This window comes from Corynebacterium sp. (assembly GCF_030532965.1).
GTDB lineage: Bacteria > Actinomycetota > Actinomycetes > Mycobacteriales > Mycobacteriaceae > Corynebacterium.
On record NZ_JAUNKC010000005.1, the window covers coordinates 57,672 to 115,342 of the forward strand.

The following is a 57,671-nucleotide window of genomic DNA, read 5'->3' on the forward strand; positions in this document are numbered from 1 at the left end:
GTGCGGTCTGGGTGCCTTGGTGATGTACGGCATTGCGCACACCCCGATTGTGGGGTGGACGGTACATCCACCGAAAATTGCTGGGTTTTTTGAAAAGAAACGTACGCGACTTGAGAACTCAATGCCCTAATGTGAGCTAGGACGATCGCGTGTAGCGGCTGCACAGGAATGCTGCTTGTATGCTCATGCCACAGTGAAAAATAAGGAATAGAACCAGTGAGATACTTTTTTGATACCGAATTTATTGAAGACGGAACGACGATCAACTTAGTGTCCATCGGAATCGTCGCCGAAGACGGCCGGGAATATTACGCCATTTCCACCGACGCTGATTTACATCGGGCCAATCCGTGGGTGCAGGAAAACGTGTTGCCGAAATTGCCGCCGCGCACCGATTCCCGGTGGCGTAGCAATGCCGAAATTAGGAAAGAGATCTACGAATTTTTGACCGCCGCGCCTACCCGGCCGGAATTATGGGCGTGGGTTGCCGCTTACGATCACGTCGTTTTAGCGCAGTTATGGGGCGATATGACGGGACTGCCGCGAGAGATTCCCCGGTTTACCCGCGAATTGCGGCAATACTGGGAGTTTGCGGGGTGTCCGAAGCTGCCTGAGTTACCGGACGGCAATCACGACGCGCTTGTCGACGCCAGGCACAACCTCGCAAAATTCAAGGTGTGCATGGCTACGCTACCACTGGGTAAAAGAAATAAAGTTGTGGCTAGTTCCTTAAAATAAGTGGATTATTCTAGCATTTGATAAAAATGCGCAATTTTTTCTAAATGGCGCGTTATCGAATGTGGGGTTTTAGGGGTGTCCATGCTAAACATAGTGATGTGAGTTGGACAGTTGATATCCCTAAAGAAGCCCTTCCTGATTTGCCACCGTTGCCTGACGGTTTGCAGCAACAGTTCGAAGATGTGATTTCCCGTGACGCTAAACAACAGCCGAATTGGGATCCAGAGATCGCGGCAAACGTTCGTAAGATTTTAGAATCTGTGCCGCCGATCGTCGTTGCGCCGGAAATCCGGGAATTGGAAAGCCATCTGGCGGACGTGGCGAATGGCAAGGCATTTTTGCTGCAGGGCGGCGACTGTGCGGAAACCTTCGAGTCCAACACCGAACCCCACATCCGGGCCAATATTAAGACCTTGCTGCAGATGGCAGTCGTTCTTACCTACGGTGCATCGACACCCGTGGTGAAAATGGCTCGCATTGCGGGACAATACGCCAAACCTCGTTCCTCCGACCTGGATGAACACGGTTTGCTTAATTACCGGGGCGATATTGTCAACGGCGTGGAAGCCGAAGAAGCTGCCCGCCAGCACGACCCGGCGCGGATGATTCGTGCGTATGCTAATTCCTCTGCTGCGATGAACTTGGTCCGGGCGCTGACCACTTCCGGCACTGCGGATTTACACCGGTTGACGGAGTGGAATCGGGAGTTCGTGGCACAGTCGCCAGCCGGTGCTCGGTATGAGGCCTTGGCTCAGGAAATTGAGCGTGGTTTGCAGTTCATGAATGCCTGCGGGGTGGCGGACGATTCGCTGCGATCGGCTCATATTTACGCTTCCCATGAGGCGCTTTTGGTTGATTATGAGCGCGCCATGTTGCGGCTGTCTACTGATGAGGATGGAAACACCAAACTTTATGATCTTTCCGCCCATCAGTTGTGGATCGGTGAGCGGACTCGGGGTATTGATGATTTCCATGTGAATTTCGCCGCTATGATCGCCAATCCGATCGGCATTAAGATCGGCCCGACGGTCACCCCGGAGGAAGCCGTTGCGTATGCCGATAAGCTTGATCCTGATTTCATTCCAGGTCGGCTGACGATGGTGGCGCGCATGGGGCACGACAAGGTGCGTACCGTGTTGCCGCCGATTGTTCAGGCGGTTGAGGCCTCTGGCCATAAGGTTATTTGGCAGTCCGACCCGATGCACGGCAACACCGTTACCTCGTCGAATGGGTATAAGACTCGCCACTTCGACAAGGTGATCGACGAGGTTCAGGGATTCTTCGAGGTGCACCGGGCGTTGGGCACCCACCCAGGTGGTATTCACATCGAGCTGACCGGTGAAGACGTCACCGAGTGCTTGGGTGGCGCAGAGGATATCACTGATGTGGATCTGCCGGGCCGCTACGAGTCGGCGTGTGATCCGCGGCTAAATACTCAGCAGTCGTTGGAATTGGCGTTCCTTGTCGCTGAGATGCTGCGTAATTAGTGCGTAACCGATAGGCGCACCATACTAGTACCGCTCCCGCTACGATCACGTAGTGGGAGCCTAGTATTTGTTGGACTACGCTCCATTCCAATTCCACATGATTCCGGGACGGCAAGAATGCGTGGAAACAGCCGATGGTGGCGGCAAACAATACCCAACCGGCCATGATTCGCGCTCCCGCCCGCCACAGGGCGTAACTGGTTAGTGGCAACCACACCCAGTGGTGGGACCAGCTGATGGGGGAGGCTAATAGTCCGATAAGAGCCACCACGCTAAGTGCGAGCAATGGCTGGTTGGAACGGATGGCGCGGTATGCAGAATAGCCGCCACCGGCGATAGCCACGATGCTCAGTGGCAACCACCACCCAGCAGGTATTTCAGCCCGGCTGATAACACCGGCGATGCTTTGGTTGGCGGCGAAATGGCTCGCGCCGATTCGGTCGGTGGAAAAAATGGTGTGGCTAAAGTATTGCCACACCAATTGCGGATACATAAGCGCGGGCAATGCGGACGCGATGAGGGCGGAAAGCACGAAGTTTCGTGCGGCTTTCCACTCGGCGTTGAGAAGAAAATACACGATAAAGATCGCCGGGGTGAGTTTGATGGCGGCGGCGATCCCGCACAGCACCCCGGGCGGCCACCACGGCAGTTTTTTCCGGAGTACGCCGCTGGCGTCGACAAGCACCAGCAAGAGTAGCACCGTGTTAATCTGACCGAACATCAACGTAGCGATAACCGGTTCGCACAGCATCACGAGTGGGGCGGCCCGAAGCGCCCACACAAGTGGGTGCGGCACAGCACACCACGCGAGCGCCACCGCGCAAGATACCACCAGACATATAAGCGTTACCGCTGTAAAAATAATGCTGCCGACAGGCAACGGAAGATACGCCAACGGGCTGAACACCAACGCGGCGAACGGGGGATAGGTAAACGGAAGCGGCGCTTCCTGCGTCAGGTAACGCTGATTGTAAATATCACCAGAGCGTAGGAATTCGGTGGCGCCGAGCCGGTACACATCAAGATCCACCAGGTAGCGAAACGCGCCGGTGGGGGCGTCAACAAGCATGACAGCAACGATCAGCACCCCGCATACCGCACCGATCGCCGCCGTCCACCGATCGGCTGCGATGCGGCTAATTAAGGACACGTAATTCCACTTCTTCGCCGGGCGCTAGGGTGCTAAAAATCGTCGGCGATTGGTACAGAACGCGGCTGCTATTGCTTGCCGACGTCGCCACCTTCGCCTCCAAGCCTGCGTCATGCAAGATGCGGCGCGCTTCGCTTAGCCGCTTGCCCACCACATTGGGCACCTCGACTTCGCCGACCAAAACAATCGTCACTGCGGTTTGGGAACTATCGATCAGGGTGCCGGACGGTGGGGACGTCTCATACACATCGGACGCGGTCTCGCCGACGGCGCTGGAATCGTCCGAACGGGTAACTTCAGCGACCCGTATTCCCGACTCGGCCAAAAGACTGCGGGCTTCGCGCTCGTTTAAGCCAAAAAGATCGGGGATTTCGGTTGCGGTGGAGACCTGGAGGGTAATCTTGCTACCTTTAGGAATCTGCGAACCCGCCTCCGGCTGCGTGCCAATAGCGTGCTCACCGGCTACGGAATCGTCAAACCGAGTTTCGACCGTCACATCGAAACCAGCGTTACGCAACTGTTCGAGGGCTTCCTCCCGGGATTGGTCCCGTACGTTCGGCACATTGACCGGGGCAGGGCCTTTGGAAAGATGCACGGTGACGGCGCTATTAACCAGCACCTCGCTGCCCACGCCGGGTGATACCTCCGCCACTTTGCCTTGCTCGACGGAATCGGAATACACCGATTTCCCCTCGCTGAATTGCAGTGTTCGCGACGATAGCGCCATGCGATAGGCGTTGGGGTCCGGGTTGTCCGCGAAGTCGGGAACCGTTGGTTTGCCCAATGACACCAAAAGGGTGACATCGTCACCCTTTACCGCTTGGCTGCCGCTGGCCGGTTCGCTTCCGGCCACTAAATCCACCGGAACATCATTGTTGTACACCGTGGCTATCGCCGTCCCAAAGCCGTGGGCGCTGAGCGTCTGGCTGGCCGTGGTCTGATCCATGCCCAATACCTGTGGAACTTCACCGTATCTCCCGGAGCCGAACCACCAGGCACCGATCGCAATGGCCGTGGTGATAACAGCTACGACGATCCACCACGCGACAATTCCGCCTCGTCCGCGATTGGTCACCACCGGGGTGGGGGATAAGGACTCCACCACGGCGGGGGCGTCGACATCCGGATTCTGCTGTGGGGCAACTGGCTGTGGGGCAGGTGTGGGTGGTAGCGCCACTTCCGGCACGGCGGTGGGGAACACGGAGGTTTCCTCCGTGCCGCTCGGCGGCAGCTGCATGGTCATATTCGGGTTTTTAACCACCGTGGTGGGGGCGTCGGCGTTGTCTTCGGCGCTGCCGATCACAGTGGTGGCATCCCCATCGGACAACGCCGCTACGTGGGCGGCGGCCCGCTGAGTTGCCGTATTCTTCGGGACCGGAACCACATACGGCGGGAAGTCGAGTTCCCGAGCGACATCCTCTAATGCCGAAAGGAATTCCGCAGCATCGGCAAACCGTTCCTCCGGGTTGCGGGCGGTAGCGGTGGCCACTAGTTCGTCGATAAGCTTCGGCACCCCAGGAACCCGGCTACTAGGCGCTGGCACGTCCGAGTCTAAGCGCGCGAACGCCCGCGAAATCTGGGAATCGCCGGTAAACGGGGTGGTTGCGGTCAACAGCTCGAATAATAAAATACCCGCGGAATACACATCCGACGCCATGGTGATGTCATCGCCGCTAACCTGCTCCGGCGACAGGTACGAAACCGTGCCGATGATCTGGTTGGAAGTAGCATTAGAGGCCGCTGCCGCGCGGACCAAGCCAAAATCGGACAGCTTGACCTGGTTGTGGGAATTAATCAGCACATTGTCGGGCTTTAAATCGCGGTGAATCAAACCAGCCGCGTGTACAGCCGCCAACCCTTGCAAAATGGAACGTAACACCGCTGCCGCCGCATGAGCGGGCAACGGCCCTTGTTCTGCCAGTAATTCCCGGAGCGTTCCGCCATTAATCAGCTCCATGATGAGGAAAATATTGTCCCCCTCGGAGCAGAAATCGTACACCCCGACCAGGTTCGGGTGAGACAGTTGCGCCATGGAACGGGCTTCGCGCTGGAACCGATCAGAGAAGATGGGATCGCCGACGTACTGGTCGTCCATGACCTTCGCCGCGACGGTTCGCCCAAGGCGAGTATCCACGCAGCGATACACCGTTGACATGCCGCCGCGGGCAATCGGTGCCTCAATGCGGTAGCGGTGTTCGAGAAAATCTCCCAACTTCAATTGCATCGTTCTAGTATGGCTGAAACCTAAGCCGCAATTCAATCACAGTGAAAGTCGCGGCAGTCACAGTACGCACCACTAGCAGCACAGCTTCGTTACCTGACTTTTGGGCCGAAGTGTTGGTACATTATCCACTGTGAGTTCACAACCTGTATCTGCATCCATTCTGCCCGCCGGAACCAAACTACTCAGCGTTCCCGACTACGCCGAACAGCTCGGGGTTCCTGTAACCCGCGTCTTCGACATGATCGGGGAGCACAAACTCATTTGCGTGAGCGACAACGGAAGCAAACGCATCCCTGCGGATTTTCTCTCCCACAAAAACACCACCAATAAGTTCGTCCCGGGAGTCATCGCATTGCTTGCCGACGGCGGCTACAACGACGCGGAAATCCTCACCTTCCTCTTCACCGAAGACCCCTCCCTGCCGGGCCGCCCCATTGATGCATTGCATGGGCATTTAGCTCGGGAAGTCATGCGGCGGGCTCAGGCGATGGCGTTTTAAAAACACAGCCGCCTCCAGATAGAGGAAATCGCCATTAGGTTAGGTTTTGGGATCATGAAAATCGCGGGTTCCCGGCACGCACATGACTGCAGCGCCGGTAGCCACACAGGCAATGGCGGTAAATAGCAAAACCGGAATCATTCCTGCGTATTGTGCCGCTGGTGCGATCAACGCTAAGCCGACCGGGGCTAGCCCGTAGGAGACGATAAAGTCGATGGAGGAGACTCGTGCCACTGCAGTCGGTGGTACTTCCCGCTGGATGCAGGTAAACCACGGCACATTGAAAAACTCGATGCCAAGGCCAGCAATAACATAGGCAATCACGACAACTGCCCAATGTATTCCCGTGAGCGTAGCTGCAAGCGCGGCGGCGACCAGGCCATACCCGGCCAATCCGGCGAGCGCCCACCAGCCTTGGGCTGGTGGCGTCCAATGCCCAATGATTAACGCGCCAAAAATAGCCCCACCGGCATATCCGATAAGGGCTACGGTAAACAACCAATCGGAGCCGAACACTTCCGCCGAGACGACCGGGAGTAACACCCCGGTGACGGAATAACCCAGCATGATAACCACAACCAACAACGCCAAACCGGCCATAAACCACCGATGGCGGTGCGCTTCCTTCCAACCTGCAATCAGGCCAGGACCCGTGGTGCTCACAGCGGTGCGCAGCGTTGCATCGCCGGTTTCCTGCCGAATGGTGTTAGGGCTCCACATCACGATCAACCACAAACCAGCCAGACCGCCAACGAGCAACGTTGTATCCACCGAACGGCTCATAACAGCGATTGCTGCCGGGGCGACGACAATCACGATTCGCTGAGCCAATGTAATTGCCGCATGAGCCTGCTTCCGCACTTCTGGGGCGATGTTGGTGGCGATCAATGATTGATACGCCGGGCGACATGCGCCTTGCCCCACCCCAATAAATAGGGCGGTAAGCAGCAACGTGAACGACGGCGCCCCAACCACCAGGGTGTAGGCGAAACCTACCGTGGCGACTGCGGCTATAAGCCCGGCGTAGCGAATAACCTTTACCGGTGACCACAGATCCGCCAAGACACCGGAAAACGGAAGTACCGCAAGAAACCCAATGGTGCGGGCCGCCAAGCTAACACCAAGGGCACCCGGAGAAAGTTTATCTTCGATGAGGAGGAGCCCGAGTAGAAACGGCAATGCCCAGGTGGCTATGCCGCTGACAAATGTGCCGCACCACAATCGGAGAAACACCCGATCGCGAAAGATGTCTCGCATAGCCTACCGCTTTCCATTTTTCTACCGGGCGTCACAACATGAGCTGCTCGCCGTATGTTGCCGTACGTAAAAGGAGATGTAGTTCTGACAGTAGCTGGTGGCGGGTCAAAGTGAAAATGAAAACCAAGCGGGCATTTTCAGTTAGGATTACAATTTCTTGTGGCATGTTTTGTGTCACAAACTGCGAAAATATTAAATAGTTATGGCTATCATTTTCAATATTGTTGAAAATTAGCCCTTCGATTCATTGGTAGGGCGAGTGTTATCGACATTGACGAGGGGCAGAAACATCAACCGAAAGGGATGCCATGAGAACCAAGAAAATCATCACAATTGCCGTGTGCGCTGGATTGTTAAGTGCGTGTGGCCAAACTGAATCTGGATCATCCACTGCCAATTCCACATCCAGTGCCGCTGGTTCCGGCCAGGAGGTGACCATTGATAACTGCGGTTTCGAGGTTAAATTTGCAACGACCCCATCCCGAACCGTCACCCTCGAACAGGCCTCGACAGACACCTTGCTAGCACTCGGCGTTGAAGATCGTATGGTCGGAACGTCGAATCTAAAAACCTCCGTCTTGCCGGAATACCAGGCGGCGTTCGATGCGATTCCAGTTCTGGCTGCCAAAGTCATTTCCGCAGAAGAGCTACGTAACGCGGACCCGGATTTCGTCTACTCACCATTTCAATCGTTTTTCACTGCAGATAAAGTAGGCACCCGCGAAGAGCTGCGCGATCTCGGGGTTAATACCTATCATTCCAATGTGGAATGCCGAGACTACGGCGACAACAAAGGCAAATCCGCATTCGACCTCATCGAAAAAGACATCAGTGACCTAGGCAAAATCTACGGTGTTGAAGATCGGGCGAAGGAACTCATTGCCGAGCAAAACAAAGCCATAGAAGCTGCCAAAAATAAAGGTGACGGAACAACGGTTCTATACCTCTATTCCCTTTATAAAGGCGCTCCATACGTGGCAGGTTCACTCGGCGTGGGGCAGAGCATCTCCGACATTACCGGGGCAAAAAACGTCATGGAAGATGTGTCGGAGCTGTGGCCCGAAGTTGGGTGGGAAGCCATCGCCGATAAGAACCCGGATGTGATTGTCGTGGGCGATTTGAAAGAACGCGGCGCGCCGGGGGATAGCTACGAAGATAAAATCGCCGCGATGAAAGAAGACCCGATTATGAGCCAACTTGATGCGGTTAAGCATGACCGGTTCATTCGGGTGCCGGGAGTGGAATTGGACGCTAATGTTCGTTCCGTTAACTCCTTGACCATCATCGCCGATGAGTTGGCTAATGGAATTGCAACGAAAGGCGCGCAAAGTTAATGCGCCGTTCGGTTATGGTGGCAATCTGCGGAGTAGTGCTGTTGATTGCCACCATGATTATCAGTTTGTTTCTTGGCGCATCTTCCATGTCCATGGCCGAAGTGTGGGCGGTATTAACGCATAAGACCGGGTTGTGGCAAACACCAGACGTGCCGCCGCCTTCCCAATTGCGGCAGTCGATTTTGTTTGAGCTTCGAATCCCACGAATCCTCATGGCGGCAGCAGTAGGCGCAGCGTTGGCAGTCGCAGGCGTTTCGTTGCAGGCGGTGACCCGCAACGATCTGGCTGAGCCTTACCTTCTGGGTGTTTCGTCGGGAGCTTCGACTGGTGCGGTGACCGTTCTTGTGTTCGTGTCGGGCTCATCTATCGGGCTGACCGGTGGTGCCGCTATCGGGGCGATACTGTCGTTTGCAGTGCTCATGGGGTTGCTCAGAGGAACGGGTTTCACCTCGACAAGAGTGGTTCTCACCGGTGTTCTCGTCGGGCAGCTGTTTTCCGCAATCACGTCCTTATTACTCATGGCCAAAGGCGATGCAGAGTCCGTCCGAGGCGTGATGTTCTGGTTATTAGGAGCCCTAGGCTCTGCGCGCTGGGATTCCTTAACCATCGTTGCCATCTGTTGCGGGGTTGCCAGTGGGATCTTATGGGCTATGTCGAGGTACTTTGACGGCTTAAGCTTCGGCGATGACACTGCAGAATCGATGGGGATACCGGTAACCGCCGTCCGGGGGATCGCATTGGTCACGGTGGCGCTCCTGACAGCCAGCACCGTGTCGGCCGTGGGTGCCATCGGATTCGTCGGTTTGATCGTGCCGCATGCCGCCCGGCTATTGGTGGGGCCGGTGCATTCCCGGCTGACCCCAGTTGCCGCGATTATCGGTGCCATTTTGCTTGTGCTTACCGACGCCCTAGCGCGCAGCGTTTTCGCACCGCAGGAAATTCCGGTCGGCGTATTCACCGCCCTCGTGGGGGTGCCAATCTTCTTTGTCTTACTAAAGCGGGGTAACCGGCTATGAGCATTGAACTTAAAGCGATCGCGGTTTCCCGCGGCAAAAACCAAGTATTGACCGATGTCTCCACCACCTTTGAGCCGGGGAAATTCACCGCGTTGATCGGCGCAAACGGGTGCGGAAAATCAACGTTGCTGCGCGCCGTGGCTGGGGTGGCTGATTATCAAGGATCACTGATGGTGCACGGCAGGGAACTACGCGAAATCCCACGAAAGAACCGGGTGCAAAACCTAGCGTTCGTGGCACAACACACGGATGTCGACACCGAATTATCGGTGGAACAAATAGTGATGCTGGGGCGTATGGCCGGGCGAGGCTTGTGGGCTTCAGCGACGACAAACGACGCCGAAGTAGTTGCCACTGTGATGGAGCAAACCGACATCGCGCATTTGGCACACCGACGCTGGACTCAGCTCTCCGGTGGTGAACGGCAACGAACCCAAGTCGCGCGGGCGTTAGCTCAAGACTCTGACTGCCTGATTCTTGACGAACCCACCAATCATCTCGACCTGCATCACCAGTTCGCGCTCATGGATGTGTTGCAGGAACTGGCGCATGACCGGCACATATGCGTGGTGGCCGCGCTCCACGATCTCAGCCTAGCGGCCAGGTACTGCGACGCGGTGACTGTACTAGCGGATGGAAACAAGGTGGCATCTGGTGATCCTCGGGAGGTATTAACCACGAAGCTTCTCGCCGAAACCTTCCGGGTGACTGGGCAGCTGATCGATACCGACACCGGGCCAGTATTACAGTGCAGCGGTGCATGCTCCGCCGGTGCGGCGTCGAAAAGCACTGTTTAACCCGGCAACACCGGCCCAAGCCTGATTAATCCTCGGCCCGGGCGGGCGCGAAAAGCCACGCCGCAGCCGCCCACCCAGCCACCAACGACGCCGCCACCCACACCGGGTTATATAACTGGTGGTTTCCGGAACCAGTAAACGCGAGGGCAACCACCACGGAACCAATGACAAATAACTGCTTGACCAGCCGGGACGACGAAATGACCCCCGCCAACGGCAAAACGGACGCGTAGTACCACGGCAGGGTCACCGCGTTGAAGGTAAACGCCACCAGGTAGGCGATCATCGCGCCGGTAATCGGGCGATGCCGCAACCACCACCAACAACCGACGAACCCCACCGCCATCACGATCATTGAAACCGAGCGCGCGGTGGAAACCACGGAATTGTAATCGAAAAGATCGTTGGAAATCCGGCCAGCCTCACCGATAATCCCGGATACGAGCGACGGGAAGGACAACGGATTAATCACCTTGGAATTGCCGGTCAACGCCGCAATCCAGCCCCACGAAGCGCCCGACAGATACGTGATGATAGCAACGATGCCGATCGTTTCGATCGCACCACCAATCGCAGCGATGAAAAACGCCCCAACCTTATGTTTCAACCCACTTGGGGCGGCCAGAACCACGATCCACACCACAAACGGCAAACAAAACGCGGCGGTTGCCTTCAACGCCATGCCAGCCGCAATAAACGCAACGCCTGCGAAGAACCCGCGATAAACCGCCGGGTACGAACGATCCCGCACAATCATGTACAACCCCACGCTGACAAGCCCCACCATGATGGACTCGTTGTGCATCCCGCCAACCAAATGGAACACCATCACCGGATTAGCCACACCCAACCACAGCGCAATGGCCGGATCCGCACCAAGCGAAACCGCGATCTTTGGAATCGACCACATGATCGCCGCAAAACCCAGCACCGAAACCACCTTGAAGGCGTACACGCCAGCGGTGACATTATCGCCGGTCACCGAGGTGATCCCCTCACTAATCCACAAATGCAACGGGCCATAAGGGGTAGTGGTATTACGCCAGTCGTGGGAAACCTCAAAGAGAATCTGATTCGGGTTCGCCGCCGGTCCCTGGGTATAGGCATCAAAACCGTCGCGCAACAACGTGCCCTGCATCAGGTAGGAATACACATCGCGCGACATAATCGGGGCGGCAAAAACCAACGGAACCAGCCAAAAAGCCAGCGTGCACTGCACAAACCGCGCCGGGACCACGCGCGTGAGCACCAATTTGCCCAACAGCACCCACGAGACCACATAAGCGATGGTGCCGAGCCACAACGTCACGTTTGACAACGCCGCACCGTGCCCGAAGCTTAAAAACTCAAGATTCAACGCGGCCAGAATGCTATTGCGTTTCTGAACGGAACCGCCGCCAAACGACCCCAAGAAAATAACGAACGTGGCGCACAACCCCAGCCACCACACCCCAGAAGGTTGCAGCAACCGCGCGCCCGCCCCACGCTTATCCCGGTGTTCGGTTGTCGCGGACACCACCCGTTCAGTCATAATTCACCTTTACCCGGTTAGTTACGTTGGATAGAACTCACAAACGCTACATTCTAGCTAGGTGCGCCGCGCCGTCGCCCGCCCAGCCAGATCCCGCAACAACTTATGCGCAGAATCCGGCAACCCAATCGAATCCAGATGGGATAACCCCATCTTAGTAAGCGCAGAAATTTGCTTTTCGACGTCCTCCGCCGCGCCAGTTGCCCTAATCGCCTCCGTCAGCTCGGCGATCGCCTCCGGCGAAGACACCCGCCCCAAACCAGAACGAATGAGGCTTGCCGTCGCATGATCGCCCTGCTGCTTAGCCAACGCCAACGCCGTGGACACCAAAACAGTACGCTTACCTTCCCGAAGATCATCACCGGCGGGTTTACCCGTTATCGACGGGTCGCCGAAAACCCCCAACTGATCATCGCGCAGCTGAAACGCCACCCCAATATCAGTGCCATAGGCCCTAAGCGCAGCAATAACCGCATCATCAGCCCCCGCAATCGACGCACCAATATGCAAAGGCCGTTCAATGGTATAGGCGGCAGTTTTAAACCGATTGACAGTATGCGCCATGGCAATGTCCTCGCTGCCGGAAGCCTCAACCGTAATATCCAACAACTGCCCGCCAATCACCTCAGTGCGCATCCCACGCCACGCGGGCAACGCCCGGGAAATAGCGGCAGGGCTCAAACCGGAACCGTGGAACAAATCATCAGCCCACACCATCGCCAAATCACCGACAAGAATGCCAACGGAATGCCCGAAATGAACTGGATCCCCCAACCAACCGCTGTCACCATGGCGTCGCTCCGCCACCCGGTGCACCGTCGGATTACCGCGCCGGGTATCGGAAGAATCAATGATGTCGTCGTGGATCAGCGCGCACGCCTGGATCAGCTCCAATGAACTAATCGCATTGATGACAGCGTCGATGTTCTCGGTGTGGGGAAGCTGATCGAGGGGGAGAGAACTACCGGGGGAGTGGCTTGCTGTGGGCGTCGAAAAGCGATCCGTCTCCAACGAACCTAAGCCTGCTAAAAACCCAGCCCAGGCATACAGCGGCCGGATACGTTTACCGCCATCCAAAACGTACCGTTCCAGCATTCCCACCGCGCGTGCCACGGGTTCTCCGATCGTGGAAATAATCGGATCTTGGCTGCGGAAAAACCGCTCTAAACTCTCTGCCACCCGGTGGGGAATCTCTTGTGCGGCTGGAACCGCGCCGATCTCGATTCGGTCAGCACAGTTCATACGATCCGACTTAATTGCCATGACAGAAGCCACACCTTACATACCTGGAGAAACAGCCTCGAAAGAAGCCTACGATAACCCCTCAAGTGTAACCCACCACCCCCAAAGAACCGGCAAAGAAAACTTGTGGACCACGTTGATGCAACTGATAGTGGTACGGCGAAATGGCAGGAAAACAAGGTTATATGCATTTTGGGTTACTAAACGGCCAATAAATCCACTCTTGGCGATAATATACAAAACCATGGCCGCAGCAATTCCCGCCCGTTATCAGCGCTCTATCGTCGACGTTATCTCCGCAACCGCGCCGGGACGCATCCCGTTCTCGGTGGAATTTATGCCGCCCCGCAACGACGAAGCAGAACAACGACTGTGGAAAGCTGCGGAGGTATTCCATGACCTTGGGGCCGCCTTCGTGTCGGTGACATATGGGGCGGGTGGTTCCTCACGGGATCGCACCATGCGAATTGCCCACGAATTGGCGCGGCATCCGCTCACAACCCTCGTTCACCTAACCCTGGTGGGGCACACGGAGGCGGAGCTCATTGAGATTCTGTGCGACTACGCCAGCGCCGGGTTATCTAATTTATTGGCGCTACGTGGAGACCCACCGGGCGCAGATCCACTCGGGGAGTGGCAGCCGGTATCCGGCGGCTACGAATACGCCGAACAGCTCATTAAACTGACCAAGCGCTTGGATGAAACCTCCCACTTCCACATCGGTATCGCCTCATTCCCGGAAGGGCACCACCGGGCACCGACATTGGAAGCGGACACGGAATTCACCTTGGCGAAGCTGCGGGCTGGTGCCGAGTTTTCGATCACCCAGATGTTTTTCGACGTCGAACACTACCTTCGGCTTCGGGACCGCTTGGCGCGCGACCCGGAACAAGGTGCCAAGCCTATCATTCCCGGCATTATGCCGATTACCTCGTTGCGTTCCGTGCGTCGGCAATTGGAGCTTTCCGGCGCGAAGCTTCCAGGAAAACTTGAAGAACGCCTCTTAAAAGCTGCCGCTGGAGATGAGGTGAAAAACCAGGAAGAAATCCGAAAGGTCGGGATTGAGGAATCAACCCTCATGGCTGAACGACTCATTGCCGAAGGTGCGCCGGACCTGCATTTCATGACTCTTAATTTCGCGCGGGCGACGCAGGAAGTGTTGCATAACCTGGGGATGGCGCCAGCGTGGGGGCCGGAACTGGGGCACGACGCGGTGCGTTGACCGGAAGTCACATTCTCTTGGCGAGGATCGCGAAGGCGCGGTCGTCGCCCCGGAAATAGAAATCGCGAAGGACGTCGAAAAAACCGAGGGAACGGTACAGGCCAAATGCGTTATTGGCCTCGTCCGGGACTTCCGGGGTGGAAAGGAGCGTAAAGGGAGCGTTCGCTTTGGCAAATAACGCTTCAAGTAGTGCCCGCCCGATCCCTTTGCCTTGCATGACGGGGGAGACGTGTATCTCCACGAGGGAAAAATAATTATTCAACATTGCGAGTTCCTGGCTGGTAGCGCCACCACGTTCCCGTAAGCCCCGCCTTATTTCTTGATCCCACCATTGGGTCCGGCTGCCGTGGTATCCATACGCAACCCCGTAAACGTGGGTGTTGTCGTGGGCGCATACTGCCTGAAAATTTCGTTCGGTCACGGCAAAGCGCCATGCTTTTATCCGGGAAGTTCGGATCTTTTTCTCATACCCCATCGCATCGATGTATATGTCGACCAGCGTCGGGGCTAGCGTGGAGAACTCCAGCGTGCTGAGCGGTTGAATAATCAGGGACACAATTTCTCATCGAACCACTTTTTCGTTGCCTTTGGGTGAAGGCGTGTACGAAATTGTCGAAGTTTTTATATTCGACCCCTTTCCAAACTCGAACGGGCGTTCTATAATGGGGGTAGGTCATGTTCGGGTCATTTTCTACAGTGTGTGGAACCAACGGCGAATGATGACAGAAGTTTAAAGCATTCATTCAAAGTTATTTTCGTAAGAAAGGAGTTGGAGATTATGAGCACCGTCGTCTCTGCAACAACACGTTTTAACGACCGCCCAGTCAAAAGCGCAGAATTTATCCATAAGGCACATCTTTTGTTGTCCGAGGCGATCGGTTACCGCAGCCAGGGGCGGCTGGATCTTGCGTTGGAATACGCCTACCAAGCTGCACTCCGTACCGCTGCGGCGCGGATTGCGCAAAGTGCGGTAGCAAAACGTAGCCGTAAGCCAACCAACGCCTGGGATCAATTGCGATTGGTGGATGCGGTGTCGGCGCAGTGGGCGGACACGCTAGGACAGTATTCGCGGCTGCGTTCTCGGGTTTCGAGTGGGATTGATACCGAGGTAGATGCGGCTGTTGTGGATCGATTGATTCGGCTAGCTGGCGAGTTCCTCGATGCAGTTGAGTTTAATGATGGTGGAACTCCAGCGGCCGCGTAGCTGAAACTCCGGTTGGCGGATGGTGCCCGCTGTTTTCACCATCAACCTTTCGTTCCCGTTCTTTCGGTGGTGGTCTTATCTGTGATTTACGGCGCGGGGAACTTTACTATTACTGTTGTCGTTGTAACAGGTAGATGGACATTATTTATTAATGTAACTTAGTTGTATATTCATAACCAACAGATGGATTGGCAAATAGCTGGTACATTTGCGGTACCTGACAAAATAAATGCTAAGACCATCGTTGTCGGATCACTCGCCAATGGGAGGAATAGTGGCACTTTCCGAGCATGAGCAACAATTGCTCAAGGAAATCGAGCAATCATTGCTCGCCGAAGATCCCAAGTTCGGTGCTGCCGTTGCGGGCGGTGAATTCGGTGGGCAGCAGGGCCTGGTCACGCTACGTGGAATAGCAGTAATTGTTATCGGTCTTGTTCTATTGGTTACTGGAGTTGCCTTAAGCCAAGTGACGCTGTGGCTGGTAGCGCTAAGCGTCTTAGGGTTCCTGGTCATGGTGGCTGGTGGCGTCTGGATGTTGCGCGGTGGCGGTGCGGTTCGGCATGCGTCGTTAGGTAACTCGACCGCTGGTAATTCCGGTGGGCGGCGCGGCGGATTAGGCGACCGCATGGAAGACAATTTCCGGCGTCGGTTCGAGAATTAACGTTTGTAATTTAAATATTTCTTTCATACCGGTTTGTGCGCGTAGTGCGGCAAACCGGTTTTTGTGTTGTATGCGGTGTGAACTGCGAAAAGCCCCGGGAATAATTGTCGTCATTTCGTCGTTGTAATGGGAGGATTTTAAACTGCTGGCCCAACACTTCCAGCGAACTGACAACCGGAGGAAATGAAAAAGTGGTTAGGCTGGTTACCGAAAGCTGGATTTGAGCATGCCGCGATATATGAGAGGTGGATGTCCGATAGCGCGCTGATCGTTGGGCAAACAATGGCCTTGTAGATTCCGCGCTTATTCGATGAGGCGTTGATTAGATGGCACATGCTAATGACCGCATGTCGTTGGTCTAGGTGAGTCTCCACTTCGCCACAATTTCTTACATTAGGTAATTATGATTCTTTTTGATTCCGTAACAAAGACGTATTCCGCAAACAACAAAAAACCAGCCACCTTATCTGCGGTGCAGGATTTCAGCTACCGCTTTAAGGAGGGGAAAACTACCTGTTTGGTGGGGTCGTCTGGTTGCGGCAAATCAACGTTACTTCGGCTTATTAACCGGATGGAGGAACCAACATCCGGCCGGATTATCGTTCGGGGTGAGGACATCGCCCAGGGTGATCCGGTGCAGCTGCGCCGATCGATAGGTTATGTGATGCAGCAAGGCGGTTTGATGCCCCACAGAACGGTCGCCCACAATATTTCGATGGTGGCGCAGCTGCAAAACAAGACGACCGATGTTGCGCGTTACATGCAGTTATTGGACCTCGACCCGGCGTTGGCCGATCGGTATCCGGCCGAACTTTCCGGCGGGCAGGCCCAACGCGTCGGCGTGGCACGGGCGTTGGCCGCCGAGCCAGATATTTTGCTCATGGATGAGCCGTTTGGTGCGGTTGACCCCGTGGTTCGTCGGGAATTGCAAACCATGATGTTGCGCTTGCAACAGAACCTGGCCAAAACGATCATCCTGGTCACCCACGATATTGATGAGGCGTTTCGGCTGGGGGATGAAGTTGTATTGCTCAGCGTTGGGGCGAAGATCGAACAAGCCGGTACGCCCGAGGAACTCATTACCGTTCCGGCCAATGAATTCGTCGCGCAATTCGTCGGTCTTGATGATCGAAAATTACACGTAGCGTCGCACAACAACAAAGAAGTGATCGTCGATGCACATGGGCGTGTGCGGGGTGTCCTGGGTTCATGAATTGGATAGCCGCAAACCAAGACCTATTGATTAGGTTGACGCTCGCGCATATCAATTTGGTATGGCCGCCAGTGGTTTTGTCGTTTATTTTGGCCTTGCCGCTAGGTGCATGGGCCCAGCGCTCCCAACGGATGAATCAGTCGCTGATTATCGGTTCGGGGTTGTTGTACGCAATTCCGTCGTTGGCGCTATTCGTGGTTTTGCCGACGATAATTGGCACCTCGATTTTGTCGCCGCTCAACGTCATCATCGCGATGACACTGTATGGTTTGGCGCTTCAAGTGCGAAACACATCGGATGCGTTGCAATCCGTCGACGGATCAGTGTTGGCCGCAGCCCAAGCCATGGGATATTCAAATCGGCATCGGTGGTGGGCGGTGCAATTGCCGTTGGCGCTACCCGAAATGCTTACTGGGCTGCGGGTTGTGTCAGCCAGCACCATCAGCTTGGTGTCCGTCGGCGCGTTGATCGGCGTCGAATCTCTGGGCACGCTTTTCACCAACGGTTTTAACCGAGCATTTCCTACCGAAGTTGCCGCAGGCGTCATCGGCACTGTTGTCTTGGCGGTGCTTTTCGACGTCGTACTGTTGGCGCTTACCCGGGTTGTTGCTCCGTGGCGGAGGAAGCATGGATAATTTACTCACTCGCATTCTGGAACACCTCCAAATCTCAGGGGTAGCAATCATCGTCGCCACAATAATCGGCGTCAGTTTAGGCCTTGTTTTAGGCCGCAGCGGCAAGGCACAACTCGTCTTGGCTGCCAGCGGTGGACTGCGCGCCCTACCAACACTGGGTCTGCTCACACTCACAACGCTCTATGTAGGGATCCGGCATTCCCTGTTCGCGGCGGTAGTGGTGTTGATCATCCTGGCGATCCCACCCGTGCTTGCTGGAACGATCAACGGCGTGCGCACCGTCGACCCGGCTGTCTACGACGCCTCGTTCGCAATGGGAATGACCTCAAGCCAAGTGATCCGCCAGGTGGCCTGGCCGCTTGCTTTACCGAGCATTCTCGGTGGTTTTCGTTCCTGCGTTTTGCAGGTTCTGTCAACGGCGACGGTGGCAGCTTTCATCGGCATGGGCGGTTTGGGCCGCTACATCATCGATGGAATTGCGTTGCGCGATTACACGATGGTGCTGATCGGCGCGATTACTGTTTCGGTGCTCGCATTGCTTGCCGACGTCCTACTTGCCTGGGCGCAACACAAAGCCGACACCCGGTTTCCAGTTCGGAAATAGCTTGATAAACATCACCCTGAGATAGAAAAGGATAATCAACCATGAAAAAACTACTTCGCACCGTGGCCGCGGTGGTCACCGCTGGTTTATTAGCTTCTTGCGCCGCTGACCCATTTGAGCAATCAACTGGCGCAAGCAGCACAAACGATAGCTCAACTATTACTATTGGAACCGCTAACTTCCCGGAATCGGAAATTATCGGCACTATTTGGGCGTCAGCGCTGGAAGCTAAAGGATACGATGTTGCCATTAAATCTGGCATTGGTTCCCGTGAAGTTTATCTAAAAGCACTCGCGGAGGGCAGCGTCGATATTGTGCCAGAGTATTCTGGCAACGTCACGCAGTTCTACCTCTCCAAAACCTCTGAAGAATTACCGACTGGTGCAACATCTGCGGACATCATCGAGAAATTAAAAACCGTACTGCCGGAAGAAATCGCCGCGGGGGAGCCCGCACCAGCTGAATCCAAAGACGCGTACCGGGTTACTCGGGAATTTGCTGAAAAGCATAAACTCACAACACTTGCTGATCTTGCTGCGCTGGAATCCGTCACCGTCGCCGGTAACCCCGAGTTGAAAGATCGCCCCTACGGTGCGGCCGGTCTCAAGGATATTTATAACGTCCCCGTCAAAGACTTCCTAGCAATTTCCGACAGCGGCGGGCCGCTTACTATTGAGGCCCTGCAATCCGGTGCTGCCGACATCGCCGATATTTACACAACAAGCCCGCTGTTCGGTGCCGATCTTGTTACTCTTGAAGACCCTAAGAACATGATTCTGCCGCAACAAGTTCTACCACTTCTACGCGATTCCGCCGTCGCTCCTGAGGTACGGGACGTCATCAATGCGATCAACCAAAAACTCACCACGGAACGCCTCATCGAAATGAACGAACGCTCCGCTGGCGCTGAAAAGGCAAGCCCGAAGAAGATCGCTGAAGACTTCTTGGCAAGCGTTTAAACACCCCACAAGAGCACTATGAACCCCGACGATAATCGGGGTTTATTGCTTTTCGACGCCCAAACGACGCGCCCCCAGCCAATAGATCGCCTATTTTCGCACCGACTGGGCCCATTAGCTATTCGCGTACCCAGCTTCCGATAACGCCTGGGATTACTTTGGGTTGTTCCCCCAACAACGCTTTGAGGTTGGCGTCTCGTTCAACACTTGCAGTAATACCCCGTATCGGCTTCTTACGCTTACGCTGATTCTCATTATTGTTGTTGTTCTGCCCACCAATCGGTGCCCCGACCATCGGGGTACCAGCACGCCCGCCACTATTTGCACCACCAGCACCAGCGGCTGACTTCACACCGCCTGCGCCAGCACTGTTTCCCACACTGCTGCCGTTGCCGGTTCCATGTGGGGTTTTCGGTCCTGCACCAACCCCACTACCAGTACCCATACCACTACCGAATCCACGACCACCAGCACCACCACCAGCACCGAATGCACGACCGCTTCCTGCACCACCGGTTCCGCTTCGCATGCCAGCCGAACCTGCCCCACCGGCCATACCGTAACCACCGATCCCACTCATACCGGCACCCATGCCAGTACCAGTGTTACTACGAGCACCACCACTGGTAGCGGAGTGCCCGTGCCGGAGCCCACCAGACGCAGGAATACTCCCACCACTGATACCGCCCCGACCACCAGACACACCGGGTGTCAGTCCACTAAATACCGGCGCATGTGCTGACACACCGGAACCACCCGGTCCTGCTCCTGTAGGAAGCCCGGTGATCGGTGGCATACCCGGTGCCGGTGCTGCCGGTGCACCCACCCCACCAGTAGTTGGAAGAGTCGCAGTCGATGCGGCCTGTGTCCCCATCCCCACAGGATGAAGCGTACTCGTCGCAGGTGAGGGCGGTGCGCCAGTAGAATCCGACCCGATTGCGGCACTACCACCACCAACACCAGCACTGTTATCAATCATCAAATTCCGAATCACTGGTACTGCTTGGGATAACGCACCGCTATACACCCCATGAAATGCTGTCAGATACAACTTCTCTGCTGCTTCTTTTTCCGCAGGGTTCGCAATAGTCTGCAACGCAGACAACGCTTGAGATGCCTGAGTATGAAAATGCGGAGCAATCGTCGACAACACCCCCACCGACCGAGCCATCTCCGTAGCATTCGCCGCGAAATACGACGCTTTCGCCGCAGTAGCCTTCATCCCCGCGGTTGCCCGCAACGCCGCAATCCCCTGATTCTGCGACGACAACTCGGATGCAATACCCTCCAGTTGTGTAGCGATACTCGTAGCCTGGGTGGCCATTGACTGCCAGTCCGCGGCAGCTTGGGCAGCTTGACCGGACTGTGTCGCACCCAACTGTGCGACTAACGTTTCCAACGACACCGATGGAACCGGGGTAGGTGGGAGGAATGGGAAATCCGCAAACGACGACGCCGGTTTCGACGCGAACTCCGCAACATCATGCTCAAACGTCCCACCCGAATCCGCGGTATCCAACCCACGTGAAAGCGCGAGATCATGACCAGTAAACGCCATGTGGTTTAACCGGAGATTCATCCCCAACCACTCAACCAAATCCTGAAAGCTCACCAACACATCGTTGGCACTTCCTAACCCACCCTGGATCACCTGAGCATGATTGACTCCTAATTCGTGTAACCCAGACAATGGTGAAAATGATCCGCTTAACGTATTTCGAAGCGTCACATGATAGATAGACAATGCATCGGTTTGGGCAGATTTAATGCCATCAAATGCACTTTTAAATGACGGCGAGTTAATCAACATGGACATTGATTATCCTTTCAGAGCAAAGATTTTCTGCAACATATCTACTGCTTCCTGACAGGATTTTTCAGGCGTCAACCCAAAGATCAAACTCGAACCAAGCGAGGTAACGTTTATACGTCCTCTGTTAGTTTGCACAGCTATAGTGCAATCCAACTCATCGTCATTGTCCGATAGCTTATGTTGGTACCAGTGCTCCGGTAAATGCACTAGCGGTTGATCCACAATGAGACCTAATGACTGTACATGTTCATAAGTAAGAACATCAGTTGAGATATTAAATCCAATATCGTTACTGGAACTTTCAGTAGGCAAAGTGGTACAAGCTGCAAAATCATCGCGCAATACATGAGACTCGTGCCAGATTTCTTGTCCGAATTGCGCGTATTGTTCCTTGGTCACTTCCGTACAGGGGTCGAAAATCTCAAAACTTGGATCGATCGGATCAAACGTTCCGGTACCCGCTTCCAACACCTCACCGAGCGTTTTCAGTTGATCCGCCTGCGATGACGCTGCCTGTTGGTGGGATTGCGACTGGTTTTTGGCAGCCAAGTACTGAGCAAAAGGTGCAGATAACCCGCAGCCAGAAAGCAGAAAGACACAACACACCACAGTCGCTATCAAGACGCGGTGCGCTGAACGAGCTGTCATCTGATTAGGCATAGTCCTGGCATGCATTGACATTTTCTTGACCATTTCCTCAAAACCGCCTTTCAACGCCACTGACAACCAGTGTAAAACCATATAGACAACGTGCTCTATAGAGTTAGACTCACTCATCACCCCAATCGGTTCCATAAAAAATGCACACACCCCCAAACGGGTAACCCACCGTCACCGCATCAAGTCGGAGAATCCACCCACCACACTTCAAAACCGCAGGAGAGAACCGACTGCCACCCATAATCCCCGACTTCCAGAAAACCGGCACAACAACCCCAACCCACAGGCCGCGCTGGCGGCGTCGACAAGCACCCACACACTTCTACAGGTCGGAGATTTGCGCAAAACCTGGGGTCACAGCCAACTAGAACTGTTCGAATTTCGGAAATCTCCGACTTTCACACCCCGTCACCGCATCAAGTCGGAGATTCCCCCTACCCAGCACCAAAACCGCAGGAAAGAACCAGGCGTTAAACACAATCTCCGACTTCCAGGAAACCGGCATAAAACACCGCCGTGTATTTGTTGATGGCGATAGTGATGAGCGCACTGGGGAAGAAGGTGAGTCCAAAAGAAAACTGCCTTGGGGTTAAAACATCCGAATGGTCGGCAAGGCCGGCTTCGGTCGGGTTAGCAAAACCCACGAAACCGGATGCGGAGCTGCAGGGTAGGTGACTGGAAGATTGTTCCTGATTCTGATGCTTAGTTGGGTGCGGGGATTGGCGTGATGGGATCGGTGACGGCGGCCTGGATTTGATTGTGATGAAAATTACATGCCAGATAAGTATCGGATGTACTGTTTTGGCGGGGGATTGCGCGCCCCACTTCGCCCCACATTCCCCACTTTGCCCCACGGGGAGGAGAGTGTGGCCGGTAGCTTATTTGCTGTTTCTTGCTGGTGTTTTGCCAGTTGAGCGGGGTTTGAAATCGGAAATCCCCAGGATGTGCGTTGCAGTTGTTGTCGTTTGCAGTTGTAAGTTACGAGAATGGCTATAGGGGTTGGTTGGGCAGTTGTGACTATTGTTATGAATTTTTACCTACTATTTCCGAGGTTTTGGGGGTGGCGTGTCATTTTTCCCCACCAGGAAAATAGCAGGTTAACGTGCATATTTTTGAAAAAGTAGCGAAGAAAATTGAGGCGGAGTGTAAAAAGTGGGGGATTGTGGGGTATTGTGGGGGACAGTGACGGGAAAGTTGGGACTGATGTGACTCAGTTTTCTTCGATCTGCAGGAAGTTGCTCGTTTTATCGCGGAGGTTTTCGGAGAGGTAGGTGTTCCGAGATGTTTCTTGGTACCTACACGCCGAAGCTTGACGATAAAGGCCGATTGACCCTTCCGGCGAAATTCCGAGAGGAACTAGCAGGTGGGTTAATGGTGACGAAAGGGCAGGATCATTCTTTGGCGGTTTATCCCAAAGAAGAATTCATCCAACGGGCGCGTAAAGCCGCTGAGGTTTCACGCACAAACCCCGAAGCCCGGGCGTTCATCCGAAACTTGGCGGCCAGTGCTGACGAGCAACGCCCGGACGGTCAAGGGCGAATCACCTTGTCGGCGGCGCATCGTGCGTATGCGGGGTTGACAAAGGAATGTGTCGTCATTGGTTCGATGGATTTCCTGGAAATCTGGGACGCCGAATCCTGGAACCGCTACCAGGCGGAGACAGAGGCAGCGTTTGCCGAGGCAAATGCTGATGTGCTGGGTGGCCTGTTGTAGTAGGCGATTGCTGCAACGCATTGGGAGTGTGCGTAAGAACTCCACTCGAAGTGAATAGGTCTGGTGTACTTCCCCGATATCAGAACTTTTACTTGAGTGGGGCTCTATGCACACCGCCATATGTAGGAACAGACAATAAACGGACACGGTGCAAGAGAGGGGGCTGTGATGGTTGATCCCCAACAACAAACGACAAAGTTGCAGGACGAACTAGCAGCCAACCATGGGCATGTGCCAGTGCTGCGTAATCGTGTGACGGAATTATTGGCACCTGCGGTGGCCCACGCGGGGCCGGGTGCGGTAATCGTTGATGGGACTTTGGGCGCTGGTGGGCATTCGGAGTTTTTCCTCGAAAGTTTCCCAGACGCATACGTGATTGGTTTGGACCGGGACATTCATGCGCTGGAGGCGGCGCGGCACCGATTGGAGCGGTTCGGACATCGGTTCGTTGGACTTCATACTCGCTTCGATCAATTTGTAGAGTCCATGGAAGAAGCCGCAGAATCCGGAAATTCTGCATGTCAGGCGGCGTTGGATCGTGGTATTGCTGGTGCATTGTTTGATTTGGGTGTGTCCTCGATGCAGCTCGATCAAGTAGCACGGGGTTTTGCGTATCGGGTTGATGCGCCGTTAGACATGCGCATGAACGATACCGAGGGCATCACCGCGGCTGACATACTTAACACCTATTCGCATGGGGATTTGGCTCGGATTCTGAAAAACTACGGTGACGAACGGTTTGCGGGAAAAATCGCCAAGGCGATCGTGAAAGAGCGAGAGAAACGTAGCTTTTCGACGTCGGCGCGGTTGGTGGAGCTGTTGTACGAAACGATTCCGGCTGCGACCCGGCGCACGGGTGGGTATCCGGCCAAACGAACCTTCCAGGCATTGCGGGTGGAAGTGAATAAAGAGCTAGAGGCCATCGAGAATGTTCTTCCGCTCATTACCGAGCGGTTGATTCCAGGTGGTCGGGCGGTATTCATGTCCTATCAGTCCCTGGAAGACAAGCTGGTGAAAAAATATTTCGCCGAGCTTACCCAGTCGAAAACCCCGCCAGGGTTACCCATGGACCTTCCGGAATATGCGGCGAAATTCCGGTTGGTCACCCGTGGCGCAGAAAAAGCTACCGAAGCAGAGATCGCGGAAAATCCGCGGGCGGCACCTGTTCGAGTTCGAGCAATCGAAGCATTGAACCCGGATGGAAGCTGCGTATATGACAGAAAGGAGACGAAAGAATGAGCACTCAGTATCAAATTAGAGAACCTCGCCGTAGGGATAGCAGGAACACTCGTCGTGCCCACAATCGTGATGCGTCTTCTTATGCGCGCGGCAGGTCGTCGAAAAGCTATCGTCCGTCGGCATACACGTCGCGCGATTTAAGCACGTCCGGTGCCACCACGATGGTTCTTACCGAATCCGCACCAGTGGTGGAGCAGCGTAACTTTGGAGGTGCGCCTACCCGGGTGCCGCATCGGCCCCGGCCAACGGCGGCGCCGAAGCGAAAGTTTCAGCGTTCCGCAGGTTCGCAGCAGGTGTTTACCGAGCGCGGTAAGCGGTTGGTGCGACCGAAGGCGGACCCGAAGAAAGTTCGGTTTGCGGCGTCAACATCCTTGATTTTGGTCTTTGGTGTCGTCATGGCGATGGTGCTGTCGGGCCTTTCCACGGAGCAAACCTTCCAGATTCAGCAATTGCGGCATCAGGAAGCGACGCTGCACAATCAGCTGGAAACGTTGAATCGTGACCTGCAAAATGTGTCTGCTACTGCGGAAATTGCGCGGCAGGCCCAGGAGATGGGACTGGTTGTTCCCGACCAGCCGGGAATACTAATTCGAAATGAAAACGGCGACATGGTGGAGCAACGCCCGCCGAGTGATGTAACTCGCCCTATAGTTGATGTCAATGGTCAGCAAGTTCGACCACGGGTTGCTTCTAGCGACCCGGTGGCGACGCAAGAGGTTTCCGGCAATCTCAATGAGGTGCAACCGGTGCAGCCATCCTTGCCGAACGTTGCGCCATATCTTGCAAGTGTTCCGTCCGGGAATTAGATAGAGTGAACCAACTAAGGTGTAAGTAGTGAACGAGCCGAGATCTGGCCAAACGGGGCGAGCAGTCAACTCGCCCCGTACTCGTCAAAAGGGTCAACCCCAGGGGCACCCCACTCAGAAGCCGTCCCGACCTGTGACGCAGCGGGCAACGATGTTGAGCAGGCTTCGGTGGGTTCAAATCATCGCTATCGGTGTGTGCCTAATATTGGCCGGGCGCATGGCCTGGGTGCAGTTGGTGTGGGGGCCTGAGCTGAGCCAGAGGGCAGCCGACCAGCGGTATCGGGTGTATACCGACCCGGCCCGCCGTGGGGAAATCCAAGACCGCTCCGGCCAGCAACTTGCTTACACCATGCAGGCGCGTTCGCTGACAGTATCGCCGAAGAATCTGCGCAAAGAACTGCGCTATGTGGCGAATGCCGATCTTGCCAAAACGGTTGATAATTACTACGACCTGAGCAAAGACGAACGCGAAAAGCGCATTGATCAAAAAGTCCTTGATTATTTGGACTCATATTCAGAAGACATCCCGCGGATTATTGCCGAGACTGGGGCGTCGACAAGCGAAATCAAGTCGGAGGAAATCCGGAAAAAACTGGATGCGGATACCACCTACGAAGTATTGGTGCGCAACGTCGACCCGGATGTCGCGGTGTCGATTTCGGAACAACACTATGGCATCGCGGCAGATATTCAAGACATCCGGCAGTACCCAAACGGTTCAGTTGCATCCAACGTGATTGGAAAGATCAGCCAAGACGGTCAAGGCCAGTTCGGGTTCGAGGCCTCTAACGATTCGCTTCTTTCCGGCATTAATGGGCAAACCGTGGTGGACGTCTCCACCGATGGGCAGATTATTCCTGGTACCACCCGCGACCAAGTCGCCGCCATGAATGGTTCGGATGTAACCCTCACTCTCGATCTTGATCTGCAAACCTACGTCCAGCAGCAGCTTGAGCAGGCAAAGACCAATTCTGGGGCGAAGGGTGCTTCGGCGGTGGTCCTTGATGTAGAAACCGCTGAGGTGCTGGCGATGGCCAATACTGATTCGATCAACCCGATGGGGGATGTTCAAAAACAACTTGATCGGGGTAAGAAATTCGGCAATTCGACGGTTTCGGAACCGTTCGAACCTGGCTCCGTTGCCAAAATTATCACCGCAGCAGGCGTGATTGAAGATGGCCTTTCCACCCCGGACGAAGTGCTGACGGTTCCCGGTTCCATTGACATGGCTGGCGTGAACGTGAAGGACGCGTGGGATCACGGCCCCACTCCGTACACCACCACGGGAATCTTTGGTAAATCATCCAACGTGGGAACCTTGATGCTGGCGCAGCGGCTGGGGGAGGAGCGCTTCGATTCCCTCCTGACTGGTTTCGGCATAGGACAGGCAACCGGTATCGAACTGCCGAGTGAATCGGCTGGTCTGCGGCCACAACTGGAACAGTGGTCCGGCGGCACCTTTGCCAACCTGCCTATCGGACAGGGCATGAGCTTGACGTTGCTGCAAATGGCAGGGGTGTACCAAACGCTTGCCAATGGTGGCGAACGAATCGAGCCGCGTATCGTGGCGGAAATCCGGGACAATACTGGCGAAGTGATCGAACAGCCCGCGCCGAAGAAGACCAGGGTGGTGTCGGAATCAACGGCGCGCACCGTGGTGGATATGTTCCGTTCAGTTGTGCAATCAGATCCATCCGGAATCCAGCAGGGTACCGGTGCGGGTGCTGCCGTCGAGGGGTATCAGATTGCAGGTAAGACTGGTACCGCCCAGCAGGTCGATCCCAATACCAGGGCGTATTCCAATTCGAAATACTGGATTACTTTCGCGGGTATTGCGCCCGCAGACAATCCGCGTTTCGTGGTGGCCTTGATGCTTGATAATCCAACGCGCGGCGTGCACGGCGAAGGCGGTCAATCTGCGGCGCCGCTATTCCACGACATCGCATCCTGGCTTCTTGATCGCGATAACGTTCCGCTTTCGCCGCCGATGGAAGGGCAATTGGTTTTGCAGGCTCAGTAATTGCGCCCTGGAAACGCCGATGGCGGATCTACCCCATAGACGGGGTAAAGTTGTGGGCTTGGTTACCGTTTGGGGGCATTTGCGCATAATAACCGCAGTGTGCGCCCCGGAACGGAAAATCTGATTGCCGATCGGCCCCTGCCATGTCGGTGCGATGTACTAATTTCATACAAGGACGCTGTGTCGGCGGGTACCACCTTAATCCCCAGCACAACAGCCACATTTAACCAACAAGTGAAACGAACTATTAAGTGAAAGGAGCGCGAGCTAGACAATGACACCAACGATTTCTGATCTCGCTACGCTTATCGACGCCACCGTGCACGTGCCGGAAAGCGTAGCCGATGCCCCCACTGATCTGCTGGCGCAGGCGATAACTTCTGTCAGCTTAGATTCGTCGGATACAGAACAAGGTGGATTGTTTGCCGCGCTTCCAGGAACGAAAGTTCACGGGGCGCAATTCGCGGCGCGCACCAATTCCGCAGCGGTGATTACCGACCACGCCGGGTGGCTGATCTTATTAGAAGAGGGCGAAACGCGACCGGTTTTGGAAGTGCCCGATGTGCGGAAAGTGCTCGGTACTGTTTCCGCCGAGGTATACCGAAATCCATCGGCGGATATGACCGTGATCGGCATTACCGGGACTTCCGGCAAAACCACCACCAGCTACCTGCTGGAAGCTGGGTTAATGCAGGCCGGGCTGAAAGTGGGGCTCATAGGCACCACCGGTACCCGGATCGCTGGTCAGCCAGTTCCTACCTCATTGACCACCCCGGAGGCCCCGACCCTGCAGTCGTTATTCCGGCGCATGCGCGATGAAGGTGTAAGCCATGTCGTGATGGAGGTTTCCTCCCATGCTTTGATGCTGGGCCGGGTTCAAGGCGTGGATTTCGATGTGGCTGGCTTTACCAATTTGTCGCAGGATCACCTTGATTTCCACTCCTCGATGGCGGAGTATTTCGAGGCCAAGGCGATGTTTTTCGCCGCGGGTTCGCCGATTCGGGCGGATCGAGCAGTCATTTGTGTCGATGATGAGTGGGGCAAAAAAATGTTTGATGTCGCCTGCGCGGAGCGTGACGATAGCGCGGTGTGGACGATTGCAACTAGCCCAGATTCCTCGTGTTACGACAACGCTGATTACCGCACCGACAACATTGAGGTGGCAGCGAATGGGATTCAGACATGTTCGTTGACAAGCATCAATGGCGCGGCTGAGCTTACTGTGCCACTGCCCGGAAAGTTCAATGTTGCCAATGCCACGCTGGCAGTCGCGTTAGCGGATGCCGCTGGTGTCGCGGATCGGGCAGCGGTGATCGCGGGTATCGCACAGGTTGGCGTGCCGGGTCGGATGCAGCGCATCGATCGCGGCCAAGATTTTTTGGCGATTGTCGATTACGCCCACAAACCGGCGGCGATCGCGGCGGTTTTGGACACGGTTCGCACGCAGGCCAGCGGGCGGATTGCGATCGTGGTAGGAGCAGGCGGTGACCGGGATTCCGGAAAGCGGCCGATCATGGGGAAGGAAGCAGCCCAGCGGGCTGATCTCGTGATCATCACGGACGATAACCCTCGTTCGGAAGACCCCGCAGCCATCCGGGCGGCGGTGTTAGCGGGAACCACCGATAGCGCGGTGCAGGAGGCTAATCCGGGGGTTGAGGTTCGGGAGATCGGCGACCGTCGACAAGCAATCGAAGCGGCGGTTGCCTGGGCGCAGCCGGGTGACGTGATTGTGGTCGCGGGCAAGGGCCACGAAGTTGGCCAGCTCATTGCGGGAGTGCAGCACCACTTTGACGATCGTGAAGAACTGCAGGCAGCGATCACCGCTCGGATGGGCAAGGAAGTAGCGCACAATGATTAATCTCACGTTAGCCGCTATCGCGGACATTGTTGGCGGCACGCTTGCCGACGCCACCGGAGCGGAGGAAATAACCGGTGGCGTGGAATTCGACTCCCGTGCTGTGAACCCCGGCGACCTTTTCCTCGCTATCCCTGGCGCTAGGGTTGACGGCCACGATTTCGCCGAAACAGCCATGAATAACGGGGCGGTCGGCGTTTTGGCAGCTCGTCCAGTAGGCGTGCCTGCGGTTATCGTGCCGCCGGTGGAAAAGTCGGCGAGCGATACGGTTTCCTACGCCACCGAGCACGATGCGGACGGTTCAGTAGCCGCAGTGCTAGCAGCACAGGCGAAGCTGGCGCGGTTTGTCGTCGACGAATTGGCCGGACGCGAAGGCGGGCTGACGGTCGTTGGTGTCACGGGGTCGGCGGGCAAGACCTCGACCAAAGACACTATCGCTTCCGTACTGCGTGTAAAAGGCCCTACCGTCGCCCCTCCCGGATCTTTTAATAATGAGATCGGCCATCCGTACACCGCGCTGCGCTGCACAGCAGAAACCAAATTCCTCGTGGCGGAAATGTCGGCCCGGGGTATTGGGCATGTGGCGCAGCTGGCAGAGATCGCGCCACCGGCAATCGGTGTGGTTCTAAATGTCGGTTCCGCCCATCTCGGTGAGTTCGGCTCCCGGGAGAATATCGCCCAGGCCAAAGGCGAACTGGTCGAAGCAGTGCCCGCAGCCGGAATCGCGATTTTAAACGGCGACGACCCGTTCGTCGCCGCGATGGCAAGCCGTACTCAGGCTGACGTGTGGCTGTATTCGACGACGTATCGTTTAGTACCAACCGAATCGGCGACGGCATCGGACACAGCGGCATCGAGTGGTTCCTTTTACGGTCAGCAACCGCCCCGAGTATGGGCTGAAGACATTGAACTAGATGCTCTCACCCGCCCGGCGTTTCGGTTATATGCGAAAACTCATGACGGGGACGTTGTCTCGGCGCAGGTTACACTTCAGCTGTCCGGGATGCATCAGGTTTCCAACGTGCTTGCAGCCGTTGCGGTAGGACTGGCTGCGGGGATTGACTTCGCCGATATTGTTACGGCTGTAGCACAGCACGTTCCGGTTTCTGCCCACCGAATGGATGTCCGCCAACGGGGGGATGGGGTAGTGGTGATTGACGATGCATACAACGCCAACCCCGAATCCATGCGGGCCGGGTTAGCAGCTTTGGCTAAAACCAAGCAACACCAAGGTGACGGTGCCCGCGCCATCGCGGTTTTAGGCCCGATGGCGGAATTAGGCGAGGAGGCAATCGACGAGCATCACCAACTGATTGGTGTCGTGGCAACAAGTGGAATTGACCAACTGATAATTGTTGGCAACGATGGTTACAGCGAAGCAATGGTTTCTGCGGCCGATCAATTAGGGTTGAAGGTTGCTGCAGCGGCCAATTGCGACGAAGCCACTCGGATCGTGTTGGACGAAGTGCAGCCTTCTGACGTGGTGTTGGCAAAGGCATCAAATGTTTACCAACTGTGGAAGGTCGCTGAAGCAGTTTTGGCGAATGACGGAAAGCAGGAGAACTAAGCAATGACCCAGATGATTCTCGCCGGGGCCATTGGTCTACTGGTGTCCATTTTTATCACGCCGTGGCTGATACGAAAGTTCAGCGCGGTGGGATTAGGCCAGGAGATTCGGGAGGAAGGTCCGAAGTCGCACCTTCGTAAACGCGGAACCCCCACCATGGGCGGCATTGCGATCCTGGCTGGCATCACCGTCGCCTACGTATCCACCGCAACCTACGGTGAGATCACCGATGTTGGTGGCTTCACCGCTTCCGGACTTTTGGTTTTAGGCCTTACCCTGGCATTGGGCGGCCTGGGTTTCGCCGACGACTTCATCAAACTGTATCTCGGCCGGAATCTGGGGCTGAATAAGCGGGCGAAATTAGCTGGCCAGTTGGCGGTGTCCCTGGCTTTCGGCATTATGATCCTGCTGTTTCCGAACGAAGACGGCTTAACGCCCGGATCGACGCACCTTAGTTTTCTGCGGGATCTAGATACGGTAGACATTGCTTTTGGCGGCGGTATTTTCGGCATCATCGTATTTTTGGCGTTTATGTATATCCTGATCTCCGCCTGGAGTAACGCCGTCAATTTGACTGATGGTCTCGACGGTTTGGCATCCGGGGCAACCGCGATTGTTATGGGGGCCTACGCTGCGGTGACGTTCTGGCAATTCCGCAATTCCTGCGCCGATTCCGCGGCCCCTGGTTGCTACGACGTCCGGGATCCGTTGGATCTCGCGGTTTTGGCGGCTGCTGGCCTGGGCGCGTGTCTTGGCTTCCTATGGTGGAACGCCGCACCTGCCAAGATTTTCATGGGCGATACCGGATCGCTTGCGCTTGGCGGTTTGGTGGCAGGCATCTCGGTTGCATCACGCACCGAATTGCTGATGATTATCGTCGGGGCGTTGTTTGTTATCGAGGCTGCCTCCGTTGTGATCCAGGTGGTCGGCTACCGTACCCGCAAGATTCGCATTTTCCGGATGGCGCCGTTCCATCACCATTTCGAAAACGGTGGTTGGGCCGAAACCACAGTGGTGATTCGGTTCTGGCTGATCGCTTCCGTTGCAGCACTATTTGGCGCGGCTATTTTCTACGGTGAATGGCTGTCGCTAGGAGGAATTTAAACACAATGGCTACCGAAACTACTGAGACTGCCCAAGCGGAGTTACCGACTTTTCTTGCTGGCCCGGTATTGGTAACCGGTGCGGGAATCTCGGGGCGGGGGATCGCTCACCTTCTCACTGATCTGGGCGTCAGCGTGGAGATCGCGGACGACAACGACACCGCCGTGACCGAGGCCGCCGAGGCGACTGGTGCCGTCGGGATTTCCGTTGCGCAGGCGCGAGAACGGTTGGATGCCTATAGCTGCGTCGTTACCTCACCCGGGTGGTCGCCGACGGCGGAGCTGTTGGTGGCGGCAGCTGAAGCCGGGCTAGAGGTTCTCGGCGATGTTGAGGTCTGCTACCGCTTGGATCAAGCCAAGGTGTTCGGCCCCAGCCGGAGTTGGTTGGTGGTTACCGGTACTAACGGCAAGACCACTGCGACCGCTATGTTGGCTGCGATGTTGGTGGAAGCAGGCGCAGCGGCCGTCGCGGTGGGAAATATCGGTGTTTCCGTGGCCGATGCTTTAACCAGCGCCGATCGGGCGGACGTGCTCGTGGTGGAAATGTCGAGTTTCCAATTACACTGGTCTAAGGATTTGATCCCTGAGGTGGGGATATTGCTGAATCTGGCCGAGGATCACATCGACTGGCACGGGTCGATGGCCGAATACGCCGCAGCTAAGGCCAAGGTGCTTAAGGCTCCCATCGCGGTTGTTGGCGCGGACGATCCGTTGGTCATGGAGCAGGTAGCCGCGTTGGAAACAACGGAGAACATCGTTGGTTTTACCTTGGCTGAGCCGGTGCCGGGTCAATTGGGGATCCGGGACGGCAAGCTTGTCGACGCCACCGGCATGGTCGTTGACGGTGATGTCGTTACCGATGAATCGGAGGTCGTGCTAGCCGAAGCGGACGGCATTCAGCCGCCTGGAACCGCCGGAATGTACGATGCATTGGCAGCCGCAGGCGCGGCGCGCGCGGTGGGCGTTAGTGCCGCGCAGGTGGCAGCCGCCTTGGCGGCATTTGAGGTAGCTGGGCACCGGGGCCAAGTTGTTGCGGACAACGACGGCATCGTGGCGGTCGATAATTCCAAAGCTACCAATCCCCATGCCGCTGATTCCGCGCTGTCCGGGTACGAATCCATCGTGTGGATCGCAGGCGGCCAGCTCAAAGATGCAGACGTCACCGAGCTGATTACCAAGCACGCCAAGCGGTTGAAAGCCGTTGCGGTGCTGGGGGCAGATCGCGCGGTGATCGCTGCGGCCGTCGAAAAGCTGGCACCCGAAGCGGAAGTATTTGTCACCGATGCGACCGACCCTGAGGAAGCAATGACGGCGGTTTGTGCATGGGCGGTGACGCAGGCGGAGCCGGGCGATGCGATCGTTCTGGCCCCTGCCGCGGCATCTTTAGACATGTATTCCGGTATGGCGCACCGCGGAAATCTGTTTACCCAGTATATTAGTGAGCATCTTGGTGCTTATGTTACTGATGAGCACGAAGGAGAATCCCAGTAATTGCCACGATGTTCATAGAGTAGAGGTAATCATGACCGCACCGGCACAAACCGCAGGCCAGCGCGGCTCCGGAAAAGCGCAACCCACGTTGTGGGAACTGCTCCGGCGTCGCCGTGAAGATATATTCCGGCGGCCATACTTCGATTACTTCAACATCATGTTGGTGGTTTTACTGCTGGCATTCTTCGGCGTCGCCATGGTGATGAGCGCCTCAATGTCGACCTCAGTTGCTGACGGACAACGCGTATGGTCGACCACCCTCAGGCAAAGCATCATGGTGATCTTGGGGTTCGTCACCATGTGGCTGGCAATGCGTATGCCCATTAAATGGGTGCGCCGATTCTCCGGGATTCTATTAGGGGTTGCGTTTCTCCTCCTGATCGCGGTGCTGATTCCAGGCATTGGTACTGGCTTGGAATCAAAAGGCTCGCAGTCCTGGCTCAACCTGGGCTTCTTCAGCCTTCAGCCGTCTGAGATTGCCAAAGTCGCCATCGCGGTATGGGGTGCGCACTATTTAGCTGGACATAGATATACCGCGGTTTCCTTCGATAGTCGGTACTTTAAGTTCTTGTGCGTGGCCACTGCCATGTGTCTGCTAATCGTTCTTGAACAAGACATCGGTATGGCAATGACATTCTTGTCGGTGGTTTTCGCCATCTTGTTCTTCGCTGGTTTCGACGGAAAGATCCTTGCGGTGATCAGCGGCGTTGTGGCACTCTTCGTGGGCCTTCTGGGACTCGCAGGCGGGTTTCGTGGTAAACGCTTTGAGGTGTATTTCGACGCCTTGTTTGGGCACTTCGAGGAGTCGAAGGATGCCGCGTTCCAGTCCTACCAGGGGTTCCTTTCGCTTGCCGACGGCGGACTGACCGGGGTCGGTGTCGGACAGTCACGTGCGAAGTGGTTTTACCTTCCCGAAGCCAAAAACGACTTCATCTTCGCCATCATCGGTGAGGAGCTTGGGCTTGTTGGCGGCATTCTGTTTATTGCGCTATTCGGGTGGCTGGGCTTCATCGGCTTTAGAATTGCGATGAAAACCTCCAACCAGTTCCTGTCCCTGTTGGCGGCTACGTTGACCGCAGGTGTGGTGGCGCAGGCTTTCGTCAATATTGGGTACGTTATTGGTTTGCTGCCGGTTACGGGTATTCAGCTGCCGCTGATTTCTGCTGGCGGTACCTCAGCTGTGATTACATTGGCGGCGATGGGGCTGTTGGCTAATTGCGCGCGACATGAACCGGAAACGATTTCCGCGATGGCAAATTACGGAAAGCCAACCTTCGAAAACTTACTCCGCCTGCCGGAACCAACCCTCAAGGGACTTGACAACCCGTCCAGGCGTGGCGAAAACAGGTACCCCCGCAACGGCGGTGGTGTGGCCCGGGTGGAACCTGAGTCCCGCCAACTACGTCGCCCGGGAGTACGCGACCAACGGCTTCGGGACACACCCACCCGCACCGGCGTTCAGCGCGGTGGGGCGCAACGCGCCGGATCGCGGCGCGGCGGTCAGACGCTGCGGCAACCGATTTCGGAACGGGGCGCAGGGTATCGTGGCAGGTCTCGCCCGGAACCCGGGCAGCAACCCTATCGGGATGGGATACGAGACGGGAGTTATCGAAACTCCCGCCCTTATCGGGAACGGTAGCCGCGTAGCGGGTTAGGATGATGCAATCCGCTAATAGCTTTGGCGGGTGCTGGTGGAGTATCGTTTCGTTTTGGTGCTCGTACCTGAAATCTACGGTGAGCAAAAATGAAGAAGTTTTCAACTTCCTGAATATATTCATTTGAACGGGAACAATGGAAGACATGACAAAGACATACCTAAACGTTGTCGTTGCCGGTGGTGGCACTGCAGGCCACATTGAACCAGCTCTTGCGGTTGCGAGCGTACTCAAGCAGCGCGGCAGCAATGTGATTGCATTGGGCACTAATCGCGGCTTGGAAACCCGTCTCGTGCCCGCCCGAGGTTTTGAACTGAAACTCATCAATCCGGTTCCCGTTCCCCGTAGTATCAATGGCGATCTTTTCAAATTGCCGTTTCGCCTCATCAAAAGCATTGCCCAAACCCGCAAGATTTTAAAAGAACACGACGCGGATATCCTCATCGGTTTTGGCGGCTATGTCGCAGCGCCCGGATATTTGGCGGCGAAGATGGTGGGTATTCCGTTTATCGTCCACGAGGCTAATGCCCGCGCCGGAATGGCAAATAAGCTTGGCGTGAAACTGGGCGGTTTAGGGCTTAATGCCGTGAAGAATTCCGGCATGCAGGGGCGGGTCGTGGGAATCCCGATCCGGGCGTCGATAAGCGAAGCGGCCCAAAGCGCGGAAGCTCGGGAGCGGGCAGTAACCACCTGGGGTCTAGATCCCAACCGTAAAACCGTATTCGTGACCGGCGGTTCGCAGGGAGCGGCGTCGCTGAACGCCGCGGTGGAAAACGCAGCGGCTGATTTGGTGGCTGCTGGTTTCCAGATTCTGCACGCTTTCGGCGCTAAGAATGAGCCACCGACACCCCGCGAACACCACTGCGCGGTGCCCTATATCGAAGACATGGCTGCAGCTTATGCCGTGGCGGATTTGATTGTGTGCCGTTCTGGCGCGATGTCGGTTGCCGAAGTCACCGCAGCGGGACTGCCCGCCGTGTATGTGCCATTGCCGCACGGTAATGGTGAGCAGGGGCTAAACGCGGAAGAAGTAGTGGAACAAGGAGCCGCGTTGTTGATTAACGACGCTGAGATTGAAGCTCGGTTCCCGCATGTTGTATCAAATCTTTTGGGCGACGACGCCGCTTTGGCGAAAATGAAACAGGCTGCTATTTCCTCCAAGGCAGGCAATGCTGCGGAAGTTATAGCGGACATAGTGGACGAAATTACCGCCACCTAAGGCTCGTGTCGGCTCCCACTGCACGGCGTTTTATCGCTCAAACAGCATACAAACACGCCACCCCATCATTGACATGTACATATGAAAGGAACGCGACCGTTTCTCATGACCAACACTTATGATCTTTCCCGGGTTCATCTCATCGGTATCGGCGGAGCAGGTATGTCGGGGGTGGCTCGAATCCTGCTGAGTCGCGGTGCGGTCGTTACAGGCTCCGACGTAAAAGAATCCCGCCCGATTCTGGCTTTGCGTTCCATGGGTGCAACAATCGCAGTGGGTCACGATGCCGAAAACCTAAGGCTCGCGGGTGAACTGCCAACCGTTGTGGTGACGTCGTTTGCGGCGATTCCACACAACAACCCGGAATTGGTGGCAGCCGCGGAAAACGGGATTCCGGTCATCCGCCGTTCTGATCTGTTGGGCGAATTGATGATGGGCTCGACCCAGGTGTTGATCGCCGGTACCCACGGTAAGACCTCCACCACGTCGATGGCGGTGGTGGCGATGCAAGCGGCTGGGATGGATCCAAGTTTCGCTATTGGTGGCCAACTGAATAAGGCCGGTACCAACGCCCACCAGGGCAATGGTGAATGCTTCGTTGCGGAGGCCGATGAATCGGACGCCTCCCTTTTGCGGTACAGCCCGGACATTGCTGTCGTGACCAATATCGAGCCAGATCACTTGGACTTTTTTAAAACCCCGGAAGCGTATTTCCAGGTGTTTTCCGATTTCGCCGACCGGGTTTCCGATTCCGGTTGTTTAATTGTTTGCTTGGACGACGACCACGCGGCCGAATTGGGTCATCGCAAGAAAGACAGCGTCACGGTCGTGGGTTATGGTACGGCTGCGGCTGCCAAAAAGCACCCGGAATTGGCGCACACAATCGTGGAAGATGTCGAGGTTGGCGATAATGTCACCACCGCGCGGTTGACGGTCTTGGGCAAGGAAGTCGTGATTACCCTACAGATACCAGGGATTCACATGGTGTTAAACGCAGCCGCCGCGATCACCGCAGGCGTCAAAGCTGGTGGGGATTTGCAGAAACTCGCCGCCGGGGTTTCTGGTTTTACTGGCGTGCGTCGCCGCTTCGAGTTTCATGGGGCAGTGGAAGCAGGGCAGTTTAGTGGGGTAGAAGTCTACGACGACTACGCGCATCACCCCACCGAGGTGGAAGCCGTTTTGACTGCGGCACGGGAAAAGATCGACGCGCGCGGCACTGGGCGGGTAGTGGTCGCCTTCCAGCCTCATTTGTATTCCCGCACGATGGAATTCGCCGCCGAGTTCGCCGAGGCGTTGTCGCTTGCCGATCACGTGGTGGTTCTCGATATTTTCGGCGCACGGGAAGAACCAGTCGAAGGCGTTGATTCGCGCATTATCACGCAGCGGATGACTAAACCTGCCGTATTTGAACCGGATTTTTCCCGGGTACCGGACGTTATCGCTGGGATCGCCCAGCCTGGGGACATGGTGATTACTATGGGGGCAGGTTCCGTTACGATGCTTGCCGACGAAATCTTGCTGCAATTACGGGGCGAAGAGCAGTCGGCTGACTAAAGGCAGTTATGAAAAAGTTTCTCATCACCGTCCTCGGGCTCGTCATCATCGGTGGCGTGGCGTTGACCTTATGGCTCTACCCGGTAATCACCGTTAAGAAGGTAGATGTGGCTGGTCAGGTACAAACCACATCTGAAGAATTGGATGCCATAACCCAGCCACTGGTGGGGCAAAACGTCCTACGGGTAGATACAAACGACGTCGCAGAACAGCTTGTTGGGCTGCCGTGGATTGCCTCGGCGACGGCGGTGAAGAAACTTCCCTCCACCATCGAAGTGAAACTGCAGGAACACGAGGCCATCCTGTATGCGCCACGAGACGATGGCGACCACCTGATTAATTCCAACGGCGTGGCATTCGTTATTGAGAATCACCCAGAAGGAGCGATTGCAGTCACCGGTGCCTCTGAGGATGACGCGAATTTTCTGCGGTCAGTGATCGGGGTGCTTGAGGCCATCGGCCCGGACATGAAAGCCCATATCGCCGAGATCCGTATCAAAGACAGCATCGCGGTGGAATTGGTGCTTCACGACGGCCGGGTGATTTTCTGGGGCGCGCCGGAAAACAATGGCGATAAGGCCGTAGCCTTCGCTGCCGCATTGTCTCGACCTGAAGGACAGCTTGATATTTCGGGTGCCCCAGTCATCGCGGTTCGATAGAGAACTTCGTCACCCGGAAAAATTTTTCCCTAGATTTATCATTTGAATTGCGCGGAAGCCAATGGTGGGGTTCATGGGAAGGGCGGAGACTACTGTGACTAGAAACGTCAATTGTGCACCTTGTTAATCGCGCTGCTCATGGGGTGAAAAGCGAGAATAGTGCCTAAAGTAATTTCCGAAATGCGGGGCGGGCTGGGTGTCGAAAACCGCTGGTAGCATATTCGATTTCCACTTAGGTAATTCTCATAATCCCACGTAAAAAGTCTAAACCTCGGGTTGAGGGTACCGACACGCCGCCCAAAATGTCCCCACCCGGTGCCACATTTTCGGACAAGATGTAACTGCGAAAGCAGAATCATATTGTTGGCTTTCTCACGGGGCTGGGTGCAGATAATTAACCCCAAATTACCTCAATGGGATTTAGTTCACGATAGGATTCGATAGGCAAAACTTTGGATATACCCATACGGAAAGGCGAGTCTCATTTATGACTTCCCCAGATAACTACCTCGCCGTTATCAAGGTTGTTGGTGTCGGCGGCGGCGGCGTCAACGCCGTCAACCGCATGATTGAGGAGGGCTTAAAGGGCGTCGAATTTATTGCGGTCAATACTGATTCGCAGGCGCTCATGTTCTCCGATGCAGACGTAAAGCTCGACATTGGTCGGGAAGCAACCCGCGGTCTCGGAGCCGGTGCTAATCCCGAGGTTGGGCGGCAATCCGCCGAGGACCACAAGAGTGAAATCGAAGAAACCCTCAAAGGGGCGGACATGGTGTTCGTCACCGCAGGTGAGGGCGGCGGAACCGGAACCGGTGCCGCGCCCGTCGTGGCCGCTATAGCGAAAAAGATGGGCGCTCTTACTGTTGGTGTCGTTACCCGACCATTCAAATTCGAAGGCCAGAAGCGTACCCGGCAGGCAATGGCTGGCATTGACGCTCTGCGTGAGGTCTGTGACACCTTGATCGTGATTCCGAACGATCGACTCCTCCAGTTGGATTCCTCCAACCTGACCATGATGGAGGCGTTCCGCGCCGCCGACCAGGTGCTGCACAACGGTGTGCAGGGCATCACCGACCTGATCACCATCCCGGGTCTGATCAACGTTGACTTCGCCGACGTTCGCTCCGTCATGGCCGATGCAGGCTCGGCGCTCATGGGTGTCGGCTCGGCGCGCGGTGAGAACCGCGTCATGAGTGCAGCGCAGCAGGCAATTAATTCCCCACTTTTAGAATCCACCATGGAAGGCGCAAAGGGCGTGCTGCTCTCTGTTGCAGGCGGATCCGACCTGGGCCTGCAAGAAGTCAATGACGCAGCCACCATGGTCCAAGAAAAGGCTGACGGCGATGTCAACCTGATCTTCGGTACCATCTTCGACGACAATCTTGGCGACGAAGTGCGTGTCACCGTCATCGCGACCGGTTTCGAGGGCCGTAAATCCGACACCCCGATTCAACGGCAGCCAGAACCAGAGGTTCAGAAACCACAACTGGTGGAGCCAGTCACCCCGGCCCCTGCGACCGAAGGTTCATCGCTGTTTGGCCAGGATTCCCGCGAGGACGACTACGATGCCCGGCATCGCCGCTCCACAGAATTCCAGCCTTCGTACCGCGACGACCGCAGCGGGGGACTGTTTACCAATCGGGAGCACCGGGAACAGCCTGCTTCCAACGGCGACGAATTAGACGTACCGGATTTCCTCCGGTAGTACTACCGTCGCGTGCTCGCGTTGAATGAGACGCGAGTAAACCGCAAGGTGATCCTAGTACCGAAAACCAACCGCTAGTTTAGGAAGTCAATGGCAGGAACCGTCGAAAATCGTCCAGTCCGCAAAGTGTTTACCAATCGGTTCGGGGGCGTGTCCGCGCCACCATATGAATCGTTCAACCTAGGTGACCACGTCGGCGACGATCCACAGGCGGTTCGTGCCAATCGAGAACGGTTGGCTTCGGTACTCGGCCTAGAATTCGATCAACTACTGTGGATGGAACAAATCCACTCCAATACCGTAACCATCGTTGATAAGACGATGCGAGGATCGGTGGTGCCAGCCACCGACGCGATGGTTACCACCGATAACCAGCTGGCGCTGTGCGTCCTTGTGGCCGATTGCGTACCAGTGTTGCTGTCCGACACCGAAGCCGGGGTCGTGGCGGCGGTTCATGCCGGGCGTCTGGGCGCCAGAAACGGGATAGTGTCCCGCACCGTCGAAACGATGATGAGTCTCGGGGCGCGGCCGGAAACTATCCATGTGCTATTGGGTGCGGCCGCCAGCGGCAAACATTACGAACTGCCGGAACCGATGGCGCGCGACGTCGAAAAGCATCTGCCCGGCTCACTTACTCGGACATCCAAGAAAACATGGGGAATCGATGTCCGCGCCGGGTTGGTACGGCAATTAATGGCATTGGGCGTGACCGCTATCGACGCTGATCCGCGCTGCACTATCGAGGATGAATCCTTCTTTTCCTACCGTCGGGAAGGTACTACTGGGCGGCAAGCTGGCGTCGTTTTTCTTACTTAAAATTTGATAAGAGAAATTTGGCAAATTTTTCACGCCACACCGCGTGTCCGAACCAGTAACACACGGTAGAGCACAGTACTTTAAAAAATATCCAACCGTTACGAAGTTGATACCAGTCAGATATACGAGGGGAAGGGAAACTAAACCACCATGTCAATCGTCAATAAAACAAAGCAATTCTTCGGTCTCGGCCCATACGAGATGGAGCACGAGGACCCATATTACGCAGATGCACCTCGCTACGATGGTGCGGTTGCATACGCACCTGAGCGTGTTGCTTACGAACCTGCATACGACGATTATCGGGACGAGCGCGAGGTTGTGTATAACACCTCGATCGTTGCGGTCAAGATTTTTAACTACAACGACGCCGTGAAAATCGGTGAACCATTCCGGGACGGCGATGCCGTTATTTTCGATATGAGCGGAATGCAGGCAGACGAGGCAAAGCGGATCATCGATTTCGCTGCTGGCCTGTGCTACGCACTGCGGGGACAGATGCGGAAACTGGAAGGCAAGATCTTTGCCATCACTCCAGAGCACTCAACCGTTGATCTTCACGACCTGCGTCGAGCTGCGAACATCCAATAACGTACCTGCGAGTGTGGTTACCATAATTCCTCTCGCATACGTTTGTTGCACTTCGACGCTTCCGCTTAAACCATAATCAGGTTGTATTCTTCGTAACTGGAAACAAATGTGCACTCCACGTCGTTTCACCTCTAGCAACTTTTTCTCAATGTGCTTGCAAGGTGTGCGGGCGTGGAGTTTTTACTGCCGTGGTTGCAGCGGCGCCTTGGTTTCTCCCCGGTCGCAACCTGAATTAAAGTATGCATAACGGTAAAAGCCCAGTTTTCTCACTACGGAAGGTTAATGAAAACAACGTGGAAGTAGTAAAGTTTGCCTTGCTTTGGGCGATCCAGATTTACATGTATATCCTCATCGGCAGGATTTTGGTGGAAATGATCGTCTCCTTCTCCCGAAATTTCACGGCACCAAGTTGGTTTACCCGATTTGCCGAGACTCTTTTCGTCCTCACCGACCCACCGGTTAAGGCGCTTCGTTCGATCATTCCACCATTACGAATGAATAACGTTGCCTTGGACCTGTCGGTTCTGGTTCTGTATTTTGGGCTGGTTCTCCTGCAATATGTAATCAACGTCGTGTTGTAATGTTCTTCTCATTTTTAGGCGGCATGATCCGGTTGCAGTAATGGTTAGTAATCGGGGATTTTTAGGCTCTTTCCTGCGGTTTTATCGGGGAAGGGCCGATTATTTTTGGCCAGATCGTCGGCTGTGACGCCAGTGACGTACGAGAAAAAATATAAGAACGATAATCCCTTTATGCTTCCGTGGTGTTTCCGACGGGCGTGTCGAGTAAAGGTTTATGGATTCTATATTTTTGGTACCCACTACTGGGGGAGGTGGGAGTGTGGGGTGGGCTACTTGGGGCGGGGAATGACGAAAAATCCAAAAAATTATAAGAATTTTTTGGACTATCTAAAACACCTGTTTACCGCTGCAATCGCGGGAATCTGCGCAGGTGCTTCCTGGGGTTTCGGCGTTCAGATTGATAACTGGACTTAACATTTAGACTTGAATGTGCGTTATGGTTAACAAGAACGTTATAAAAGTTATATCTTCGGTTCGACGGATCCGGATTGAAGATAACCTATGAATCTCGAAGGGAATAGTTCCATGCCGCTGACTCCAGCCGATGTGCATAACGTCGCTTTCAGCAAGCCGCCGATTGGCAAGCGCGGCTACAACGAGGATGAGGTCGATCAGTTCTTGGACCTGGTTGAGGATACTCTCGCCGAGATTCAAGACGAGAACGATGATCTTCGTCAGCAAGTAGAAGAACTCAAAGCCGAGCTTGAGCAGGCACGTTCCGGTGGCGCACCTTCCCGTGGTGCTTCCAGCGTCGACGAGTCCGCAATCCGCGCCCAGATCGAATCGCAGCTGCGCAACGAATACAACGCGAAGCTGGCTGACGCTAAGGCTGAAGCAGAGCGCGCACACGCTGAAGCTCGTGCGGCCAAGGCTGAAGCAGAGGCTGCGAAGTCCGCTTCTTCCTCCGCTGCAGTTTCCGCCGCCGCGGTGCTGCCAACTGGCGACCCAGTAAGCCCCGACACCCACATGCAGGCTGCAAAGGTGCTTGGTCTTGCGCAGGAGATGGCTGACCGCATGACCAGCGAGGCACAGGCCGAATCCCGCTCCATGCTTGACGACGCTCGCGCCGCCGCCGAGAAGCAGATTTCCTCCGCCGAAGCGACTGCACGTGCCACCCTGGAAGACGCTCGGTTGCGTTCGGACAAGCAGATTGCGGAAGCAAATGCGTTGGCAGACCGTTTGGTTTCCGATGCGCAGGCGAAATCTGAGCAAACCATCGCAGAGGCTAACTCCCGTGCTGAGGCTCAGGTTAAGGCAGCAGAAGATAAGGCTAATGCTCTCCAGGCTGACGCTGAGCGTAAGCACACCGAAATCATGGCTACCGTTAAGCAACAGCAGACCGCACTGGAGACCCGCATTGCGGAACTGCGCACCTTCGAGCGCGAATACCGCACCCGGCTCAAGACCCTGCTGCAAAGCCAGCTGGAGGAACTCGAGTCCCGCGGTTCGGCTTTGCCAGGCAGCGACAAGTAATGTCGGTGTCGAGCTGATTTAAGTTAGACGCAACAAAGGGCCTCCCGGGTGGCGCATTCCGCCCGGGAGGCTTTTTGCGGATGTAGCACAAAATTTGTTAGAAATACATAGTAAAACCTAATGGCTTGTTGGGTGATGGAACGCGAATTGAGAACGGAGTGAAACATGCTGGTCGCTGCGCTTGTCCTGGGATTCTTGGGCATCGGCTTTTTGGTTCTCTCCGTCGCGGTGACCGGCGGTTATTGGCAATTTGCGGCGATAGTCTCGGCGGTTGCCGGGCTGATGTGCCTAACGATTGATTACCTGCGCAAACGCAAGAATCAATCCTGATTTGAGTTTCATCACTCTTGGTCGGTTATACTTAACCACGCATGATAAACCCGCTAACACCACAGTGATTCCACGGTTTGTGTCAACCGCAGGCGGTCGCCATTATCAAGAATCATCACGGTGTAGGGAGTATCGCAAAATTTTAACCCTCACAACTTTTGGCAGTGATCCGGCAATCACCGGGGAGCCTTCCGGAAGAACGGGCATTCCTATGCCTCAGTAGAACCGGACGGGTAAGACCGTCATCTCCTTAACCTAATGAAGTGGGGTGTGGCCTGGCCGCACCCAAGCGGGGTGGTACCGCGTGCAAGCGTCCCCGCAACCGATAAAACTAACAGGTAAAACTCGTAGGTTTAGGAGAAGAATTTCATGACTGACGTGGGCAAAGTATATCCCCGAGTAGACATGACGGGCGGCTCGTCCAAGTTCCCGGAAATGGAACAAGAAGTTTTAGCGTACTGGGCTAAAGACGAAACCTTTAACGCGTCCTTGGACAATCGTGCCGATAGCGAAGAATACGTTTTCTACGACGGCCCGCCCTTTGCTAATGGCTTGCCGCACTACGGGCACCTTTTAACTGGTTATGTCAAAGACATCATCCCGCGTTACCGCACCATGAAGGGTAATTTGGTGGGTCGGGTCTTCGGCTGGGACTGCCACGGGTTGCCTGCGGAATTAGAGGCGGAGAAGCAATTAGGCATTAAGGACAAGGGCGAGATCGAGTCCATGGGCCTTGAGAAATTCAACGAGTACTGTGCCACATCGGTTTTGGAATACACCGAGGAGTGGAAAGAGTACGTCACCCGGCAGGCCCGGTGGGTGGATTTCGATAACGGCTATAAAACCATGGACCTGGATTTCATGGAATCCGTCATGTGGGCCTTTAAAACTCTTTACGATAAGGGCTTGATCTACCAGGGCTTTAGGGTGTTGCCGTATTCCTGGGCGGAGCACACTCCGTTGTCTAATCAGGAAACTCGGTTGGATGATTCCTATAAGATGCGCCAGGACCCAACCCTTACCGTGACGTTGCCGATCACCGGTCGGGTTGCGGGCAGTTCCGCGAATCTGGATCTGGTGGGCGCGGCGGCACTCGCCTGGACCACCACGCCGTGGACGTTGCCGTCGAACTTGGCGTTGGCGGTGAACCCCACCGTGACGTATGCGTTGGTGGAAGTCGGCGCTGATGGCGTGGCAGATTTTGTGGGGCAGCGGTTCTTACTAGCGGAAAACTTGGTGTCTGCGTACGCCAAGGAGCTAGGGGAGTACACCGTGGTGTCTACTCACCCTGGTTCGGAGCTGGTGGGTCTGACCTATGAGCCGGTCTTTGGCTATTTCCGGGATCACCCTAATGCCTTCCAGATCATCGGCGCGGATTATGTGACCACCGAGGACGGTACCGGTATCGTGCACCAAGCCCCCGCTTTCGGTGAGGACGATATGTTTGCCTGTGAGGCGGCGGGCATTGATGTTGTTATCCCGGTCGATATGGACGGTAAGTTCACCTCCTTGGTTCCTGACTATGAAGGCCAATTGGTGTTCGACGCTAATAAGAACATCATCCGTGACCTTAAGGCAGCTCAGCGGGTGGTTCGGCACCAAACCATCGAGCACTCCTATCCGCACTCGTGGCGTTCCGGCGAGCCGCTGATCTACATGGCGCTTCCGTCGTGGTTTGTTGCGGTCACGAAGTTCCGCGATCGCATGGTGGAGCTGAACCACAATGAGATCGAGTGGATGCCCGCGCATATCCGGGATGGCCAGTTCGGCAAGTGGTTGGAAGGCGCGCGCGATTGGAATATCTCCCGTAATCGCTATTGGGGTTCGCCGATCCCGGTGTGGGTTTCCGACGACGAGAATTATCCACGCGTGGATGTCTACGGTTCCCTCGACGAGCTTGAGCGTGACTTCGGGGTGCGTCCGACGTCGTTGCACCGGCCGTATATCGACGAATTGGTGCGCCCAAACCCAGACGACCCTACCGGCAAGTCCATGATGCGCCGGGTGCCGGAGGTTCTGGACTGCTGGTTCGAGTCGGGTTCGATGCCGTTTGCGCAGAAGCACTACCCGTTTGAGAACAAAGAGTGGTTTGATACCCATTCGCCTGCGGATTTCATCGTGGAGTATTCCGGCCAGAGCCGCGGCTGGTTCTACACCATGCACGTGCTAGCGACGGCGCTGTTCGACCGGCCTTCCTACAAGAAGGTGGTGGCACACGGCATTGTGTTGGGTGACGACGGCCTGAAGATGAGTAAGTCTAAGGGCAATTACCCGAACGTGAACGAGGTGTTCCAGCGGGATGGTTCGGACGCGATGCGGTGGTTCCTCATGTCCTCGCCGATCCTGCGCGGCGGCAACCTGATTGTCACTGAGCAGGGCATCCGGGAGGGTGTGCGCCAGGCGTTGCTGCCGATGTGGAATGCGTATTCCTTCTTGCAGCTGTATTCGTCGAAGCCTGCAACGTGGTCGGTGGATTCAACTGATGTGTTGGACCGGTATATCTTGGCCAAGCTGCATGATTTGGTGAAAAACACCAATGAGGCGTTGGATAACACCGATATCGCCCGGGCCTGTGACGAGGTCCGTTGGTTCTGCGAGGCGCTGACCAACTGGTATGTGCGTCGCTCCCGGGATCGGTTCTGGGCGGGCGACGATGAGCACCCAGAAGCGTTTAATACCCTCTACACGGTATTGGAGACGCTCACCCGGGTCACGGCGCCGTTGTTGCCGATGATCTCTGAGGTGATCTGGCGCGGTTTGACCGGTGAGCGTTCCGTGCACCTGGCAGATTTCCCAAATCCGGAGGACTTCCCGGCCGATGCTGCGCTGGTGAGCGCTATGGACGAGACCTGTGGCGTGTGTTCTGCGGCGTCGTCGATCCGTAAGGCCCATAAGTTGCGTAACCGCTTGCCGTTGCCGAAACTGACCGTGGCCGTGGCCGAGTCCGCGCGGTTGGCGGATTTCGTGTCGATCATCCGCGACGAGGTGAACGTTAAGGAGGTCGTGCTCACCGATGATGTGGATTCCGTCGGCCGGTTCGAGGTTGTGGTCAACGCCAAGGTCGCCGGTCCGCGGCTTGGTGGCGACGTGCAGCGGGTTATCAAGGCGGTCAAGGCTGGTAATTATGAGCACACTGATTCCGGCACGGTCATCGCCGATGGTATTGAGCTCAATTCCGACGAGTTCACGGAACGCCTGGTTGCGGTAGATCCGAAGTCGACCGCTCAGATTCCGTGCGTGGGTGGTCTGGTGCTGCTGGACATGACTGTCACCGAGGAATTAGAGGCCGAAGGTTGGGCTGCGGACGTGATCCGTGGCTTGCAGGACGCCCGTAAGGCCAGTGGCTTTGAGGTTTCCGATCGGATCGCGGTTACGCTGGCTGTTCCTGCCGATAAGGAGGAGTGGGCTAACCGCCACAAGGAGCTCATCGCGGGTGAGGTTCTCGCGGTGAATTTCACCATCGTGACGGACCAGAGCTTGCCGCACGAGGTGGTTGCTAACGTTACCGCAGCAGTGTCTAAGGCGTAGGCCGCTTTTCGAGGCTCAAACCGCCGCCGGTTTCCCAGGAATGGGGGAGCCGGCGGCGGTTTTTGGGGTTTGGTACTACCGGCGATTGATGCGTCTTTAGTATCGAAAAGCCTGTCAGCGCCACGGCGAGCGAGTACAGTGATCATGGCGATACATTGACAATGGTTATAAATAATTGACGGAAGTGAGGGCTTTTGATGGACAACCCCAGGCGTCGTGAGGTGCGCAAACTGATGTGGGCGGCGATCGCGCTTACTGTGGCGTGGGCGATCTATGCCACCATGCAGCTGGGCCAACTGCCAACACCCATGGCGGTGGGCTTTAACCTAACCGGTACTAAGCCGTATAACTTCGGCAGCCCCGCAGTGTTTGTGTGGGGCAACGCCTTGATAGCCGTTGTGGTTTCTGTATTCCTGTGCCAGGTTCTGCGGCTTGGTGCTCCGCCGGTGCACAGTTTCCGGCTGCATGGCGGAATGATGCTGGCGACATCCAGTTTCCTTGGAACTTATACCCTGGGAATTGTACTAGGTCAGGTTGGTCTGGCGGAGGCTGCCCACGCCCAGTTTTCGCCATTATGGGGCGTCGTGGCGCTGGTTATCGCGCTGATTTTCTTCCTGCTTGGTCGGGTAATCGTGAACCCGGCTGCTGTGACAACGACTGCGTCGGGATCTTCGGTTGGCACTGCGACGGCACCCTCCCCGGAACAAATCTGGGTGGGTAATGTCCGCATCGGCCGGAAGCTGAGTGCGGTTTTGATTGCGATTGGTTGTGTATTCGTGCCTCTTGGATGCCTGTTCCACTCCGTCTCGGCCATGGTCGTAGGCGTGGTGCTGCCGCTGATCATCTTCCACCTTCTCCAGATTTCGGTCACCATTGATGCTGACGGCATACGGGTGGGGTTGTTGTTACATACGATCTCTATTACGGTGCCGTGGGATAAGGTGACAGGCGCAGAACCGTTGTCGGTGACGGTGGACGAGTACGGCGGTTGGGGTGTTCGATTGAGTGAGGAACAAACCGCGTTGGTTCTCAGTGATGGAGCTGGCTTGAAGATTTCCGCCGCGATGGGAGAACCCGGCGACGTTATTGTCGGGATTGATGATGCTGAAACGGCAAGCCAGACGATCAATTATTACCTCGGTCGACAGACGCGCCTGCCTGGTTAAGGTGGGTTTTGTTGAGTCTGAAAAATAGCTTTTCAACGCTCAAACCGTCGCCAGTTTCCCAGGAATGTGGGAACCGGCGCCGGTTTTTTGTTTCAAAATACTATTAAAGCTACTTGTGCTAGTAGTGCTAGTTCATGTAGCCTAAAGGTATGTTGCTCGTCATTGACCCAGCCAACACAAAGCCGATCTACCAGCAGATCATCGATCAAGTCATGGCTCGTATCGCGGAAGGCTCACTGAAAGCTGGCGACCACCTGCCCGTTGCCAAAGACCTGGCGGCGGCATTAGGGGTGAATCGCAATACCGTCTTGCAGGCATACCGGCACTTACGCGACGGCGCAGTGATAGAGCTACGCCGCAGCCGGGGCGCGATCGTTCTGGCACCGCAAACGCCTAACGCTGCGGTGCCGGCGAGCGTCGAAAAGCTAATCGACGCCCTGGCCACCGAGTGTAATGACCACGCAATTTCGGCGGAAACGGTAATCAACGAACTACGAAAGCGAGGGCTACAATGAACCACGTTCCACACCGGGAAATAATAAAGATAGTGGCCGCGAACGTCGGATGTGCCGCAATCTGGACGGCGGTCGCCGTCGCACAATTACCGCGACTGCCGGAAACAATAGCGGTTCACTTTAGTGGCACCACACCGGATAATTTCGGCGACCCAAGATTCTATATCGCCGGGCTGGCAGGGATAACCGTAATTCTGACTGCGTTCATGGCTTTAATCCTGTATACAGTTTCACCCGCGCTGCGAAATTATCAAACCCACAGCGGGCTGGCGCTGGCAACTAACAGTTTCATGGGCGGCATTGCGCTTTATAGCCTGTGGATTCAGCGCGACTTGGCCGACCCGACGCAAACTAGATTTTCACCGGCGTGGTTGCTTGTTGTGGCGGTATTCGCAGTCGGATTCTTCCTGCTGGGGTGGGTGCTAGTCAATCCGTCCGCTTTTAGCGCGATAACATCGAAAACCCCCGCCGCAACCAGCGTCCCCAGTCTCGATGCTCCGCCCACCGCGCGGGTTATTTGGATCGGCTCCGGACGAACGCACTGGGGTGTTGCGGTGCTTATGATGACAACCTCCGTCGGCGCGATGATCCTCGGATATTGTATTGATTCCATACTCACAATGGTGCTCGGGGTGATCACACTGGTGATCGCACTGCTGATTTTCCGAGTAACCGTCACCATCACCGACACCGGGATTCGATGGGCGCTAGGCGGGATAATCGCCAAAACCATTCCGTGGGCGGAGATCACCGGGGTGGAACTGGTAACCGTTTCGCCCGGTGACTACGGCGGCTGGGGTTATCGCTTCAACGGCGAATCCAACGCTATCCTGCTACGCGGTGGCCCGGGCATAAAGATCTCCCGCCGCACCACCCGGCCATTGGTCATCACCGTCGACGATGCCGAAGCCGCCGTCCAGGCCGCCAATTTTTACCTCACCAACGAACCACAGGTGTCATGACGGCCTTCCGATATCTCCTCACAAACGACACTCGCGACCACTATGGGCACACCCTTTATCGCCTGCGCTATGGTGCCGATAGCTGGCCGGAGATTCCCGGCAGTCGCGCCGGGTGGGTGGAATCTGCTGCAAACATAGGTGGCAATGCGGATATCGGCGTCGATGCGATCGTATGGGAAAATGCGGTGGTCACTGGCGGCGCGTGTGTATCCGATTATGCAGAAATCTGCGGAAACGCACAGGTGAGCGGGCTTGCCACCGTAAGCGACCGGGTGCATATCTGTGGAATGGCTCGCGTCTATGGCGATGTCCATCTACGCGGCCGCGCCATCATCGCCGGTGACGCCGACGTATGCAGTGACTCCCACTGGATTTCCATCGACCCACTCGATGCCAGCGGCACCCACCTGACGATGTTTCGCACAAGGTCCGGGCATGGAATCGTGATCGCGCCGGGTGCGGCGATCACGCTGCCCCGGCCGCTGCATTACCCACCGAAACCAGCGACCTATCAACCACCAACGGTTATCACAATCGATCAACTAGACGAACGCTTTTCGACGCTCACGCCGTGGTTAACCACCGTGGCTCAGAGATGGGAGCAGTCACAATGACGACATTAATCAGACATTGGGAATTTAGCGGCGACGAGCTGGAATTCGATGCGCGCATTCTCAAACGGATTAGGGCCACCCGGGACCTGTCGCCATTAGTTCAGGCAGGCGACCTCGGCGGCTGGATTGAGCATCCAGGTAACCTCGCCGATTGCGCCTGGGTGGACAAGGATGCGAAAGTCTACGGCGAAGCTCTGGTCTTTGGGGCGGCGATCATCACGGACCAGGCAATTGTTCGCGACCAGGCCATAGTATCGGAACGTGCAACGGTGTCCGAACAGGCATGCATCAGCGGGACAGCATATGTTGGTGGCGAAGCGCTCATTTTCGGTACAGCTTCCGTATCCGGCAACGCCCGGATAATCGACTCCGTCACCGTGGAAGGAAAAGCCGTGATCACCGGAAACGCAGAACTACAAGACGCCGCGATAATCTCCGGCTCACCCCACATCTTCGGCGAGGTCACGATAACCGGTGCCCCGGAGATTGTCGGCTCCGCAAGACTCACAGGGAATGCTTCTGTAGCCGACCAGGTTCAGATTTCCGGATCCGCCCATATCCACGGCAAGGCAGCCATCGGTGGTGCGGGAATAATCACCGGCACCGCTGACATCGCTGCCACCGACCACTACGTCACCATCACCGGACTTGGCACAGACAACGCAATTCTCACACTGAGTCGAACCGCAACTGGACACCTGATTGTCATCGATGACACACCCGGTACTACCACCACACAGCCGTGGCTTGGAACTATCGACGAGCTGACCGGCTTCGACGAGATCATTCCATATCTGCGGCAGCGGGTGCGGGGATGGGCTTTAGCTCCGTAGAAATTGAATTATTAACCCCAATTTTTGATAAAAAATATAAAAATCTGCCATTTAGGTGTTATGGTTGGGCTATGGACCTACTACGGTTTTCTGTTTCAAATTTTCGTAGCATCAGTGAAGATCAGACTATTCATTTCACTTCCACAAAGAAAGAAACGCCATTGCCGGTGGTTGCGCTGTTTGGTGCCAATGCATCGGGTAAAAGTAACGTAATCGATGCATTAGGCTTTGCGCTTTCTGCGATCAAGCTTTCCGCAACGGAATGGCAATCTTCCAAGAGTGGTCGGCCAAAGCCGCATTATCCATTCAAATTGTCTGAGGAATGGCGAAACCAACCTAGTAGTTTTGAATTTGAATTCATCCACAATGAAACCCGCTATATCTACGGTTTTTCGTATTCTTTCGATGGGATTCACAGCGAATGGTTGTCCCGCAAGATTGCGCGATGGACATCGTGCCTGGATCGGGAACGATCAGGTGGCGAAACATATTTCAACCCATCCGTTTTTCCTGCTGAGGACTCCAAGTTCCTGACAAAGTTCAATGACTCTGAACTATTTATTTCCGCAGCAATAAAACACAATATCGGGACTTTGGGTGAGATCGGTTCAGTCTTGCTGGATTCCATCGTTCTATTGCCACTCGGTGAGATGTATCGGGATCGACGGATTTCACAATTCATTCAATTGGTACGAAACAATAAATTCCGCATTCACGACCTTGCGCTCATGCTACAGGCCGCTGACACTGGGATTGTAGATGTCCGTATTGAAGAAGAGGAACTTCCTGAAGAGGCTCTCAAGCATTTGAAGTCATTAATCAAATTCATCGGAAGAACCTTGAACAGCGAAGATGCGGAAGTCGACCGTCCTAACCTGGAATCCCTTGAAGACGAAATGATTGAGCGGATCGCTTACGTTCTTCGCTTTGTACATTGGGGAGAAAACGGCGAAACGTTCACATTGGAAATGGAGGAAGAATCAACTGGAACCTTGTTGTGGCTATCGCTAGCTCCCGTCTTGCTGGACGTTTTACGCAACGGAAAAATTTTGGTGGTTGATGAACTTGATAGTAGCTTACACAGCGCGATTGTATCGATGGTGGTGGAATGCTTCAGCGATCCAACAATCAATACCGCAGGTGCACAACTCTTTTTCAGTTCGCACAACACCAATATTTTGGAGCAACGTCGCGATCTTGGCCTAACAGAGGATTCGTATTGGTTTGTATCGAAAAACTATAGCGGTGCCAGCGAATACCGTTGTTTAAGCCGGTATCCAAACCAACTGAAGGCAAACTATGAAAAGCGCTATCTCGATGGAAATTATGGTGCGGTTCCTTATCCCTCTCCGTCTACGATTCGTGGACTAGTTTCGGGGGAGAAACAGGCAATCTAACCTATGGCGAAAAAACAACGTAGAAACGCTGGTCCACGCCTTGGTCGCAGGGCAGGGCGTGGACCCAATATGCCAGAGCATAAGCATGTTCTGGTTGTTACTGAAGGTACCTGCACTGAACCGCAATACTTTGAAAACTTAGGGCGAGTACTTAATGACAAAAAGATAGCAATTCGCTGTATCCCTAAAGGAGCAAAGGGCAATTGGAATCCAGATCCACTAAGTGTCGTTAAAAAGGCAATCGAAGAAAGAGACGCGCGTGTTGGCGAAGGAAAGAGTAAATTTGTTGAGTGTTTCGCCATAGTTGATGTTGATGAGTGGGGAGATAATCTCACAGAAGCCATACAACTAGCCCGCGAAAAAGAAATTACGGTCATCGTGTCTAATCCATGCTTTGAGGTTTGGCTTGCTATGCACTTGTCTAAGGCATGCCCGTCAACTAAAAGAGAAATTAGGAAGTTGGTCGAGAAAGAAGGGCTACTTTTGAAGGAAGGGAAAAGTTTACCTCCTAATTTTCCGAAACAAGATTATGAAGTAGCCTGCGAAAACGCAAGGACTCAATGTAAAACGGCGGCAGCTAACAAGATCGGGCCAATTCCGTCTACCGCAATGCCGGTTTTCTTCGATTTAGTGAAACGTCACTTTAATGAGGATTAGCGATCTTCCTATGTTTGCCACGGCCTTCCGCTTAGGATGGCGAAACTGGCGAATCCGGCCACCAGCCATAGGGTTGGAAGTAAACCGACGATATAGAGGGGCTTAGTGCTGGTACGAATAGCGTTAAAGCGATTCCGGTGCCACCAAGAAAAACCGAAAACGAAAACCAATCTGTGCGGCGTACCGGGCAGCCAGGACACCACCCACGGCGTTAGCGGCGCCGATAGTGGAAAAATAGAAGACCAACTGCGGCCGGATCGAGTACCAGGTGTTGAACCATATAGACCGTCGCGACCGTCGTTGATGCAGCAGATAATGCTCATAGCGAAAGCGTCCACGAAAAAGAAATGATGAATGATGGCTGTCTGTAGCGCGGTTTTGGGAAGGTGAAATGCTGATTACCTCATGCAAACCGTGGGTGATTGTGGATAAACCGCTAATGGGAACTGTGAATCTGGCAGGGGGAATACATGAGCATGATCGCTTGATGGATGTTTCCAGTGGGTGTTTGAATTGGTGTGGTGCTGTCGTGCACCCAGAAACAGTGGGTGAAATTTTGGTCGAAGATGTACGCCCATTCCATTACGCCGGAAATCGGGGCGGTGTGGGGATTATCGAGGTCGCTGAGGGCGTCGAAAAGCACAGAACTGGACGCTTGCAGCACCGTATTTTCAACGCCCTCGACCGGGTGGTGCGGAAGAACGTAAAGCTCTTCCTTCGGAAACACGGCGGTGAGCTGCGCGGGCGTCACCCGTGTCGCATCGGTTACGGCAAACGGACGCTTGAAGGAAAACTGCTTGGTTGGGTAGAGGTGCGGATCAATCCACACTTTTGAGCTGCGGATATTTCCAGGAAAGAACCGATAAATAAGTTCCCGGCATAGCCGGATCGAGGTCTGCGGATCGGTGACCGCGACCCCGGGGCAATACTCAGATGTAGCCATGGTAGGAACCTATCGTGTTTCGGATCTGGCGCTTGTCGACGATTAAAGCCGGGGCAGATCGCCCAATTTCAGGTATTCGCCGACAATCCGGGCTTGTTCCTTTGTGCCGACCTCGTTGAGGTGAAGGATAAGATGCGGATCACGCTCCGGGGCATCGAGCAGATTTTTCACCCAGCGTTGTTCATCCGGCACACAGGAACCGTGCCCTTGGGAAGGGGTGAACACGTCCACATATTCCGCGCCAAGGTCCGGGGCGGACATCCGCATCGCGGTATTCAATGCATTGATATAGGTGCGCTGGGTTGGGTCATGCACAACGATCTTGAGTGGGAAGCCGTAGCGAGTGGTATCGATATAGCACAAGCGGTTGTCGGAACCGACAAATTCGGGATAACCGACGAGCAGAATTCGGGCATTGGGGGCTTGGGCGCGAATCCGGGCGACGGACGGCCCGATCCTTCGGCTGTACTCCGCAGGCGTAATAATCTTCGACGAGCCAAGATGACCATAGTCGCGGATGGCGTACCATGCTTCATTCCCACCGATGGTAATGGTCACCACCTGGGTCTGCGGGCCCAAGGCGTGCACGCTTTCCGCCCGATCCACCAATTGGCTAAGGCGCGCGGTAACCGGCGCGGCCTTGAAATAGTCTTGTTCGATCACGGCACCGGAACAGGTGGCGTTGAAAAACGACGTGAAGTTTTTAGACAAATGCATGGGGTAAGAATTAGGACCCCAGCGGCACGGGTCGCCGTCCTGGCGCGCCTCGTACTGCTCCTCAGTGCTGGGGTTGGCGGCATATGAATCGCCGAAAGCCACGTACTGCGCCCCGCCTTGTGGCACCGCGTGATACTTGCCGGGGTTACTTTTCGGCTCCGCGAGATTAAGATCCGGCAGCGGTTCTTCCTTGATTTCGGGCGGGAATGGTTGCGCTACAACGGTGTGCGGGGTGACTAAAAGACCACAGGTGGTTGCTAATGCCACGGCGATAGCAACAGACCGGGTGCGGGTTAAGGCTTTTTTCATCATGTGCTTAACTATGTAGTTGAGGTGGTTTTAACGACAAGAGCCAAGGATAACACGCCTTTTTCGATTTAGGCATTGGGAAATTTACCTACTAATCTTAAACGTCGTGACCGAAAATTCCACTTACCAAAAACTAGCCCCAATCGGATTGACTCTAGGCAGCGGCATCAGCGTCTACGTGGGTGCTGCCATCGCCGTCGGGCTGTTCGCGGTATTGCCACCAACACACGTGGCGTGGCTGCGGGTATTTTGCGCGGGCCTTATCATGACGATCATTTACCGCCCCCGATTCGGCGACTTTGTTGGTGACAAAGCGAAGCTGGCAATGGCCTATGGCGCATCGATGGTGTTGATGAACGTGTGCTTCTACAACGCCATTGAAACCATCCCACTTGGGACAGCGGTGGCAGTGGAATTCCTCGGCCCCATCACGGTTGGGGCGTTTGCCAGCCGAAAAATCCAACAATGGGTAGCTTTGCTGCTGGCAGCGGCGGGCGTGGTGGTGTTATCCGGCGCGCAATGGACGAACAACGCCCAAGGCATCCTGTTCGCATTAGGGGCCGCAGCCGGGTGGGGGATCTACATTGCAGTCGGATTGAAGATGTCCCGGGTGCTGTTAAACCGGAAAGAAACCCAGCAAATGCTGGGAGTAGGGCTGCTATATGGGGCGCTATTTGCTGCACCACTTGTGGTATTCCAACTACCTATCACCGTGAACATGGACCCAACCATGATGATCGGACTCGTGGTGGGGCTGGCGGTTTTATCAACTGTGATTCCAAGTTCGCTGGACATCGTTGCCATGCGGTTGTCCTCAGCGTCATTGTATGCGGTGCTTACCGCACTGATGCCCCTGGTCGCGACCATCTGTGGCGCGGTTATGCTCGGGCAGCTGCCCACCACGATCGAATTGATCGGCATTGCGTTAGTCGTCGTTGCGGTGATCGTCCGCAGATAACACCAAGTACGTAACCGGTTTCCATAGGTATCCGCCGCTTGTCTCTTGCTACCCTTAAACCTATGCAACGGTGGGTGTTACATATCGACATGGACGCGTTTTTCGCATCCGTCGAACAACTCACCAGACCCACTCTCCGGGGTCGACCCGTGCTGGTAGGCGGCACCTCCGGGCGCGGCGTGGTCGCCGGTGCAAGCTATGAAGCCCGCGCTCTCGGGGCACGGTCGGCGATGCCGATGCACCAAGCCCGTGCCCTGGTCGGGTTTCGCGGAATTAGTGTCCGCCCCAGGCACAAGCTGTACTCGACGGTGTCGCGCCGGGTTTTTCAGTTGGTGGCGGCGCGCGCCGGGGTGATTGAGCAGATCAGCATCGACGAGGCGTTTATGGAACCGCCTGCCTTGGTGGGGGCTTCGCCGGATGAGGTGCGTCAGTGGGCAAATGAGCTGCGT

The 57,671-nt window shown here is 55.5% G+C and carries 53 protein-coding genes (2 of these 53 cut by a window edge); 42 read left to right on the forward strand and 11 right to left on the reverse strand.

From position 1 onward, the window contains the following. The 3 genes from Q4D85_RS03970 to Q4D85_RS03980 form a co-directional block, all read left to right on the forward strand. Window positions 1-130, forward strand: the end of a protein-coding gene (locus Q4D85_RS03970) for an acyltransferase family protein (RefSeq protein ID WP_303198369.1). The gene continues 956 nt to the left of window position 1, outside the view; 130 of the gene's 1,086 nt are visible here — the last part of the coding sequence; the start codon falls outside the window, past its left edge; its stop codon occupies window positions 128-130. Between the two features lie 86 nt (window positions 131-216). Beyond that, on the forward strand, window positions 217-738 hold the full coding sequence (locus tag Q4D85_RS03975; protein ID WP_303198371.1) for a polyadenylate-specific 3'-exoribonuclease AS: 522 nt from the start codon (window positions 217-219) through the stop codon (window positions 736-738). 98 nt (window positions 739-836) lie between these two features. Next, window positions 837-2,225, forward strand: coding sequence for a class II 3-deoxy-7-phosphoheptulonate synthase (locus Q4D85_RS03980; RefSeq protein ID WP_303198373.1), 1,389 nt, complete (start codon window positions 837-839; stop codon window positions 2,223-2,225). On the opposite strand, the gene Q4D85_RS03985 is transcribed toward Q4D85_RS03980, so the two are convergent. Together Q4D85_RS03985 and pknB are read right to left on the reverse strand one after the other, a co-directional pair. Then, window positions 2,116-3,375, reverse strand: coding sequence for a glycosyltransferase 87 family protein (locus tag Q4D85_RS03985; protein ID WP_303198375.1), 1,260 nt, complete (start codon window positions 3,373-3,375; stop codon window positions 2,116-2,118). The genes Q4D85_RS03980 and Q4D85_RS03985 overlap by 110 nt on opposite strands. Then, window positions 3,362-5,599: a Stk1 family PASTA domain-containing Ser/Thr kinase gene (gene pknB, locus Q4D85_RS03990; RefSeq protein ID WP_303198376.1), complete on the reverse strand. Its 2,238-nt coding sequence runs from the start codon at window positions 5,597-5,599 to the stop codon at window positions 3,362-3,364. Before pknB ends, Q4D85_RS03985 begins: the two co-directional genes overlap by 14 nt. A 130-nt stretch (window positions 5,600-5,729) precedes the next feature. Here pknB and Q4D85_RS03995 point away from each other — a divergent pair, with 130 nt between their 5' ends. Next, window positions 5,730-6,098 (forward strand): Rv2175c family DNA-binding protein, encoded by a 369-nt coding sequence (locus Q4D85_RS03995; protein WP_303198377.1) that lies wholly within the window; start codon window positions 5,730-5,732, stop codon window positions 6,096-6,098. 39 nt (window positions 6,099-6,137) lie between these two features. Here the strand turns inward: Q4D85_RS03995 and Q4D85_RS04000 are convergent, their stop codons facing one another. Continuing rightward, on the reverse strand, window positions 6,138-7,355 hold the full coding sequence (locus Q4D85_RS04000) for an MFS transporter (protein ID WP_303198379.1): 1,218 nt from the start codon (window positions 7,353-7,355) through the stop codon (window positions 6,138-6,140). A gap of 308 nt (window positions 7,356-7,663) precedes the next feature. On the opposite strand from Q4D85_RS04000, the gene Q4D85_RS04005 reads away from it, so the two are divergent. Genes Q4D85_RS04005 through Q4D85_RS04015 form a run of 3 tightly spaced genes read left to right on the forward strand, consistent with a single transcriptional unit; the run spans window position 7,664 to window position 10,502 of the window. After that, window positions 7,664-8,689 carry an ABC transporter substrate-binding protein gene (locus Q4D85_RS04005; protein WP_303198380.1) on the forward strand — a complete coding sequence of 342 codons (1,026 nt, stop codon included), beginning with the start codon at window positions 7,664-7,666 and terminating at the stop codon, window positions 8,687-8,689. Beyond that, complete coding sequence (locus tag Q4D85_RS04010) at window positions 8,689-9,705, forward strand: iron ABC transporter permease (protein ID WP_303198381.1); 1,017 nt, start codon at window positions 8,689-8,691, stop codon at window positions 9,703-9,705. Before Q4D85_RS04005 ends, Q4D85_RS04010 begins: the two co-directional genes overlap by 1 nt. Continuing rightward, complete coding sequence (locus tag Q4D85_RS04015; protein ID WP_303198382.1) at window positions 9,702-10,502, forward strand: ABC transporter ATP-binding protein; 801 nt, start codon at window positions 9,702-9,704, stop codon at window positions 10,500-10,502. Before Q4D85_RS04010 ends, Q4D85_RS04015 begins: the two co-directional genes overlap by 4 nt. Before the next feature lie 25 nt (window positions 10,503-10,527). Here the strand turns inward: Q4D85_RS04015 and Q4D85_RS04020 are convergent, their stop codons facing one another. Both Q4D85_RS04020 and Q4D85_RS04025 read right to left on the reverse strand, forming a co-directional pair. Then, a complete protein-coding gene (locus tag Q4D85_RS04020; RefSeq protein ID WP_303198384.1) occupies window positions 10,528-12,033 on the reverse strand; it encodes an alpha-(1->6)-mannopyranosyltransferase A in 1,506 nt (501 codons plus the stop codon). A 57-nt stretch (window positions 12,034-12,090) separates the two neighbouring features. Beyond that, window positions 12,091-13,296, reverse strand: coding sequence for a polyprenyl synthetase family protein (locus Q4D85_RS04025; RefSeq protein ID WP_303198386.1), 1,206 nt, complete (start codon window positions 13,294-13,296; stop codon window positions 12,091-12,093). 223 nt (window positions 13,297-13,519) lie between these two features. Here Q4D85_RS04025 and Q4D85_RS04030 point away from each other — a divergent pair, with 223 nt between their 5' ends. Beyond that, window positions 13,520-14,497, forward strand: coding sequence for a methylenetetrahydrofolate reductase (locus Q4D85_RS04030; RefSeq protein ID WP_303198387.1), 978 nt, complete (start codon window positions 13,520-13,522; stop codon window positions 14,495-14,497). 7 nt (window positions 14,498-14,504) lie between these two features. On the opposite strand, the gene Q4D85_RS04035 is transcribed toward Q4D85_RS04030, so the two are convergent. Beyond that, the gene (locus tag Q4D85_RS04035; protein ID WP_303198390.1) at window positions 14,505-15,053 is read right to left on the reverse strand and encodes an N-acetyltransferase; all 549 of its coding nucleotides are present in this window, start codon (window positions 15,051-15,053) and stop codon (window positions 14,505-14,507) included. Between the two features lie 222 nt (window positions 15,054-15,275). Here Q4D85_RS04035 and Q4D85_RS04040 point away from each other — a divergent pair, with 222 nt between their 5' ends. The 6 genes from Q4D85_RS04040 (at window position 15,276) to Q4D85_RS04065 (ending at window position 19,773) form a co-directional block, all read left to right on the forward strand. Beyond that, window positions 15,276-15,701 (forward strand): SAV_6107 family HEPN domain-containing protein, encoded by a 426-nt coding sequence (locus Q4D85_RS04040; RefSeq protein ID WP_303198391.1) that lies wholly within the window; start codon window positions 15,276-15,278, stop codon window positions 15,699-15,701. Window positions 15,702-15,975: 274 nt separating this feature from the next. Then, window positions 15,976-16,362 (forward strand): DUF3040 domain-containing protein, encoded by a 387-nt coding sequence (locus Q4D85_RS04045; RefSeq protein WP_303198392.1) that lies wholly within the window; start codon window positions 15,976-15,978, stop codon window positions 16,360-16,362. Window positions 16,363-16,765: 403 nt separating this feature from the next. Then, window positions 16,766-17,575, forward strand: coding sequence for an ABC transporter ATP-binding protein (locus Q4D85_RS04050; protein WP_303198393.1), 810 nt, complete (start codon window positions 16,766-16,768; stop codon window positions 17,573-17,575). After that, a complete protein-coding gene (locus Q4D85_RS04055; protein ID WP_303198394.1) occupies window positions 17,572-18,210 on the forward strand; it encodes an ABC transporter permease in 639 nt (212 codons plus the stop codon). Before Q4D85_RS04050 ends, Q4D85_RS04055 begins: the two co-directional genes overlap by 4 nt. After that, a complete protein-coding gene (locus tag Q4D85_RS04060) occupies window positions 18,203-18,814 on the forward strand; it encodes an ABC transporter permease (protein WP_303198395.1) in 612 nt (203 codons plus the stop codon). Before Q4D85_RS04055 ends, Q4D85_RS04060 begins: the two co-directional genes overlap by 8 nt. Window positions 18,815-18,855: 41 nt before the next feature. Continuing rightward, entirely contained in the window at window positions 18,856-19,773 is a 918-nt protein-coding gene (locus Q4D85_RS04065) for an ABC transporter substrate-binding protein (protein ID WP_303198396.1), read from the forward strand. Between the two features lie 118 nt (window positions 19,774-19,891). Here Q4D85_RS04065 and Q4D85_RS04070 read toward each other — a convergent pair whose 3' ends face one another. The 3 genes from Q4D85_RS04070 to Q4D85_RS04080 form a co-directional block, all read right to left on the reverse strand. After that, window positions 19,892-21,589 carry a hypothetical protein gene (locus tag Q4D85_RS04070; protein ID WP_303198398.1) on the reverse strand — a complete coding sequence of 566 codons (1,698 nt, stop codon included), beginning with the start codon at window positions 21,587-21,589 and terminating at the stop codon, window positions 19,892-19,894. Between the two features lie 3 nt (window positions 21,590-21,592). Further along, a complete protein-coding gene (locus tag Q4D85_RS04075) occupies window positions 21,593-22,306 on the reverse strand; it encodes a DUF3558 family protein (RefSeq protein ID WP_303198399.1) in 714 nt (237 codons plus the stop codon). Window positions 22,307-22,716: 410 nt separating this feature from the next. Continuing rightward, the gene (locus Q4D85_RS04080) at window positions 22,717-22,890 is read right to left on the reverse strand and encodes a hypothetical protein (RefSeq protein WP_303198401.1); all 174 of its coding nucleotides are present in this window, start codon (window positions 22,888-22,890) and stop codon (window positions 22,717-22,719) included. A 637-nt stretch (window positions 22,891-23,527) separates the two neighbouring features. Between Q4D85_RS04080 and mraZ the strand changes: the two genes are divergently transcribed. The 26 genes from mraZ to Q4D85_RS04210 all read left to right on the forward strand — a co-directional run bounded on the left by mraZ (window position 23,528) and on the right by Q4D85_RS04210 (window position 54,295). Continuing rightward, window positions 23,528-23,959: a division/cell wall cluster transcriptional repressor MraZ gene (gene mraZ, locus Q4D85_RS04085; RefSeq protein WP_047262508.1), complete on the forward strand. Its 432-nt coding sequence runs from the start codon at window positions 23,528-23,530 to the stop codon at window positions 23,957-23,959. Between the two features lie 168 nt (window positions 23,960-24,127). After that, on the forward strand, window positions 24,128-25,198 hold the full coding sequence (gene rsmH / locus Q4D85_RS04090) for a 16S rRNA (cytosine(1402)-N(4))-methyltransferase RsmH (RefSeq protein ID WP_303198403.1): 1,071 nt from the start codon (window positions 24,128-24,130) through the stop codon (window positions 25,196-25,198). Then, window positions 25,195-26,004 carry a hypothetical protein gene (locus tag Q4D85_RS04095; protein WP_303198404.1) on the forward strand — a complete coding sequence of 270 codons (810 nt, stop codon included), beginning with the start codon at window positions 25,195-25,197 and terminating at the stop codon, window positions 26,002-26,004. Before rsmH ends, Q4D85_RS04095 begins: the two co-directional genes overlap by 4 nt. Before the next feature lie 151 nt (window positions 26,005-26,155). Beyond that, the gene (locus tag Q4D85_RS04100; protein ID WP_303198444.1) at window positions 26,156-28,024 is read left to right on the forward strand and encodes a penicillin-binding protein 2; all 1,869 of its coding nucleotides are present in this window, start codon (window positions 26,156-26,158) and stop codon (window positions 28,022-28,024) included. Window positions 28,025-28,298: 274 nt separating this feature from the next. Continuing rightward, window positions 28,299-29,882 (forward strand): UDP-N-acetylmuramoyl-L-alanyl-D-glutamate--2,6-diaminopimelate ligase, encoded by a 1,584-nt coding sequence (locus Q4D85_RS04105; protein ID WP_303198405.1) that lies wholly within the window; start codon window positions 28,299-28,301, stop codon window positions 29,880-29,882. Then, a complete protein-coding gene (gene murF, locus Q4D85_RS04110) occupies window positions 29,875-31,446 on the forward strand; it encodes a UDP-N-acetylmuramoyl-tripeptide--D-alanyl-D-alanine ligase (protein WP_303198406.1) in 1,572 nt (523 codons plus the stop codon). The genes Q4D85_RS04105 and murF overlap by 8 nt, the downstream gene beginning before the upstream one ends. Before the next feature lie 3 nt (window positions 31,447-31,449). Then, complete coding sequence (gene mraY / locus Q4D85_RS04115; protein ID WP_303198408.1) at window positions 31,450-32,550, forward strand: phospho-N-acetylmuramoyl-pentapeptide-transferase; 1,101 nt, start codon at window positions 31,450-31,452, stop codon at window positions 32,548-32,550. A gap of 5 nt (window positions 32,551-32,555) precedes the next feature. Beyond that, a complete protein-coding gene (gene murD, locus Q4D85_RS04120) occupies window positions 32,556-34,040 on the forward strand; it encodes a UDP-N-acetylmuramoyl-L-alanine--D-glutamate ligase (protein WP_303198409.1) in 1,485 nt (494 codons plus the stop codon). A gap of 31 nt (window positions 34,041-34,071) precedes the next feature. Next, window positions 34,072-35,679, forward strand: a complete 1,608-nt coding sequence (locus tag Q4D85_RS04125; protein WP_303198411.1) for an FtsW/RodA/SpoVE family cell cycle protein — start codon at window positions 34,072-34,074, stop codon at window positions 35,677-35,679. 161 nt (window positions 35,680-35,840) lie between these two features. Beyond that, the gene (murG, locus tag Q4D85_RS04130) at window positions 35,841-36,914 is read left to right on the forward strand and encodes an undecaprenyldiphospho-muramoylpentapeptide beta-N-acetylglucosaminyltransferase (RefSeq protein WP_303198412.1); all 1,074 of its coding nucleotides are present in this window, start codon (window positions 35,841-35,843) and stop codon (window positions 36,912-36,914) included. 105 nt (window positions 36,915-37,019) lie between these two features. Next, a complete protein-coding gene (murC, locus tag Q4D85_RS04135; protein ID WP_303198413.1) occupies window positions 37,020-38,468 on the forward strand; it encodes a UDP-N-acetylmuramate--L-alanine ligase in 1,449 nt (482 codons plus the stop codon). Window positions 38,469-38,476: 8 nt separating this feature from the next. Beyond that, on the forward strand, window positions 38,477-39,127 hold the full coding sequence (locus tag Q4D85_RS04140; protein ID WP_303198414.1) for a cell division protein FtsQ/DivIB: 651 nt from the start codon (window positions 38,477-38,479) through the stop codon (window positions 39,125-39,127). 487 nt (window positions 39,128-39,614) lie between these two features. After that, a complete protein-coding gene (ftsZ, locus tag Q4D85_RS04145) occupies window positions 39,615-40,832 on the forward strand; it encodes a cell division protein FtsZ (RefSeq protein WP_303198415.1) in 1,218 nt (405 codons plus the stop codon). A 90-nt stretch (window positions 40,833-40,922) separates the two neighbouring features. After that, window positions 40,923-41,648, forward strand: a complete 726-nt coding sequence (gene pgeF, locus Q4D85_RS04150; RefSeq protein ID WP_303198416.1) for a peptidoglycan editing factor PgeF — start codon at window positions 40,923-40,925, stop codon at window positions 41,646-41,648. Window positions 41,649-41,798: 150 nt separating this feature from the next. Then, a complete protein-coding gene (locus Q4D85_RS04155) occupies window positions 41,799-42,239 on the forward strand; it encodes a cell division protein SepF (protein WP_047262496.1) in 441 nt (146 codons plus the stop codon). A gap of 293 nt (window positions 42,240-42,532) precedes the next feature. Next, window positions 42,533-42,820, forward strand: a complete 288-nt coding sequence (locus Q4D85_RS04160) for a YggT family protein (protein WP_303198418.1) — start codon at window positions 42,533-42,535, stop codon at window positions 42,818-42,820. A gap of 525 nt (window positions 42,821-43,345) precedes the next feature. Beyond that, the gene (locus tag Q4D85_RS04165) at window positions 43,346-44,293 is read left to right on the forward strand and encodes a DivIVA domain-containing protein (RefSeq protein ID WP_303198446.1); all 948 of its coding nucleotides are present in this window, start codon (window positions 43,346-43,348) and stop codon (window positions 44,291-44,293) included. Between the two features lie 165 nt (window positions 44,294-44,458). Further along, window positions 44,459-44,623, forward strand: a complete 165-nt coding sequence (locus tag Q4D85_RS04170) for a hypothetical protein (protein WP_303198420.1) — start codon at window positions 44,459-44,461, stop codon at window positions 44,621-44,623. A gap of 369 nt (window positions 44,624-44,992) precedes the next feature. Beyond that, window positions 44,993-48,151 carry an isoleucine--tRNA ligase gene (gene ileS / locus Q4D85_RS04175; protein WP_303198421.1) on the forward strand — a complete coding sequence of 1,053 codons (3,159 nt, stop codon included), beginning with the start codon at window positions 44,993-44,995 and terminating at the stop codon, window positions 48,149-48,151. Window positions 48,152-48,348: 197 nt separating this feature from the next. Continuing rightward, entirely contained in the window at window positions 48,349-49,317 is a 969-nt protein-coding gene (locus tag Q4D85_RS04180) for a hypothetical protein (protein WP_303198422.1), read from the forward strand. A 149-nt stretch (window positions 49,318-49,466) separates the two neighbouring features. Further along, entirely contained in the window at window positions 49,467-49,832 is a 366-nt protein-coding gene (locus tag Q4D85_RS04185; RefSeq protein ID WP_303198423.1) for a GntR family transcriptional regulator, read from the forward strand. A gap of 32 nt (window positions 49,833-49,864) precedes the next feature. Further along, the gene (locus tag Q4D85_RS04190; RefSeq protein WP_303198424.1) at window positions 49,865-50,794 is read left to right on the forward strand and encodes a hypothetical protein; all 930 of its coding nucleotides are present in this window, start codon (window positions 49,865-49,867) and stop codon (window positions 50,792-50,794) included. Beyond that, window positions 50,791-51,408: a polymer-forming cytoskeletal protein gene (locus tag Q4D85_RS04195; protein WP_303198425.1), complete on the forward strand. Its 618-nt coding sequence runs from the start codon at window positions 50,791-50,793 to the stop codon at window positions 51,406-51,408. The genes Q4D85_RS04190 and Q4D85_RS04195 overlap by 4 nt, the downstream gene beginning before the upstream one ends. Next, on the forward strand, window positions 51,405-52,241 hold the full coding sequence (locus tag Q4D85_RS04200; protein WP_303198427.1) for a polymer-forming cytoskeletal protein: 837 nt from the start codon (window positions 51,405-51,407) through the stop codon (window positions 52,239-52,241). The genes Q4D85_RS04195 and Q4D85_RS04200 overlap by 4 nt, the downstream gene beginning before the upstream one ends. After that, window positions 52,223-53,638 (forward strand): ATP/GTP-binding protein, encoded by a 1,416-nt coding sequence (locus Q4D85_RS04205; RefSeq protein ID WP_303198428.1) that lies wholly within the window; start codon window positions 52,223-52,225, stop codon window positions 53,636-53,638. The genes Q4D85_RS04200 and Q4D85_RS04205 overlap by 19 nt, the downstream gene beginning before the upstream one ends. Before the next feature lie 69 nt (window positions 53,639-53,707). Further along, window positions 53,708-54,295, forward strand: coding sequence for an RloB family protein (locus Q4D85_RS04210; RefSeq protein WP_303198429.1), 588 nt, complete (start codon window positions 53,708-53,710; stop codon window positions 54,293-54,295). A 436-nt stretch (window positions 54,296-54,731) separates the two neighbouring features. Here the strand turns inward: Q4D85_RS04210 and Q4D85_RS04215 are convergent, their stop codons facing one another. Both Q4D85_RS04215 and Q4D85_RS04220 read right to left on the reverse strand, forming a co-directional pair. Continuing rightward, the gene (locus tag Q4D85_RS04215; RefSeq protein WP_303198430.1) at window positions 54,732-55,238 is read right to left on the reverse strand and encodes a hypothetical protein; all 507 of its coding nucleotides are present in this window, start codon (window positions 55,236-55,238) and stop codon (window positions 54,732-54,734) included. Window positions 55,239-55,280: 42 nt separating this feature from the next. Next, window positions 55,281-56,267 carry an SGNH/GDSL hydrolase family protein gene (locus tag Q4D85_RS04220; RefSeq protein ID WP_303198431.1) on the reverse strand — a complete coding sequence of 329 codons (987 nt, stop codon included), beginning with the start codon at window positions 56,265-56,267 and terminating at the stop codon, window positions 55,281-55,283. Between the two features lie 103 nt (window positions 56,268-56,370). Between Q4D85_RS04220 and Q4D85_RS04225 the strand changes: the two genes are divergently transcribed. Continuing rightward, a complete protein-coding gene (locus Q4D85_RS04225) occupies window positions 56,371-57,222 on the forward strand; it encodes a DMT family transporter (protein ID WP_303198432.1) in 852 nt (283 codons plus the stop codon). A gap of 62 nt (window positions 57,223-57,284) precedes the next feature. Then, window positions 57,285-57,671, forward strand: the start of a protein-coding gene (locus tag Q4D85_RS04230; RefSeq protein ID WP_303198433.1) for a DNA polymerase IV. The gene runs 1,014 nt beyond the window's last position; the window shows 387 of its 1,401 coding nt (coding positions 1-387); it begins with the start codon at window positions 57,285-57,287; the stop codon falls past the right edge of the window.

Excerpts from the sequence above, each read along its gene's own strand:
- pgeF (WP_303198416.1), top strand. The coding sequence starts at position 40,923 with ATGGCAGGAACCGTCGAAAATCGTCCAGTCCGCAAAGTGTTTACCAAT.
- Q4D85_RS04070 (WP_303198398.1), bottom strand. The coding sequence starts at position 21,589 with ATGTCCATGTTGATTAACTCGCCGTCATTTAAAAGTGCATTTGATGGC.
- Q4D85_RS04205 (WP_303198428.1), top strand. The coding sequence starts at position 52,223 with ATGGGCTTTAGCTCCGTAGAAATTGAATTATTAACCCCAATTTTTGAT.
- Q4D85_RS04050 (WP_303198393.1), top strand. The coding sequence starts at position 16,766 with ATGATTCTTTTTGATTCCGTAACAAAGACGTATTCCGCAAACAACAAA.
- mraZ (WP_047262508.1), top strand. The coding sequence starts at position 23,528 with ATGTTTCTTGGTACCTACACGCCGAAGCTTGACGATAAAGGCCGATTG.
- Q4D85_RS04000 (WP_303198379.1), bottom strand. The coding sequence starts at position 7,355 with ATGCGAGACATCTTTCGCGATCGGGTGTTTCTCCGATTGTGGTGCGGC.
- Q4D85_RS04195 (WP_303198425.1), top strand. The coding sequence starts at position 50,791 with ATGACGGCCTTCCGATATCTCCTCACAAACGACACTCGCGACCACTAT.
- Q4D85_RS04105 (WP_303198405.1), top strand. The coding sequence starts at position 28,299 with ATGACACCAACGATTTCTGATCTCGCTACGCTTATCGACGCCACCGTG.
- Q4D85_RS04155 (WP_047262496.1), top strand. The coding sequence starts at position 41,799 with ATGTCAATCGTCAATAAAACAAAGCAATTCTTCGGTCTCGGCCCATAC.
- Q4D85_RS04165 (WP_303198446.1), top strand. The coding sequence starts at position 43,346 with ATGCCGCTGACTCCAGCCGATGTGCATAACGTCGCTTTCAGCAAGCCG.
- ileS (WP_303198421.1), top strand. The coding sequence starts at position 44,993 with ATGACTGACGTGGGCAAAGTATATCCCCGAGTAGACATGACGGGCGGC.
- Q4D85_RS04005 (WP_303198380.1), top strand. The coding sequence starts at position 7,664 with ATGAGAACCAAGAAAATCATCACAATTGCCGTGTGCGCTGGATTGTTA.
- murF (WP_303198406.1), top strand. The coding sequence starts at position 29,875 with ATGATTAATCTCACGTTAGCCGCTATCGCGGACATTGTTGGCGGCACG.
- Q4D85_RS04065 (WP_303198396.1), top strand. The coding sequence starts at position 18,856 with ATGAAAAAACTACTTCGCACCGTGGCCGCGGTGGTCACCGCTGGTTTA.
- Q4D85_RS04140 (WP_303198414.1), top strand. The coding sequence starts at position 38,477 with ATGAAAAAGTTTCTCATCACCGTCCTCGGGCTCGTCATCATCGGTGGC.
- Q4D85_RS04185 (WP_303198423.1), top strand. The coding sequence starts at position 49,467 with ATGTTGCTCGTCATTGACCCAGCCAACACAAAGCCGATCTACCAGCAG.
- rsmH (WP_303198403.1), top strand. The coding sequence starts at position 24,128 with ATGGTTGATCCCCAACAACAAACGACAAAGTTGCAGGACGAACTAGCA.
- Q4D85_RS04220 (WP_303198431.1), bottom strand. The coding sequence starts at position 56,267 with ATGATGAAAAAAGCCTTAACCCGCACCCGGTCTGTTGCTATCGCCGTG.
- ftsZ (WP_303198415.1), top strand. The coding sequence starts at position 39,615 with ATGACTTCCCCAGATAACTACCTCGCCGTTATCAAGGTTGTTGGTGTC.
- Q4D85_RS04030 (WP_303198387.1), top strand. The coding sequence starts at position 13,520 with ATGGCCGCAGCAATTCCCGCCCGTTATCAGCGCTCTATCGTCGACGTT.
- Q4D85_RS04010 (WP_303198381.1), top strand. The coding sequence starts at position 8,689 with ATGCGCCGTTCGGTTATGGTGGCAATCTGCGGAGTAGTGCTGTTGATT.
- Q4D85_RS04040 (WP_303198391.1), top strand. The coding sequence starts at position 15,276 with ATGAGCACCGTCGTCTCTGCAACAACACGTTTTAACGACCGCCCAGTC.
- Q4D85_RS04015 (WP_303198382.1), top strand. The coding sequence starts at position 9,702 with ATGAGCATTGAACTTAAAGCGATCGCGGTTTCCCGCGGCAAAAACCAA.
- Q4D85_RS04025 (WP_303198386.1), bottom strand. The coding sequence starts at position 13,296 with ATGGCAATTAAGTCGGATCGTATGAACTGTGCTGACCGAATCGAGATC.
- murG (WP_303198412.1), top strand. The coding sequence starts at position 35,841 with ATGACAAAGACATACCTAAACGTTGTCGTTGCCGGTGGTGGCACTGCA.
- Q4D85_RS04170 (WP_303198420.1), top strand. The coding sequence starts at position 44,459 with ATGCTGGTCGCTGCGCTTGTCCTGGGATTCTTGGGCATCGGCTTTTTG.
- Q4D85_RS04095 (WP_303198404.1), top strand. The coding sequence starts at position 25,195 with ATGAGCACTCAGTATCAAATTAGAGAACCTCGCCGTAGGGATAGCAGG.
- Q4D85_RS04215 (WP_303198430.1), bottom strand. The coding sequence starts at position 55,238 with ATGGCTACATCTGAGTATTGCCCCGGGGTCGCGGTCACCGATCCGCAG.
- Q4D85_RS04200 (WP_303198427.1), top strand. The coding sequence starts at position 51,405 with ATGACGACATTAATCAGACATTGGGAATTTAGCGGCGACGAGCTGGAA.
- Q4D85_RS04210 (WP_303198429.1), top strand. The coding sequence starts at position 53,708 with ATGCCAGAGCATAAGCATGTTCTGGTTGTTACTGAAGGTACCTGCACT.
- Q4D85_RS04125 (WP_303198411.1), top strand. The coding sequence starts at position 34,072 with ATGACCGCACCGGCACAAACCGCAGGCCAGCGCGGCTCCGGAAAAGCG.
- Q4D85_RS04020 (WP_303198384.1), bottom strand. The coding sequence starts at position 12,033 with ATGACTGAACGGGTGGTGTCCGCGACAACCGAACACCGGGATAAGCGT.
- Q4D85_RS04100 (WP_303198444.1), top strand. The coding sequence starts at position 26,156 with ATGTTGAGCAGGCTTCGGTGGGTTCAAATCATCGCTATCGGTGTGTGC.
- Q4D85_RS04180 (WP_303198422.1), top strand. The coding sequence starts at position 48,349 with ATGGACAACCCCAGGCGTCGTGAGGTGCGCAAACTGATGTGGGCGGCG.
- murC (WP_303198413.1), top strand. The coding sequence starts at position 37,020 with ATGACCAACACTTATGATCTTTCCCGGGTTCATCTCATCGGTATCGGC.
- murD (WP_303198409.1), top strand. The coding sequence starts at position 32,556 with ATGGCTACCGAAACTACTGAGACTGCCCAAGCGGAGTTACCGACTTTT.
- Q4D85_RS04055 (WP_303198394.1), top strand. The coding sequence starts at position 17,572 with ATGAATTGGATAGCCGCAAACCAAGACCTATTGATTAGGTTGACGCTC.
- Q4D85_RS04060 (WP_303198395.1), top strand. The coding sequence starts at position 18,203 with ATGGATAATTTACTCACTCGCATTCTGGAACACCTCCAAATCTCAGGG.
- pknB (WP_303198376.1), bottom strand. The coding sequence starts at position 5,599 with ATGCAATTGAAGTTGGGAGATTTTCTCGAACACCGCTACCGCATTGAG.
- mraY (WP_303198408.1), top strand. The coding sequence starts at position 31,450 with ATGACCCAGATGATTCTCGCCGGGGCCATTGGTCTACTGGTGTCCATT.